Origin of the sequence: Chryseobacterium sp. 22543, from assembly GCF_052044565.1 — a bacterium.
GTDB lineage: Bacteria > Bacteroidota > Bacteroidia > Flavobacteriales > Weeksellaceae > Chryseobacterium.
On the sequence record NZ_JBQENH010000002.1, the window covers coordinates 964,043 to 1,021,713 of the forward strand.

Sequence of the window (57,671 nt, forward strand, 5' to 3'; positions counted from 1 at the left end):
TCAACGTAATGGTAGGGCCTCGTTCTTATTCACTAAAAAATATCCCGAATAATGATGCACCTGATATCTATTCAGGCTGGGCATTTAATACCGTAACAGAGAATTTTGTTACTTTCATGCAGGGAGATCCAAGACTGGATGTAACCGTTTTTAATGCAAAAAAACTGGTAGCAGATGGTAAAATTACTTACAGCCCAGCGTTTGCTGATACAGGATATTTCTTAAATAAATACTTACCTACGAATGCTTTAAAAAGTTCACTTCCTGGACCAGCAGAACTGAATTTCCGTCAGAATTATATTGCAATAAGATTAGCAGATACTTACCTGATGGAGGCAGAAGCTTTAGGAGGTGCAGGAGCAAGAGCTCAGGCTTTATTAGATGCGGTAAGATTAAGAGTTGGATTAGCATCGGTTCCGGTTTCTTTACAGGCCATAAAAGATGAGAGAAGAAGAGAGCTTGCAGGAGAAGGGCACAGATGGTTTGACCTCGTAAGATGGGGAGATGCTCCTTCTAAGCTTGCCTTCAAAGGATTTAAAGCCAATAAAAATGAAATTCTTCCAATTCCGTTCAATGAATTGCCGAATACAGTTTTAAAACAAAATCCTGGTTACTAAAATATGAAGTTTCACAACTTATATAGTTTCTTTAGAGGTGCCGCACTACTTAGTGGTGTGGCCCTTTTTTCTTTGTCGTGTACAGTTGTATCCAATAAAGGAAATGAAGTACAGTACTGGCTTACAAAAGGTGATGAAAGTGTAAAGTTACAGCAGCAGACTTCTGTTAAATTTGTAAATACTTCCAACAGTTTTCAGAATATTGAAATTGATGATTCTCAAAAGTTTCAATATGTTGATGGCTTTGGATATACATTAACAGGGGGAAGTGTTGAGGTAATCAACCGATTGTCATCTTCCAAAAGAAAAGCACTGCTTAACGAACTTTTTGGAAATGATAAAAACTCAATTTCCATCAGCTATTTAAGGTTAAGTATAGGAGCTTCCGATCTTGATGGTAAAGTATTTTCATATGATGATCTGCCGGAAGGACAGACTGATCCTTCTCTTTCAAATTTCAGTTTGGAAAAAGATAAAAATCTGATTGCTACGTTAAAAGAGATTTTAGCAATCAATCCTTCTGTTAAAATCATTGCTGCGCCATGGTCACCTCCGGTTTGGATGAAAGACAATGGCCAGTCAAAAGGAGGAAGTTTGAAACCTGAATTCTATGGAACATATGCCCAATATTTTGTAAAATACATCCAGGGCATGAAAAAAGAGGGCATTACCATCGATGCAGTAACCCCTCAGAATGAACCTTTACACCCGGGAAATAATCCGAGTTTGTATATGCCGTCTGAAAAGCAGGGAGATTTTATTAAGAACCATCTCGGACCGGTTTTTAAAGCCAATGGAATTACTACGAAAATTGTTGTCTACGATCACAATTGCAACAAACCTGAATATGCCATTGATATTTTAAAGGACGCCGAGGCGAACAAGTATATAGACGGATCCGCTTTTCATTTGTATGAAGGAGAGATTTCGGCTCTAAGTACTGTGCATAATGCTTTCCCTGATAAAAATCTATACTTTACCGAACAGTGGACCGGATCAAAAGGAACTTTTACCGAAGATCTGAACTGGCACACAAAAAATGTAATTATCGGCTCCATGAGAAACTGGAGTAAAATCGCTTTGGAATGGAATCTTGCTAACGATCCGGAATATGCTCCGCATACACCAGGCGGTTGTACAGAATGTAAAGGAGCAGTTACCGTGTCTGACAGCGAGAATTTCACAAGAAATGTTTCCTATTATATAATTGCTCACGCTTCGAAATTTGTTCCGGCAGGATCACAGCGTATCGCTTCCACACAGACAGATAAACTTTCCACTGCTGCTTTTAAGACTCAATTTGGGAAAATAGTTTTAATTGTGCAGAACGATAACCCTTCAGATGATAATTTTAATATTAAATTTGCCGGGAAAACCGCTGCTGTAACAATTTCAGGACGTTCTACAGCAACCTATATTTTTTAATTTGATACTATGAAAAGAGCTTATTTCTTACTGGCATTTTCCGCATTGGGAATGAATGCATACGGACAGAAAACAATTGATCAGAAAGTAGCAGAATTGCTGTCTAAAATGACCCTTGAGGAAAAAGTAGGGCAAATGGTACAGTACAGTGGGTTTGAATATGCTACAGGACCTCAGAAATCTAATTCGGCAGCCGTTTTGGAAGAAATTAAAAAAGGTAAAGTGGGTTCTATGCTGAATGTGGCAGGATCAGAAGAAACCAGATCATTTCAGAAACTGGCGATGCAGTCTAGGCTTAAAATTCCTTTGCTGTTTGGGCAGGACGTTATCCACGGATACCGTACCACATTTCCTGTAAATCTGGGGCAGGCGGCAAGCTGGGATATGGGAATGATAGAAAAATCGGAAAGAATTGCTGCAACAGAAGCGGCGGCATATGGGATTCACTGGACGTTTGCTCCAATGGTGGATATTGCCAGAGATCCGAGATGGGGAAGAGTAATGGAAGGTTCCGGAGAAGATACTTACCTGGGAACAAAAATAGGATTGGCAAGGATCAAAGGATTTCAGGGCAGAGGTTTGGGAAGTCTTGATGCCGTGATGGCCTGTGCAAAACATTTTGCAGCATACGGTGCAGCGGTAGGTGGAAGAGATTACAATTCTGTAGATATGAGCCTCAGACAGCTGAATGAAACGTACCTTCCTCCGTTTAAAGCTGCTGCTGAAGCAGGAGTAGCTACTTTTATGAACTCTTTCAATGACATCAACGGAATTCCGGCGACAGCCAACAAATATATTCAAAGAGACCTTTTAAAAGGAAAATGGAACTATAAAGGTTTTGTGGTTTCAGACTGGGGAAGCATCGGGGAAATGGTTCCTCACGGTTATGCCAAAGATGCTAATGAAGCGGCTGAAAAAGCAATACAAGGTGGAAGTGATATGGATATGGAAAGCCGTGTCTATATGGCAGAACTTCCAAAACTGGTGAAAGAAGGAAAAGTAGACCCCAAACTGATAGATGATGCAACAGGAAGAATTTTAACCAAAAAATTTGAAATGGGTCTTTTTGATGATCCTTACCGGTTCAGCAATGAAAAGAGACAGAAAGAACAGACCGATAATCAGGAGAACAGAAAATTCGGAAGAGAATTTGGTTCAAAAAGTATTGTTCTTCTTAAAAACCAGGGAAATATTCTTCCCCTTTCAAAAACTACGAAAACAGTTGCTCTGATTGGCCCTTTTGGTAAAGAAACAGTGGCAAATCATGGGTTCTGGTCTATTGCTTTTAAAGATGATAACCAAAGAATCGTTTCACAATTTGACGGAATTAAAAATCAACTGGATAAAAATTCCACTTTACTTTATGCAAAAGGCTGTAATGTCGATGATCAGGACAGAACCCAGTTTGCAGAAGCTGTAGAAACGGCAAAGAAAGCGGATGTAGTGATTATGACATTGGGAGAAGGACATGCGATGAGTGGAGAAGCAAAAAGCAGAAGTAATATTGGGTTTACAGGAGTTCAGGAAGATTTATTGAAAGAAATTGCCAAAACAGGCAAGCCAATCATTCTGATGATTAACGCCGGAAGGCCTTTGATTTTCAACTGGGCAGCAGATCATATTCCGACAATCGTGTACACATGGTGGCTGGGAACTGAAGCCGGAAACTCTATTGCAGACGTTTTATTCGGTACTGTGAATCCTGGTGGGAAACTTCCGATGAGCTTTCCGAGAACTGAAGGGCAGATTCCTGTGTATTACAATCATTATAATACGGGTAGGCCTGCAAAAAATAATACAGACAGAAACTATGTTTCAGCCTATATAGATCTTGATAATGATCCGAAATATCCGTTTGGATATGGCTTAAGCTATGCAGATTTTAAATATTCTGACATGGTTTTAAGTTCTGCAAGCCTTACAGGAAATCAGACTCTGAATATCAGCGTTACCGTTTCCAATACAGGGAAATATGATGGTGAAGAGGTGGTACAGCTTTATATCAGAGATCTTTTCGGTAAAGTGGTAAGACCTGTGAAGGAACTGAAAGGTTTCCAGAAAGTACTTATCAAAAAAGGAGAAAGTAAAAAGGTAGAGTTTAAGCTGACACCGCAAGACCTGAAGTTTTTTGATGACAATCTGAATTTTGACTGGGAAAGTGGAGAATTCGATATTATGATCGGAACCAATTCTCAAAATGTACAGACCAAAAGAATTAACTGGACAAAGTAAAATTCAATAGAAGCGGGCTTTAGCCCGCTTAATAAAGAAGTCAGAAAATAGCTTTAGCTAAAATCTAATAAAAATGAATTTGAAAGTTAAAAATATCATCACAATAGGTGCAGCAGGGACTTCGTTTTTCTTTGCTTTAAACTGTGCCTCGCACAAATCTGATGCTCACAGAACCCTGATCTGGAATGATGAATTCAATGGGAAAGGTCTTCCGGATTCATTAAAATGGAATTATGATGTAGGTGGAGGCGGTTTTGGAAATGAGGAAGCTCAGTTTTATACCAAAAACAGGCTTGAAAATGCCAGAATGGAAAAAGGAAACCTCATCATTGAAGCTAGAAAAGAAAATTGGGAAACCAATAAATATACTTCCGCCAGACTTTTAACCAAAGGGAAATTCGCTTTTCAATATGGAACAGTAGAAGTCCGGGCAAAACTTCCCAAAGGTCGCGGAACATGGCCGGCAATCTGGATGATGAGCGAAAATATGAAGAAGTGGCCTGATGATGGTGAACTGGATATCATGGAACATGTTGGGTATAACCAGGGATTTATACATGCATCTGTTCATACTAAAAAGTACAATCATATCATGGGAACACAGAAAACAGATACTCTGTTTGTAAAAGATGTCAGCGAAAAGTTTCATGTCTATAAAGCAGACTGGACCCCGGAAAAAATTGATGTTTACATAGATGATCAGAAATTTTTCACCTATGAGAATATGGAAAAAAATAATGAGGCATGGCCTTTTGACAGACCTTACTATATCATTTTAAACCTTGCAGTAGGGGGAATGTGGGGAGGTCAGAAGGGAATTGATGACTCTATTTTTCCACAAAAGTATTACATAGACTACGTAAGAGTCTATCAGAATAAATAATGAAAATGAGGACAAAAGGTCCAAAAACAGAAGAAAATCATGAGAAAACTAATTGTAAGTTGTTTTGTAGTAGGCGTTGTCATCAATGTCAATGCACAGAATTATTGGAAAAAGAATGCAGGAAAAACAGCTAAGGTGATCCTTACCAACTCGAAAGCGGATGAGAAGATGGTGGATAAAGGAGCCGTTAAATTTGAACAATTTGGACAACCCAAAGAAACAGAAGCCTGTATTTTTGTGGCCCCAAATTTTAAATACCAGAAACTGATAGGAATTGGTGGTGCTATTACAGATGCGTCAGCAGAAACTTTTTATAAAATGCCAAAGAATAAGCAAAAGGAAATTCTTGACGCTTATTTTGGGAAGAACGGATTGGGATATACTGTTGTTCGTACCAATATGAACTCCTGTGACTTCTCCAGTGATTCTTACACTTATGTAGAGGATAATGACACTTCCCTGAAAACGTTTAACGTTGCTCATGATGAGAAGTATAAAATTCCGATGATAAAAGAAGCTCAGAAAGCGATCGGGAATAATTTTACGTTCTATTTCTCCCCATGGAGTCCTCCAGCCTGGATGAAATCAAATAAAAGTTTGTATAAAGGCGGAAGATTAGAAAATGAATACTACCAAACGTGGGCAGATTATTATATCAAATTTATCAAAGAATACGAAAAAAGAGGAATTAATATCTGGGGACTGACGGTTCAAAACGAGCCGATGGCTACCCAAAGCTGGGAATCATGTATCTATACTGCTGAAGAAGAAGGAGAATTCCTGAAAAAGAATCTTGGGCCAACACTTTGGAAAAACGGATATAAAGATAAAAAAGTAATGATCTGGGATCACAACAGAGACCTTATTTATCAAAGAGCAACCACTACGCTAAGTGATCCGGAAACTTCAAAATATGCTCATGGTATCGGCTATCACTGGTATGAAACATGGAACAATAAAACGCAGCTCTTTGACAATTTAGCAGAAACTCACAGAGCTTTTCCTGATAAATTTCTGGCCTTCACGGAAGGATGTAAAGAACAGTTCAGTATGGATAAGATTTATGATGTAAGTCTGGGAGAATTGTACAGCAAAAATATGCTGAATGATTTCAACAAAGGGAATGCACTATGGACCGACTGGAATATTCTGTTGGATGAAACCGGAGGACCTAATCATAAAGGAAATTTCTGCTTTGCCCCGATTATTGCAGATACCAAAACAGGAGAGGTGTTCTATACCTATGAATACTATTATATAGGACATGTTTCAAAATATATCAAACCAAATGCCCAGAGAATAGGAAGTTCTTCAAACAGGGCTGCGCTGACGTCTTCTGCCTTTATGAACGAAAACGGACAGCTGGTAACTGTAATTATGAATGATTCAGACAATGATATTGAAACCAATCTATGGATTGAAGGAATGGCTGCCAAACTTAATGCTCCTGCACACTCTATACAGACCGTAATTTTATAATATCATATTAATATTATTTTTGACAGACCCGGCGGCCTCGAAGAGGCCGCCGGGTTTATTTTATATTAATTATTCATTCAATTTGATCACTGAAGTTTTCTATTTGAAAAGCCTTTTATAGTTGTTCCAAATGAATGGATGAGGTTTCAGGTAGTAAAAAAAGAAAACCCATGAAACAGATTCATGGGTTTTCTTTTATGGTAAAACGAAACGTTATCAGTTCGTTATTTTTTCGATGAATTATTATTCAGTATCATATTTACTGATTACTCTCTGAGTAACACCTGAGCTGCTGAAACCACCATCATGGAAAAGGTTCTGCATCGTTACTTTTTTCGTAAGATCAGAGAATAAAGTTACACAATAGTCTGCACATTCAAGAGCTGTAGCGTTTCCTAGTGGAGACATATCTTCTGCATATCCAAGGAATCCTCCGAAACCTTTCACACCACTACCGGCAGTAGTCATTGTAGGAGACTGAGAAACTGTATTTACACGTACTTTTCTTTCACCCCAATAGTTTCCGAAAGTTCTTGCAATGCTTTCAAGATAAGCTTTGTTATCAGACATATCATTATAATCCGGGAATGTTCTCTGAGCAGCAATGTATGTAAGCGCTAAAATACTTCCCCATTCATTCATGCAGTCTTTTTCCCAGGCTACACGCATTACCTTATGGAAAGAAACAGCGGAAATATCCCAGCCTTTTTCCAACCAGTCGTAGTTCATTTCTGTATAATGTTTTCCTTTTCTTACGTTGATAGACATTCCGATAGAGTGAAGGATAAAGTCGATTTTTCCAAATTTTGCAACAGCGGCATCAAAAAGTTTTTCAAGATCTTCTATAGAAGTAGCATCTGCTGCTATTACTTCAGAACCTGTTTTTTCTGCTAATCCATTAAGTTCCCCCATCCTCAAAGCAATAGGAGCATTGGATAAGATAAATTCAGCACCTTCCTCATGGCATCTTTCAGCAACTTTCCATGCGATAGATTGTTCATTAAGGGCTCCAAAAATAATTCCCTTTTTGCCTTTAAGTAAACCGTATGACATAATTTTTTAATGTTTATTATAATACAAATGTAGCAATAATTGTGGTTATGGCATAATAAAAAATGGAGCCTTATCAATTTAAGACTCCATTTTATTGAAAATATTTATATGACTGAAATACTAATTGGTTTTCTTATTCCATTCTGCCTTTACATCCTCTGCTGCATCTTTGGTTTTTTCCCATGCCTCATCTGCTTTATCCTTGATATCCTCCCAGGCATCAGATACATTAGCTTTTACCCTGTCAAGCCAGTCTTCCTGGCTGGCCTCCTGATCATTGTTTCTCTTCTCATTGATATAATCTTTGGCCTTGTCTGCCAATTCATTGATTTTCCATTTGGTTTTATCCGTTGCATTCTGTAAAGAGTTTTCTACATTATTTACTGCATTTTCCGCTTTGTTGTACTCTGAATTGTTCATAATATTATAAATTTGGTTAGGTATCAGTAATTAAACAATAACCATTCCTAAAACAGGACACCTCTGTTAAACTTTTCATAATCTTTTGTTATATTTTTCTAAATCAGCAGTATCTTTAGTTGATAAAATTTGATAATTATGGAAACAGTACGATGTGGATGGTGCGAAAAAGATGACCTCTACAGAAAGTATCACGATGAAGAGTGGGGAAGACCCGTGTATGATGATGAAACAATATTTGAATTCCTGATTCTTGAAAGCTTTCAGGCCGGCCTGAGCTGGTACACTATCTTATCTAAAAGAGAAAACTTCAGAAACGCTTTTGATCATTTTGATTATAAAAAAGTAGCCGCCTATTCAGAGAAGAAGATCGAAGAATTAATGAACAACTCCGGAATTATCAGAAACAGACTTAAAATTCTGGCAGCAGTTACTAATGCTCAGCGATTTATGGAAATTCAGAAAGAATTCGGGAGTTTTTCCAGCTATATCTGGAGCTTTACAGGCGGAAACCCCATAGATAACCGTCCTGAAAAATTGTCTGATGTTCCTGCTACAACGGAAATTTCCGATCTTATTTCCAAAGAACTTAAAAAAAGAGGGTTCAAATTCGTGGGTTCTACGGTAATTTATGCCCATATGCAGGCTACCGGAATGGTAAATGACCACATAAAAGACTGCTTTACGAGGAAGCAATAGTTGGGTTTTATTTGAAATTTGGTGATTTTTTATTTATCCCGGACATTTTTATGTGATGATCAACGAGTTTTTAAATAATAGATTTTAATTGACCTTTCGGGACCGAATTTCCTTTCGGACATTTTGCCAGCTATTTCTTATAATCAGGTACAAGGGAAAAAAAGCTAAAGGGAGTGGAGTTATTCCATTGAAACCTTTCTTTATGGTAACATAGATACAGGCTGCTATTAATATTCCCATAATAATACAAAAGGTAGTATGAGCCGCAGAACGTTTTTTTTCTTCTTTTGTAAGTTGCTCAATAGAAAGTTCGGAAAGCTTACTGACGTCAGACTGTTTGGTGTTTTTCATGTTCAATGGTTAGTTTTTACTTTCGCTAAAGTAATAAAATAATCATAGCCTGGAACAAAAATATATTCTGGGTTCTATTAAATGATTCTAGTTTCTCATGTCACTTACAAGAATAAATATTTTAAGCAAAAATATTGTGCACAAAATAAATAAACTATCTTTGTTTATAAAAAAACGATGATCCCTTTATCAGAACATTTATGTTTTAAAACCTATGCCGTTTCCCGGTATATTACAGGCTTATATAAGCCTTATCTGGATGAAATTTCATTAACCTATCCTCAATATCTTGTAATGATTGTTTTGTGGGAACATGGTGAAATGAATATCGGAAAGATTGGCGAACACCTTCATCTGGATAATGGAACATTGACTCCACTCCTGAAACGAATGGAAAAAAATGGACTGATCATCCGAACCCGAAGTTCAGAAGATGAAAGAGTAGTACTGATCAACCTTACAGAGAATGGAACAAAGCTCAAAGAAAAAGCAAAACATATTCCTGAAGCTGTTCAGAGCTGTATACATCTGAGTGATGAAGTGAAAACTCAGCTGATGGGTTCTTTAGATGAAATATTATCAATTCAATCTGTATCCGAAATATGAAGAAAATAGGAATTATTGGCTATGGCTGGCTGGGAGAGAGAATAGCGTCTTCCTTATCCGGAAAATATACCATATCTGCAACGACAACAACTGAAAATAAAGCAGAAGATCTGAATAACAAAGGAATGAATGCTGTCGTGGCATCTTTTCCGGACTATCAGTTGACAGAACCTGTTCCTCAATGGGAGGAAGTTAAAAATATAGATATTTTGATTATTACTATTCCGGTTTCTGAAAAAAGTTGCTGTGTAAGTTCTTTATATAATAGAATCCAAAATTTATCAGCATTTATCGGTGATTTTACAGGGCAGATGTTTCTGATGAGCTCCACAGGAGTTTACCCGGATCTTCCCAAAGAGTTTACAGAAGAGGATGTTCCTTTTGAGAATGTATCAGGAGAAAGAATGTTGAGAAACAAATATCCTCAGCTTAGTATTCTGAGATTAGGAGGTCTGATGGGAGATAACAGACTTCTGAAAAATTATAACGTGGGTAATCTTGATCATGCAGTGAATCATATTCATTATGCTGATATCAGTGCTATTATCACACAAATGATTGAAAATAAAGCAGAAGCTAAACTTTATAATGTTACGGCCCCGGTTCATCCGGCAAAAAGTCAGGTGATTAATGTACAGAAAAATATACCTGATGAGGAAGGTTTTGAAATAAAAGGTAAGAAGGTTTTATCTTCAAAACTGATTTCAGAACTGGATTATGTTTTTCAGTATCCTGATCCAAGGACTTTCCATTTGTAATCATTGTATCGATTCCTATCCGTTTTTACCTACGAAACTTCTTTTGACCTCTTTGTCATTCCGTAGGAATCTCGACTTTATTTTTAAAGCTTTGTATTTAGATTCCTGCGGAATGACAAGGTTAGTGGTGAGTTTTATTCATCATGAAAGGAACAAAAATCAACATTACAAATTCAATAGGAACGGGCTTTAGCCCGTTTTTAAAATAAACAAATACCATTGGCTTTAGCCAAAACCTATAAAAAAACTCCGTAAATAGTTTCCGGAGTTTTTTTATGTAAAATAAAAGTAATTACTTAATAATTCTTTCCAATACCCAATCAATAAGGTTTTTCTCTGAAGCATGGTGGTCTGCAGAGAACTCCCCGCGTCTTCTGTTGGCAATAACGTTATTTACGGTAATGGCTTTGTGTCCTAATAGTTTTGAAAGCGCATAGATTGCAGACGTTTCCATCTCGAAATTGGTAATTCCAAGATCGTTCAATGTTTCTAGGAATTGATCATCTACTGCTTTCAGACGAAGCTGTCTTCCCTGTGGCGCATAGAATCCTGGGAAGGTTGCCGTATTTCCGTGGTATTTGGCATCTTTGTAGTAGTCACCCATTTCTTCAGCCCAGTCTGAGAAGTAAAGCATCGGCTTAATTTTTTCGTAAGGGAATTTTTCTAAGAAGTTTTTGGAAAACTCATTTTCAAAGCTATAATCCTGATAGAAATGCATCAGTCCGTCTAATCCTACTACATTTTGGGTAACCAGCATATTGTCAACCTGTACATCAGGGTTTACACTTCCACAAGTTCCCATACGGAATAGTTCAAGAGCTTTATGCTCAGTCTTAAATTCTTTATTTTTAAGATCGATATTCACCAAAGCATCCAGTTCGTTCATTACGATATCGATGTTTTCAGTTCCGATACCGGTAGACATTACAGTAATTCTTTCTCCACGAAGCGTTCCTGTATGCGTATAGAATTCTCTTTTATTTTTTTTGATCTCTACAGTATCAAAATATTTTGAAACTTTTGCCACTCTGTCAGGGTCACCCACAAGGATGATTTTGTCAGCAATATCTTCAGGTAAAAGATTCAGGTGGTATACACTTCCGTCTTCATTCAGAACAAGTTCTGAGGCAGCAAGTTTGTTTAGCATAATATGTATAATTTTGTTTTTTTAATTAATGATAATCGCATCTTTATAAGGAGATGCCATCACTTCATAGATGTCATTATATTCTTCTACAATTCTTTTCTGGCCGTTCATCACTTCGTATACCGTAACAACAGTTTTTTCAATGTTTTTGGGATCTTTTCGCTGTGATGTGATTTCGTAGAAATGATTATCTTTTGTAAGAATGGAAATCAGTTCTTCCTTTGTAGAATTGTTGGAAGTCATCATTCCCGGGAATTCTGTTACGATATCTTTAAGATCAGAATAATTTTTATAAGGCTTGGTAACACCGTTGGAATACACATACACATTGGGAATGTTTTTATCCTTTTCAAGGCGGACCAGATAATAATCAGAACCTCTTTTCTCTGCGTAGACAGCCATTTCCTGCGGCTTTCCGGATTGTTTTTCAGGCTGCTTTTTTTTCTGTGAAAATGCAGTCAGAGAAAGGAAACTTGCTGCAACAGCAAACCATAGTTTTGTTTTCATAATACTATTTTAGTTTTTTTGATGTGTTGAATTCAATTAAAAAAATCCTCGCCCAATAATCTCCCGCCATTATTTTTACCGGTATTTCGAATAACCGTTTTCTTTAGAATAATGAATTTGATTTCGGGGTTTAAAATTAGTGAAAAATATGATATCAGAAATATAAACATTATTTAATCTGTTATTAAAACTGAGATAACATCAGAGTAATACTTTTGCCGCTAAAAATTCATGAGATCTTATCCACTGCTTGTAATCGTCCTTTTGATAGGATTTGCAGTAATGTCTTTTAATCCTGTTTATAAAGGAAAAGAAAGCGAAAATACATTTGTCAATAAAGGGTTGTCCGAGTTCAAAACCAAGCTTGAACAGCTGAAATCAGATGTTGATAAATTTTCAGAAGACCGTATTTCCCTTGAAGAACTGCAGAAATCACTGAGCAGTACCAGAAATTCATTCAAAGAAATAGAATTTTATGTGGCTTATCATTATCCTGAATTTACCAAAACCCATCTGAATGCGGCCCCTTTGTTTCATATTGAAGCTGCAGGAACATCCGCATATACACTTCCTCCGGAAGGATTACAGGTGTTGGATGAATTGATATTTTCAGAGGAAGCAGGAAATGAAAAAGAAAAGATCAAAACAATTACTACCTTTTTATACAACAGCTATTCCGGATTTTATCTAAGTGCTTTAAAAAATGGTTTAAGCAAAGGCAATAACAAGACATTGCCCTTACGAATTGAGCTGATTAGAATCTATTCTCTCGGAGTGACAGGTTTTGATACTCCGGGTTCTTTAAATATTTCCGGGGAAGCAAGCCATGCTTTTTCAGGAATGCAGAAATACATTAATGATGATCCTTATTTTAAAAATTATAATACTCAGAAAGCTAATCAGATTTTAACGGAAGCCATCAGCTACCTTTCAAAAAATACTGATTTTGAAAATTTTGACAGGATTGAATTTTATAAAAAATACATACAGCCTTTATATGAAGAGCTTGGAAAATGGGACGGAAGACCTGATGATCTTAAAGAATTTTCCGGCTGGAATGTAGGAAACAAGAACTTTTTCAGCAGTGATTTTTTAGATCCGTATTTTTATACCTTATTGAAATCCTCAGAAGATAATCCTGAACTCCGCAATCTTGGAAAATCAATTTTCTATGATCAGAATTTAAGTGGCAGCGAGAAAATGAGCTGTGCCACATGCCATCTTCAGGAAAATGCTTTTACAGACCTTAAAGCAAAATCACAAAGCAATGTGAAAGGAAAAACAGTACTGAGAAATTCCCCGTCTTTATATAATGCTGTTTTTGCCAAGAGGTTTTTCTATGACCTTCGTGCTTTTTATCTGGAACAGCAGGCGGAACACGTAATTTATAATGACCAGGAATTCAATACAAGTTATGAAAGCATTATTCAGAAATTAAAAACAAAACCTGAATATAAAAAGGCTTTCCGTGCAGCTTTCAAAGATGGAAAGATCAGTAAAGAGAACTTTTCGAAGGCATTAAGCTCTTATGTAGCTTCATTGTACTCATTTGACAGCGATTTTGATCGTTTTATGAGAAATGAAAAGAATGTTTCTGATGATGTGAAAAAAGGATTCAATCTCTTTATGGGAAAAGCCAATTGTGCAACATGCCATTTTGCCCCTCATTTTTCAGGATTGGTACCGCCGTTTTTTAATGAAAATGAATCTGAGGTTCTGGGAATTACTACGAAGCCCATTAAACAGCTTCCTGTAGAGCTTGATCAGGATTTAGGAAGAGGAAACAGCCCTGTGAAAAAGGAAAAATCATGGATTTATGATTATTCATTCAAAACAGTCACGGTCAGAAATATTGCCCTTACCAAACCTTATTTCCATAACGGAGCTTTCAATACGCTAGAAGAAGTTCTTGACTTTTATAATGAAGGAGGCGGAGAAGGATTAGGATTAAAAATGAAAAACCAAACTCTTGCACCGGATAAATTAAACCTTACTGAAACAGAAATAAAGCAGATCATAGCCTTTCTGAATGCCCTTACAGATGTGAGTAAAGCGAAATAGGTGAGGTGAGGGATTCGAGTTTGTGAGATTTCGGGATGCAGGTGCGAATACATACATCATAACTCGAATCACGTACCTCGAATCTCAAAACCCCGCATCTCGTAACCCGTACTATTTAACAAAAAATTAATCCCATTAACATTAGGTTTTTGATAAGTTAATATTTGTCGATTTATATTTAAAATCCTATTAACAGAAGGAAAGCTCTAAAAAAATAGTTTTGCAGTGTCTAATAAATCAAATAAAAAATGAAGAAAAAACTACTAACAATGGGAGCGTTGGCTATACTGGCAAGTTCAGGTATTCAGGCGCAGACTCTGATATTCAATAAGAATGCGTCTTGGAGCTACAAAGATAACAACCAGGCACAGCCTGCCGGATGGAATGCCCAGGCCTTCGATATTTCAACATGGGCGGTAGGAAACGGTCCGTTAGGATATGGAGATCCGGTAACCACAACAATCAATTCAGGGCTTACTACAGCTTATTTTGCTAAAGATTTCACAGTAGATCTTTCAACGCTTTCCGATACTATGGAGTTGGGAGTAATGAGAGATGACGGTATTATAGTATACCTTAACGGAGAGGAAGTCGTAAGAGACAATATGCCTGCAGGTGCTGTTACATTCAATACTTTTTCCAGTACAACTATTGATGGAGCGGCAGAAAGTGTTTATAATATTTTCTCTATTCCAAAATCAAAATTTGTAAACGGTGTCAACAGATTTTCTATAGAATTGCACAACAGAAGCACAACCAGTTCAGATTTAAGAATTGATGCTTACCTGAAAACAACAGCCAATACAACGATCCCTGTAACTTGCAACGGAACACACATCAGCTGCTTTACTTCAATTGTGCCTACAGCACAGACTGATAAATTAATTATCCCTGCTGAACACAAATACCAGCTTATTTTAAAAGAAGGAGACAGTTATACAGAAGGAGGAGGATTAGTTGGAGGTCAGAATGACTTTACAGCTTATGTTCCAAAAACAGGAAGCAGTACCAATGGATATCTTTCTGTAAACCATGAAACGAATCCTGGAGGAGTTACCATGGCAGAAATCAATTATAATGCGACTTCAAAGCTTTGGCAGTTAACAAAATCAAGAGCGGTAAGTTTCTCAGACCCAAGTTTGGTACAAACCATCAGAAACTGTTCAGGAGGAATTACACCTTGGGGAACAGTGGTGACCGCTGAAGAATCTGTGACTTCCAATGATGTGAACAATGATGGATATAAAGATTATGGTTGGTTGGTAGAGATTGATCCTGCAACAGCTCAGGTAATTTCTAAAAATACCGACGGATCCAAAGGGAAACTTTGGCAGATGGGAATCATGAACCACGAAAATGTAGTGGTGAATAACGCAGGAACAACTGCTTATTATGGGGAAGACGGTGGAACACACATGGTATATAAATATGTAATGGATACTCCAAACAACCTTTCTTCAGGAAACCTGTATGTTTTAAAATTAGATCAGGGATTATCAACTGCGGGAGATCCGGTAGGAACTACAGCAACATGGATTCAGGTTCCTAATAAAACCAAAGCAGACCAGAATAATACAGCAACACTTGCACAATCATTGGGCGGAACAAAGTTTAATGGAGTAGAAGATGTTGACATCAGCCCACTGGATGGAAGAATCTATTTTACAGCAAAAGGATTAGACAGAGTATACCGTTTACAGGATAACGGAACAACAGCTTCACAAGTAGAAACATTTGTAGGAGGAGGTTCTTCAGTATATTCTTTCAATACCGCTCAGGGAATGAAATCTGAAGCTTGGGGAGACGGAAATGACAACCTTACTTTTGATGAGCTTGGAAACCTTTGGGTACTTCAGGATGGAGGTAAAAACTATATCTGGGTAATTGCTCCGGATCATACACAGGCCAACCCTAAAGTAAAACTATTTGCTTCTATGCCAGCTGGGTCAGAACCTACAGGATTGACATTTACGCCTGATCATAAATTTGGTTTCTTCTCTATTCAGCACCCGGATTCAACAATCTCTACAGATGTGGATGCTACAGGGAATACAATCAATTATAAAGGAAAATCAGCTACCATCGTCATTGCACTTAAAAACAACTTGGGAACTGAAGGAACTTTAGGGACTATCGACAGCAAAACTGCAGAAAATACAGTAACAGTAGCACCAAACCCAACTTCCGGAATCGTAAAAATCAATTCAGTAAAAGGATTGAAAGATATTTCAGTGACAGCTTACAGCATGGACGGAAAAATCGTTTATACGAAGAAGTTCAACGGTACAAACAAAGTATTGGACCTGGATTTCACACAACAGTTGGAAGGATCCCGTATTTTAGTTTTAAATATTGAAGCTGAAGGAGGTTTCCAGAAAACAGTTAAACTTTTAAAGAAATAAATTATTTATAATTCTTGTCTGTCAGTGACTTCTGTTGCTGGCAGACTTTTTTATGTTTATGAAAAAGCTTTTCTTACTTATTTCCATACTATCACTTTCTCAGATCAAAGCACAGATTGATCCGGTGAAATATCCTACTTTTACCAATATTGAAGATGCTTTAAGCAGTAAAAAAGCAGTATACAGTATGAGTTTCAGAGAAAAGGGATTGTTTAATCTTCCCCCTCAGATCGTGAAACTGGATTCATTATTTTTTCTGAATATCATGGCTAATAAGCTTGAAAAAATGGATCAGGAACTCTTTGAATTGAAAGAACTGGAAATTTTAAATGTGAATGAAAACAGCATTAAATATATTCCGGATGAGGTAAGTAAGCTTAAGAAACTGACCACTTTTTCAATGAATCTGAATAGTCTGACAAGCATTAATCCCAATATTGCAAAGCTTCAGAACTTAAAAGTAGTACATTTTGATGCCAACAACCTGAATACCTTCCCCGAAGCACTTATGGAAATTGCAGCGTTGGAAGAAATTAACCTTCAGGGAAACCAGATCAGTTTTATTGCAGACAGACTGGATCAGATCAGAAACCTGAAATTTCTGAACCTTTCTGATAATCAGATCAATGACCTTGGAAATTTGTCTTTTCCTAAAAACTTAAAATATCTTGAACTGCAGCAGAATGCCATCAACAAGCTTCCGGAAAACCTTTTCAAAGCTCAGCATCTTGAATTTCTGAATGTAAGTGGAAACAATATTTCGGAAATCTCACCCAAAATAAAAGGACTGAAAAGTGTAGTCAGCATGAATCTGGCCAACAATAATCTGAAAGATATTCCTGTAGAAATCAAACAGCTGAAAAATCTGAAAACTTTGATTCTTACAGGAAATCCTATAGAAAAATCTACAATTGAAAATTTAAAAACCTTACTGCCGGATACGCAGATCTATTTCTAGATCTATCCGCCAACACGTTTGGTTTTATATCCCATTTCTTTAAGGATATTCATGATTTTATCACGGTTGTCCCCTTGAATGATAATCGTTCCATCCTTCTCAGAACCGCCTATACCTAAGGTGGTTTTTATTTTCTTTGAAATTTTTTTCAGGTCTTCCTCACTGCCTTCCCAGCCTTCAACAACGGTGACAGGCTTACCATTTCTTCCTTTTTTCTCAAATTTGCATACCAAAGGCTCTTTCTGCTTGAATTGTTCTTCAGGCATCTCAAAATCCTGCTCTTCATGCTCAGGAAAAAGATTCTTCAATTGATCTCGTAAATCCATACCGCAAAATTAAAAAGATTTACTGATTAATGAACTGAAATAATCAATGAAATTTCAATTTTTCAATCGTGTCAAGGTTTTAAACCTTGACACGGTTGAGTGTTTACAAATTATCCCGGTTTTTACCTTATAACTTTAAATGGAACTGGTTGATGATCAGTAATCAATAAAATTCAAGACCTCAAATTCTTCTATTCATAGGAAATTAGGTAAATTTGTCTAACAAAAGTTTTACAAAATGTCAAAAAAAGCAATACTGGCAATTCTTGACGGATGGGGATTGGGAACAAACCCTGACGTTTCTGCAATAGATAAAGCAAATACACCATTCATAGACAGCTGTTACCAAAGATTTCCACATACTACGCTTGAAGCGAGTGGGCTGGCTGTAGGGCTACCTGCAGGGCAGATGGGAAATTCTGAAGTTGGGCACATGAACCTTGGGGCAGGTAGAGTGGTTTACCAGAATCTGGTGAAACTGAACATGGCGGTTGAAAACGGAACATTGGGTCAGGAAAAAGTGATTCAGGATGCATTTGAATACGCAAAAAAAGAAAATAAAAAAGTACACTTTATCGGTTTGGTTTCCAATGGAGGAGTACATTCACATATCAATCACTTAAAAGGATTACTGACTGCTGCCAAAGAATTCGGTTTGAATGAAAACGTTTTTGTTCATGCATTTACCGATGGCAGAGACTGTGATCCACATTCCGGATTCGGATTTATTGATGAACTTCAGAAGCATATGGAAGCCACTACCGGAAAACTGGCAACAGTGACAGGAAGATACTATGCGATGGACAGAGATAAGAGATGGGAGCGTGTAAAATTAGCTTATGATGCCCTTGTTGAAGGAGTAGGCGAACCAGCAACTGATGCTTTGGCAGCAATTAAGACTTCCTATGATAATAATGTTACAGATGAATTTCTGAAACCAATCATTTTAATGAATACTACCGCTACAGGAAATGTGGTGCCGGTAGCAAAAATTATTGATAATGATGTTGTGATCTGCTTCAACTTCCGTACAGACAGAGGGAGAGAAATTACAGAAGTTCTTTCTCAGAAGGATTTTCCGGAATATTCTATGAAGAAACTGAACCTTTACTATATCACGTTAACAAACTATGATAAAACATTCCAGAATGTACAGGTTGTTTTTGATGAAAATGTATTAACGGAAACAATGGGGGAAGTTCTTGAAAGAAATGGAAGATCTCAGATCAGAATCGCAGAAACAGAGAAATATCCTCACGTTACTTTCTTCTTTTCAGGAGGAAGAGAAGAAGAATTTGAAGGCGAAAGAAGACTGCTTTGTCCAAGCCCGAAAGATGTTCCTACGTATGACCTGAAGCCGGAAATGTCAGCTTATGATATTACCAATGCTATTGTACCGGAACTGGAACAGGGAACTGCTGACTTTGTCTGTTTAAATTTTGCCAATACAGATATGGTAGGACATACAGGCGTTTTTGAAGCTGCTGTAAAAGCTGCTGAAGTAGTAGATCAGTGCATCGAAAAAGTAGCAACCGCTGCTTATGAAAACGGATATGCTGTTTTTATCCTTGCTGATCACGGAAACTCAGACGTAATGATGAATCCGGACGGAACTCCTAATACACAGCACTCAACCAATCTTGTACCTTTCATCGTAATGGATAAAGATCATACCTGGAATTTAAAACCAGGAAAACTGGGAGATGTAGCCCCTACAATCCTTAACGTAATGGGCGTTGAAATACCGGCTGCAATGACCGGAGATATTTTAGTTGATTAAAATTCAATAATATTGTCAAAAGAATGCCGTTATACTTTGTATGACGGCATTCTTTTATGATTTATGTCAGATAAGGTATGACTTGCATACTTTATTATGCGTTAAATAATAAATAAATCATATCTTTGTAAATTAAAACTGAATAGTAAAATGTATCAAAAGCTTGTTAGGAAAGAAGTAATGGGATTATTGGAAAAGGAAGTAGGTTCTTTTCTTGATAAATTTTTAACGCCAATTGAAAAAATATGGCAGCCTTCCGATTATTTACCAGATCCTTCAAGCGAAGAATTTAAACACGACTTAGAAGAAATTCAGACTTTTGCCCGCGAAATGCCTTATGATCTTTTCGTAACATTGATCGGGGACTGTATCACAGAAGAAGCTCTTCCTTCCTATGAGTCTTGGTTAATGGGAGTTGACGGAATCAATCAGGAAGAAAGATTAGGCTGGTCCAATTGGGTAAGAGCATGGACTGCTGAAGAAAACAGACACGGAGATTTATTAAACAAATATCTTTATCTGTGTGGAAGAGTAAACATGAGAGAGGTTGAAATTACTACTCAATACCTGATTAATGATGGTTTCGATTTGGGAACAAGTATGGACCCATACAGAAACTTCATTTATACAAGTTTCCAGGAGACAGCTACCAATATCTCTCACAGAAGAGTAGGTACATTGGCTAAACAGTCCGGAAACGGGAAATTGGCAAAAATGTGTGGTGTAATTGCTGCAGATGAAGCAAGACACGCTAAAGCATACAAACATTTCGTAGCGAAAATCCTGGAAGTAGACCCTTCAGAAATGATTCTTGCATTTGAAGATATGATGCGTAAAAAGATCGTAATGCCTGCTCACCTGATGAGACAATCCGGACAAAAAGCCGGAGAACTTTGGGGACATTTCTCGGATGCTGCACAAAGATGTATGGTATACACTGGTCAGGATTATATCAATATTATGAAAGACCTTTTAGATGAATGGAAAATTGAGCACGTAAAAGGACTTACAGAAAAAGCAGAAAAAGCTCAGGAATACCTGATGAAGCTTCCTGCAAGGCTTCAGAAGATCACAGACAGAGTTTCTACTCCGGATCTTCAGTTCCAGTTTAGCTGGGTAAAAAGCTAATAAGATTTACATTATTATTTAAAATATAAAAGTAATTGAGTGCCTTTCTTTTGGGCACTCTTTTTATTTCTTATCTTTGCAAAGCTAAAAAAAACAACGAAATGTTAAATAATAAAAAGATTGCTGTTGACTTTGACGGGACTATTGTTGATGACGCTTACCCGGCCATTGGAAAACCGAAAACTTTTGCATTCGAAACTTTAAAAAGACTTCAGGCTGAAGGATACAGACTTATACTTTGGACTTACAGACACGGAAAAACATTAGATGAAGCCGTAGAATTCTGTCAAAAAAACGGAATAGAATTTTACGCTGTGAATTCAAGTTTTGAAGGAGAAGTTTTTGATCATGAAACTCAATCCAGAAAATTAGATGCAGATTGGTTTATTGATGACAGGAACTTAGGAGGATTTCCGGGATGGGGTGAGATCTACAATATTATTCAGGAAAGAATAGAATTCCGTGTAGAAGGGAAGGAAGTTCTTGCCTATTCAAAACTTAAAAAAGAAAAGAAAAAAGGACTTTTCTGGTAGGATAGAAATGAGAAGCCAGATATTAGAAATTAGTTTTTGATGTCACATTAAAGCTTCTGTTTTTTATCAGAAAGAGTCTTAGATTGTTATAATATAGAAATACACATCATGCTGTAATCTAGCTTCTAACATCTAATATCTAACATCTATATACAATGATTCAATTAAAAACGATAGACGAATTGCGTCTGATGAAGGAGAGTGCCCGACTGGTTTCTAAAACATTGGGAATGTTGGCAAAAGAAATTAAACCAGGGATTACAACCTTATATTTAGATAAACTGGCTCATGATTTTATTAAAGATCATGGTGCTGAGCCTGCATTTTTAGGATATGGAGGATTCCCGAACTCTCTTTGTATCTCTCCGAATGATCAGGTGGTTCATGGGTTTCCAAACAATGATGTAGTAAAAGAAGGAGATGTTCTTTCCGTAGACTGTGGAGTTATTCTTAACGGTTTCGTAGGAGATCATGCCTATACTTTTGAAATCGGAGAAGTGAAGCCTGAGGTTAAAAAGTTACTGCAGGTTACCAAAGAATCTCTGTATAAAGGAATTGAGCAGGTTGTCAGAGGAAAGAGAATAGGAGATATCTCCCATGCAATCCAGGCACATTGTGAAAAAGAAGGATATGGAGTGGTAAGAGAACTTGTAGGACATGGTTTAGGAAGAAAAATGCACGAAGATCCACAGGTTCCAAACTATGGAAGACAAGGAAGCGGAAAGGTAATAAAAGACGGTTTGGCAATTGCTATTGAGCCAATGGTTAATATGGGAACTGAGAAAGTGAAGTTCCATAATGACGGCTGGACGGTGACGACTTTAGATAATATGCCATCTGCTCACTTTGAGCATGATGTGGCAGTAATCAATGGTAAACCGGTATTGCTTTCAACATTTGATTATGTGTATGAAGCTTTAGGGATTGTAAGTGATGAAGAAAAGCAGTTCCAACTGGATTTTTAATGAAAAAGGTAACAAAACTTTTACTGAATAAAATTCCACGCCCTATGCTTATTAAAATGAGTATTTGGGCCAGACCGCTTATTTATCAGTTTTTCAAAGGAGATCAGTTCTATGACCCTATTGATGGAAGATCTTACAGAAAATTCCTTCCGTATGGATATGGAAAACAAAGAGAAAATGCTCTTTCTCCCGGGACTTTAAGCCTGGAGAGACACCGTCAGATGTGGCTTTATCTTCAGAATGAGACTGATTTTTTTATTAAAAATTATAAAGTTCTGCATATTGCTCCCGAACAGGAATTTTTAAGGAAATTCAAAAGAATGAGTAACCTGAATTATATTTCAGCAGATCTTTATTCTCCGATTGTAGATGTGAAAGCAGATATTCTGGATTTACCTTTTGAAGACGAAAGTTTTGATATTATTTTCTGTAACCACGTTCTGGAACATATCGAAGACGATGCCAAAGCAATAAGTGAGCTATATAGGGTTATGAAGCCCGGCGGATGGGGAATTCTTCAGGTTCCGATGAAAAATTCATTGGAGAAAACGTATGAAGATTTTACCATTAAAGATCCGAAAGAACGACAGAAGCATTTCGGACAATATGATCACGTCCGCTGGTACGGAATGGATTATTTCGACCGCTTAAAAAAAGCAGGCTTTGAAACAGAACCGAACTTCTATTCACAGAAATTCTCAGAAGAAGAAATTAAAAAATACGGGTTAAGACACAATGAAATCTTGCCTATAGTTTATAAAAAATAAAAAAAGCCTGTCATTTTTTGACAGGCTTTTTTTGTGTAATCAGGATGAGAATTTTTTTACATAACTAAAAAACCGCCTTCAATACGAAGACGGTTGCCATTTTTAAATATAGAGAAGTTTATGCTTTTTTAATGTGATGAAGACACTGCCTTCAAGCCTACCACAGAGCCAATAAGCGTTACAATAAAGAACACTCTCCAAAAACTTACAGGATCTTTAAAGAAAACAATTCCCATTAAAGCCGTTCCTACAGCGCCTATTCCTGTCCATACCGCATAAGCTGTTCCGATAGGTAAGGTCTGAGTAGCTTTGATCAGCAGAAGCATGCTGATAGTCATTGTGATCAGGAAGCCCGTATACCATAGGTACATCTCAGTTCCTGATGTTTCTTTTGCCTTTCCCAGACATGATGCAAAGGCAACTTCAAATAATCCCGCGATAACTAATATTAACCAATTCATTTTTTTAAATTTTTCTACGGCAAAGTTCAGAATTTGAAAGGAGAAAAAATTTTACAATTGTTAAAAAATGAAAATGTAGAGAGAGTAAGAAAGGAAGATGGAGGCTGGAAGAAAGAAGTTATGATAGCCTATTAAGAAATCTTGCTCAATTTTATTAATTAATGGGAATGCTTAGTAGTTATCATATGAGAAAATAACTTCCATCCTCCAGCTTCCATTCTCAAAATCGGAATTACTTTATTTCCGCCCGTATCCTGCTCAAACTCACCTGGGTAATGCCCAGATACGAAGCAATATACCCCAATTGAACTCTTTTAAGCAAATCAGGTTGATAGGCTATAATATCCTTATAACGCTCCAAAGATGTTTTGAACTGTCTGGAAATAATCAGTTCTTCAGATTTTATCATCTCGGCTTCCGCTAGTTTTCGGCCCCAGTTGGCAATATGGATGTCTTCATTAAACAGTTTTCTGAGGCTTTCTGTTTCCATTCTGTACAGATCGCAGTCTTCCAGTAGTTCGATGCTTTCATAACCGGGTTTGTCCTCCACATAGCTTTTCATAGAAAGAATGCACTGCCCTTCACTTCCAAACCAGAAGGTAATATCATTATCAGCCGTTGAAGAATAGGCACGCGCGATCCCTTTGCGGATAAAGTAGAGATAAGGAATCACCTTATCAGCTTCCATCAGGCAAAAACCTTTAGGATGAGAAATTTCAGTGATGTGCTCTTTTAAACTGTTTTTTGATGTTTCAGGCAGGATGTAAATCTGATCGAGAATCTGGTCTATATTCATAAAGATGAATTCTAATATTCAAAAATATTAGTTTTAAGTAATGCAATACAAAATTATTTTATGGTTTTTGCAGAAAACAGAACTGGCAGGCTGGCTATAAAGTTAAAGCATTGATTGAAAAGGCCTGAGTTTGTGATTAAACCTAATATATATTCCTTAAATCCTTTTTTAAAACGAATGTAAAATCCAATAACTCTCTTTTTTCTTTTAAAAATTGAGATTAACCGTAAAGACCAATTTTGTTTTAGTAACTTTGCAGTTCGTAATATTATTTTTATGCACAAAGCTGGATTTGTAAATATAGTTGGAAAGCCCAATGCGGGAAAATCGACCTTGCTCAACCAATTAATGGGTGAGAAATTGGCGATTGTAACGCAGAAAGCTCAGACAACCCGCCACAGAATTTTTGGTATTTATAATGAAGATGACCTTCAGATCGTATTTTCTGATACTCCGGGAGTATTGGATCCAAAATACGGATTGCAGGAAAAAATGATGGATTTTGTAAAAGACTCTTTACAGGATGCCGATGTTTTCCTGTTTATTGTAGACGTTACCGACAAAGCGGAACCGTCAGAATTTTTAATTGATAAGCTGAATAAAATCCCTGTACCTGTACTTCTTTTATTAAATAAAGTAGATCAGACTGATCAGGCAGGCCTTGAAAAATTAGTAGAAGACTGGCATAACAGAATTCCGAAAGCTGAAATTCTGCCTATTTCTGCTTTGAATGCTTTCAATACAGAGGTTATTTTACCTAAAATAAAATCTTTACTTCCTGAAAATCCTCCTTACTACGATAAAGATCAGTACACGGATAAGCCTGAAAGATTCTTTGTAAACGAAGCAATACGTGAGAAAATCCTTTTGAATTATGATAAGGAAATTCCATATTCGGTAGAAGTAGTGACTGAGCAGTTCAAAGAGAAAGAAGGAATTATCTTCATAGATTCTATTATTTATGTGGAAAGAGATACTCAGAAAGGAATTATTATCGGGCACAAAGGAGAAGCAATCAAGAAAGTGGGAACTGAAGCAAGATTAGATCTGGAAAAGTTTTTCACCAAAAAAATTCATTTAAACTTATTTGTAAAAGTGAAAAAAGACTGGAGAAAGAACGACAGAGATCTTAAAAATTTCGGTTACCGATAAACTAAAACGGCTGTAACCCCGTTGTATTAAAAGATTTTTATTACCTTAGTATAAATTTTTTAGTAAATGAACTATAATAATTCAAATTGGAGCTCAATACCTAAAGATGTTATTTTATTAGCAGTGAGAGTATTTGTTGGTTTTGCAATGCTGTCTCATGGCTTTCCAAAACTTCAGATGCTGTTGGCGGGCGGTAAAATTGAATTTTTCGATTTTATGGGACTCGGGCCTCAGATATCTTTGATTCTTACGGTTTTTGCTGAATTTGTTTGTTCAATACTCCTTATATTAGGGCTTTTTACAAGAGTTGCTTTAGGTTTTCTGATTTTTACCATGATCATTGCTGCTTTTGCAGTACATGGCGCAGATCCTTTTGAGAAAAGAGAAATGGCGCTAATCTATCTTTCCGTTTATCTTTTGCTCATGGTAATAGGAGCTGGAAAAGTTTCGGTGGATCATATGATAGAAAGAAGAAAAAGAGCTTCAGACTGGTAATCTTACAATAAAAAACAATACACAATAAAAAGAAAGGCACTTCAGAAAATGAGGTGCCTTTTCTGTTCTTAATAATTGCAGTTAGGTAAGCATTCCCAGATAGGAGCACCGCTTGGAGTTTTTCCTACTCTGCAAGCCATGTATCCTGGATCACATAATGGTGCATTTCCTCCTTTAATTGTTTTCAAATTGCTCTTTGATAATTTTCTTAAATTTTTCATACTATTTTAATTTGTAAGATAAAAGTAATGAAAAAATAAATATGACACCAAAAAGAGTCTTATTTTTTAGTGTTAGAAATTTGTTAAAATTTACTACATTCGTAGAAAATGAATTTATATGAAGATAAAACTGACTATTTGCCTTTTGGCATTTCTCAATTTTTATGATGCTCAGGAAAATATTACTTACCAGAAACCTTCTGCTGAGATTTTAAAATTGGCAGATTATCAAAGACCTCCAAGTGTTCTGATGAACAGCAAAAAAGACTGGGTAGTTTTTACTTATCGTCCAACATATAAAACACTGGAAGATCTCAGCCAGAGTGAAATGAAGCTTGGTGGGCTTAGAATCAATCCGGTTACCAATATCTCAAGCAGTATGACCTACTCAAATAATCTGAAAATCAGAAAGATCAATGATAAAAATGAGATTCAGGTAAAAAACCTGCCTTCCAATCCGAAAATTGCCTATGTTTCGTTTTCGCCGGATGAAAAGAAACTGGCTTTTACCAATACAACAAATAAAGGAGTAGAGCTTTGGATGGTAGATATGGAAACAGCTTCTGCCAAAAAAATTACAGCTGATAATCTGAATGCCAACTTGGGAATGCCTTACGTATGGTATAATGACTCTCAAAGTTTCCTGATCAGAACACTTACACAAAACAGACCCGCTCTTATAGATGCAGCCAAAGACCTTCCAACAGGCCCGATTGTTTCAACGGCGGATGGTAAAGTTTCTCAGAACAGAACTTATCAGGATCTTTTGAAAAATCCTCAGGACGAAAAAAACTTTGAAACACTTACTGCTTCTGAAATTTATAATGTAGATCTTACAGGAAATCTTAAGAAATTAAAAGATCAGGATATGTATGCCGGCTTGAGTTTTTCTCCAGACGGAAATTACCTGATGGCTACAACCATTAAAAAGCCGTTTTCCTATATCGTTCCGCTCAACAGGTTTCCATCAACAACGGTTATATATGATATGAAAGGAAATGCTGTAAAAACAGTGAATGAAGTTCCTTTGAATGAAATCATGCCGAAAGGGTTCTCCTCTGTAAGAACCGGAAAAAGAGATATGGCATGGAGAAGTGATGCTCCTGCTACTCTTACCTTTGCTGAAGCTTTGGATGGAGGAGATCAGTCTAAAACAGCGGACTACAGAGACGAAATATTTACCTGGGAAGCCCCATTTGCAGCAGCTCCAAAATCTTTCTTCAAAACAAAGCAGAGATATGATGATGTAGTTTGGACTAATGATCATTATGCTATTGTTTCTGAAGGCTGGTATGACACAAGAAATACAAAATCTTACCTTATAGATACTAATAACGGGGAATCTAAAGTTTTTGATGACAGAAATTATCAGGATGTTTACAGTGATCCTGGAAATTTTAACACAACGAAAAACCAATATGGAAGATATGTAATAGATATGAAAGGAGGAAAAGCTTACCTGATCGGAGATGGATTTACTAAAGACGGACAGCATCCTTTTATTGATGAAATGGATGTGAAATCACTGAAAAAGAAAAGACTTTATACCTCTAATGTAAAAAACGGTAAAGAAGAGATTATTGATATTCTTAATGCTTCAAAGGGTGAAATTCTTACTACTCAACAGTCACCAAGTCTTTATCCTAATTATTTCAAAAAGAATATTAAATCTAATAAGGCAGAAGCTGTAACTAACTTCGCAAACCCCTTTGAAAGTATCAAAGACGTTTACAAAGAAGTGATTACTTACAAAAGAAATGATGGGGTGACTTTAACGGGAACTCTTTATCTTCCTGCCAATTACGACAGAAAAGCGAAAAAAGAGAAGCTTCCGTTGCTGATTTGGGCATATCCTACCGAATATAAAGATAAAAATACAGCAGGACAGAATACCCAAAATCCTAACGACTTTACATTCCCGTATTACGGATCTTTTGTATACTGGACCACTAAAGGATATGCTGTTCTGGATGATGCTGCTTTCCCGATTATTGGGGAAGGAAAAACAGAGCCTAATGATACTTTCATCCCTCAGTTGGTAGCAAATGCTGCTGCGGCAATTGATGCAGTGGATCATCTGGGATATATTGACAGGAAGAAAGTAGCTGTTGGAGGACATTCTTACGGTGCTTTTATGACAGCAAACCTTTTGACACATTCAAACCTTTTTGCGTGCGGAATTGCAAGAAGTGGAGCTTATAACAGAACCTTGACACCATTCGGATTCCAGAGTGAGCAGAGAAATTACTGGGATGTTCCGGAGATTTACAACACAATGTCTCCGTTTATGAATGCTGATAAAATGAAAACACCGCTTCTTCTGATTCACGGTGATGCAGATAACAACCCCGGAACTTTCACCTTACAGACTGAAAGATACTTCCAGGCATTGAAAAATCTGGGTGCTCCGGTAAAAATGGTTCTTCTTCCAAAAGAAGCCCACGGATATCAGGCTAAAGAAAATATCTTACACCTTTTATGGGAACAGGATCAGTTTCTTGAAAAGTGTTTGAAGAAATAAATTACAAAAGAGACTGTTTATCACAAACAGTCTCTTTTTTTGATTAAAAAATATAATAAGGAAGTTAAAGGTATTAATTAAAACTTTATAGAACATCGCACTAAGCTTTTACTTAAAGCGCGCTCATCTTAATAATCTTACTTTCTTAATAGACCTTAATGGTTGAAATATTAAAGATGTTTCAGGATTTCATCAACACTCTTAAGCTCCATAAAATTCGGATGCTCCAGATTGACATCATGCTGTTCATGACTCCATGTGACATGATAAGGAATATGAGCTGCTGATCCTCCGATTTCCAATACAGGCATAACGTCTGATTTTATAGAATTTCCGAGCATCAGGAAGTTTTCAGGTTTGCAGTCCAGATGTTTCAGAAGTTTTTTATAATCATTTTCTTTTTTATCACTCATGATCTCGATATGATGGAAATAGTCCTGTAATCCTGAATTTTTCAATTTACGCTCCTGATCCAGAAGATCTCCTTTTGTAGCCACAACCAGTCTGTATTTTCCCTTTAACCTTTCAAGAGTCTCTGTAACTCCATCTAATAATTCAATAGGTTTTTGAAGAAGTTTCTGCCCCAGCTGGATAGTTTTGTTTACCAGTTCCAACGAAGCAGTGTTATTGGATACCCTGCCAATGGTTTCAATCATACAAAGCATAAATCCTTTTACTCCATAACCGTACAGATGGAGATTCTGCATTTCTGTTTTAAATAATTCCTGTGATACCGAATGTTGTGGAAGATAATCCTCAAGCAGCATACAGAACTCTTTTTCTGCCTCCTGAAAATAAGGTTCATTGATCCAAAGGGTATCATCTGCATCAAAGGCAATCGTAGTAATATGATTATTCATTTTTGTTTTGTAATTTTCTGTTCGCAAAATTCAGTATAAAAATTCAATAAGCAAAGGACATTTGTCCCGGGTAAATATGTTAAGGACAAATCAGACATTTTTAAACTATCTTGACGAGCTGTATGAAAAACAGAAGGGTAGTGATGATATTACATTAAAATCTTTTTCTGCAGGGAATAAAATATTAATACAGGATCATCAGCCTTCCCATGTAATGTTGATTAAAAAAGGGATTGTCAAATGTTATTTCGTTGAAGAGAACGGGAAAGAATATATTGTAGAATTTCTCGGAAGTGGGGAAGTGATAGGAGAAGTGGAGCTTATTAAGAATATAAACTGTCTGTGTACTATTGAAACGCTCACAGAAGCTACGGTGTATGCCGTAAAGATTCCTGCTTTCAGGTCTTTGATTAAAAACGATCTTGTCCTAAACAATCTTCTTTTAAAGTCTTTCGCGGAACGGATTATCAATACTTCCAGCAGGGCTTCTTATCAGCAGTTATATACAGTAGAACATACTTTAAAACAGTTGTTGCAAATGCAGTCTAAGCAGGATATTCAGATATCAAAAGAAGATATGGCGGCCTATCTCGGAATCACAGTAAGGAGCTTGAATAGAATCTTGAAGGATTTGAAATAGTTTTGTTTGGAAAATTGCAAAGACTCAAAGTTTTTTTTAATTCCTATTTTTAATTTTAATACACAGGAAAATCAAATATTTTCAGCAAGTTGAAGAAATTGTGCCCTTCTTTTTAATTATAATCTGCTTAATTAGTAAGTGATTAAAAAATAAACACTGTTCAATTTTATCAGAGATAAAATCTTTGCGCCTTAAAAATATTAGATCTTTCAATTCCATTGCGCCTTTGCGTATTCTAATAGGATTTTTTTTTAAAGATTAATAATATTTTCAAGGGGTTGTTTGTTGTAAATATTAAAATTTGATAATTTGCGTATGATTTAAATGGGGTGTGTTTTAAAAATTTATTATTTTTGTATAAAATTAGGTTGAATATTCATCAATGGAAAAATTAAAGTTCAGAAATGCTGAGTTGGCAGATTTAAATAAAATCGTAGCCATATATAATTCAACAATTGCTTCAAGAATGGTTACTGCAGATATGGAAGAAGTCTCTGTAGAAAGCAAACTAAAGTGGTTTGAAGAACATAATCCTCAGACAAGACCACTTTGGGTGGTTGAAGATGAACAAAGTGACATTATCGGATGGGTAAGCTTCAGTTCATTCCATGAGAGAGCAGCATACAACGGAACGGTGGAAGTAAGCATTTATCTGGATGAAACCTGCAGAGGAAAAGGATATGGTAAAACAATTCTTCAGTACTGTATTGATAATGCAGGGAAATTCGGAGTGAAAAATCTTGTAGCTCTCATTTTCCTTCATAATGAGCCAAGTTTGAAACTGTTCAGGCATTTCGGATTTGAAGATTGGGGAAGCCTTCCTAATGTAGCCATTCTGGATGGCGTTGAGAGAAGTCTGAAGATTTTAGGAAAGAGAATAGATTGATGCACTTATATGGTAAAAAAATCTGCGTAATCAATAAGATCTGCGAGAGAATATAGATCAATGCTTTATTACAAATTAACGAATATAAAAAAAGCTGTTTCAAATACTGAAACAGCTTTTTTATTTTTATGAGTTCTGCTTAATTCGTTTCGCAGACATATTCAGAAATCGTTTTACCAGGAAAACGGCCGATACTGTCAGTCCTAATCCGAGTGCAATCCACATTCCGAATGCGCCCATTTCCAAAGTAACACAGAAGAAATACCCCAAAGGAATAGTAATTACCCAATAAGCGATAAAAGTATAAATAGATGGGATTTTTACATCCTGCAACCCTCTCAGCATTCCTAAAGCCGTTACCTGGATTCCGTCAGAAAGCTGGAACAGTGCGGCAATAATCATAAGTTTTGATGCCAGCATAATAACTTCCACTTCTTCTTTTTTCGTGAAGAAAGTCGGAAGTATGTTTCTTCCTAGAATAAATACCAATCCACAGATACACATGAAAATAAAGGCAATCTTCAAGTTGTTGATTCCAACCTTTCTGAGTTCCACAAAATTCTGTTCACCCACTTTTCTACCGATCATTACCGTGGAAGCAACACTAAACCCTACACATAAGTTAAAAGTGAAAGAGGCCATACTTAAAGCGATCTGGTGAGAAGCAATATCATGAGCAGAGATCAATCCGCAGATAAATGCAGCTCCGGCAAAAGCGGTTACTTCAAAGAACATCTGTAAAGCTGTAGGCAGCCCCAGTTTCACCATTTTATCAAACATTTGCTTCGAGAAATCCTTAATTTTTAAAGAGAAATCTTTGATATAACGTCTTGTTTTTTCTTCTTTTACCAAAACAAAATAAAGGAAAACAACCATGAAAATTCTGGAAATCAAGGTAGCAAGAGCAGATCCCTGTACACCCATTGCAGGTATTCCCCAAAGTCCTTTGATGAAAACATAGTTTAAAGCAATATTGATGATATTCGCAATAATGGTTGCCTTGGTAACTCCAATGGTATAAGATAAACCTTCAGAAACTTCACGAAGCGTCTGAAATGCCATAAATGGGATCATGCTGACTACCATGATACTTAAGAATCCTACCGTGTCAGGAATAATCTTGGCCGGCTGCCCCGAGTGATAGAGTAGAGGCATTCCCAAAAGTAAAATGACCATCAGAATCACCCCAACAGACATGTTGATGATAAATCCATGACTGAAAACGGAATTAATCGTTGCATGATCCTCTTTTGAATGTGCCTCCGATACCAATGGTGGAATCGCAAATGAAAAGCCCAGAGCTAATACAAATATGGAGAAAAACACAGCATTCCCCAATGAAACGGATGCCAACGCATCAGCACCCAAAAGTTTTCCGACAATAATATTATCGAATAAGTTGACCGAAACCTGCCCCACCTGAGTAAGCATCACAGGCAGAGCCAAAGTCAGGCATTCTTTCGTATAGTTTTTGTTTAAAAATTTCATAATATTTTAAGATTCATATAGTTTATAATTCAAATAAGGCAAAAAAAAATTTGCAGTGATAACACTGCAAATTTTTATAATATCGTAAATAATAGCTTTATTATTTCCTTACAAAACTTGCAACGTCACCTTCAGAAACAGTGTTTCCACCAAGAATAATCAATCTTTCCACAACATTCCTTAGCTCCCTGATATTTCCAGTCCATGAAAGAGATTTTAAAGCATCAACAGCTTTATCATCAAACTTTTTCACAGCAGTACCATGCTCATCAGCAATCATACCTGAGAAATGGTCAACCAGCAATTTAATGTCCTCTTTTCTGTCATCCAATGGTGGAACATAGATTTCAATAACAGATAGTCTGTGGTAAAGGTCTTCTCTGAATTTCCCTTCCTCAATTTCTTTCTGCATATTCTTATTGGTTGCCGCAATAACTCTTACGTCAACTTTTATTTCTTTATCGCTTCCTACAGGAGAAACTTTGCTTTCCTGAAGAGCTCTCAATACCTTAGCCTGAGCAATAAGACTCATGTCACCAATCTCATCAAGGAAGATAGTACCACCATTAGCCTGCTCAAATTTTCCCTGCTTATCCTTAATAGCTCCTGTAAAAGATCCTTTTACGTGTCCGAAAAGTTCAGATTCAATAAGTTCAGACGGAATTGCGGCACAGTTTACCTCTATCATAGGACCTCTTGCACGTTCACTTTGATTGTGGATGGCATGGGCTACCAATTCTTTTCCGGCACCGTTAGGTCCTGTAATCAGAACTCTGGCATCAGAAGCGGCTACTTTTTCGATCATATCCTGAATCTTTTGAAGAGCAGGAGAATCACCAATCATCTGGTATTTTTTATTTACTTTTCTCTTTAAGGTTTTGTTTTCAGTCTGAAGATTTTTGTTTTCTTTCTTCAGGGTTTCCTTCACCAAAGCGTTTTTTACACTCGTAATCAATCTGTTGATGTCAATTGGCTTGGAGATAAAATCGTATGCACCCTCTTTTAAACAGGAAACAGCAGAATCAATATCTGCGTGGCCTGAGATCATGATAAAAGTAGTTTCTGGTTTTAATGCGAGACTTTGCTTCAAAAGTTCAGTTCCTGAAAGTTTAGGCATTTTAATATCGGAAATCACCAATGCGAAATCTTCTTTTTCTACCTGTTTGTAACCTTCAAGGCCATCTTCAGCGATAACAAATTCATAATCGGTTAGTTCATCCGAAAGAATACTGTGAAGTACTCCCGAGATTGCTTTTTCGTCTTCTACTATAAGGATTTTTTGCATAGTTGCAAATTTAAATTTTTTGTTTCAATTATTAGCAAAAACTATACCTAAATATTCTATTTTGAATAGTCTCTTCTTCCAAAAATTGCAGATCCAACTCTCACAGAGTTAGCACCACACTCAATAGCTGTCGGGAAATCATCACTCATTCCCATTGATAATGTATTTAGCGTTTTTAATTGATCTAATTCATCAAAAAGTCTCTTCAGGATTAAAAATTCATTTCTTACCTGTTGCTCATCATCCGTGAATGTTGCCATTCCCATTAAACCGGTAATTTCAACATTGGGAAATTGATCTTCAACATACTGTTGAAACAGATCTTTCGCTTCAGAAATTTCAAGCCCGAATTTACTTTCCTCAGCCGCAATTTTTACCTGCAGGAGAACCTTAATAACCCTATTGTTTTTTCCTGACTCTTTGTTGATTTCTGCTAATAATTTTTCAGAATCCACACTTTGTATCGTGTCTATGAAAGAAGCAATGTATTTTACTTTATTGGTCTGTAAATGCCCGATAAGGTGCCATTGGATATCCTGAGGAAGGAGAGGGTATTTCTCCATCAGTTCCTGTACCTTATTTTCTCCAAAAACTCTCTGTCCCAGATCGTATACTTCCTGCACTGCGGAAGTGGGGTGTGTTTTCGAAACAGCAACCAGCTGAACATTGGATGGCAGCTGATCTTTTATGGATTTATAATTTTCTTTAATACTCATAGATGCAAATTTCCGAAAATTCCCTGACAGTTGCCAGCGATGAATACATTTTACATGGCCCTTTTTATACAAAAATTAATTCAAAACTTCATTGATCTTAGGATATTGAGAAATCTTTCTGAAAACAAATTTGTTGCTTTTCTGCAGTTTTTCAATAAAAAGATCCAGCTCATTGATAGAGTCTGTATCTCTGAGATATTGATCATGAGTAAGGAAAACAAGGTGTCTTGAAGTTTTTTCAAGATCGTTAAAGAAAATACTGTCAACTTTCTTGATCATTGCTTCATGGCTTCCTTTTAAAGTCATTTTCTGGGAAGGTCTCCATTCAAGATCCCAGCCGATTACTTTGTAACCTGCCTTTTTAAGACCATCTGCAGCTGCAGTAGAACCTTTGATATCGGTTACATTAATATTGTTAAGCCTCCAGATATTTCTTCCGGGAGTTCTTGCTATTTTATCAGAAAGCTTCAGGCTGTCTTTGGCGATATCAAAATCATGTACTACAGATTCAGCATTTTTATAAAAATCGGTGTATTTGTTATGGGCATGACTAAAGCTGTGGTTGGCCAGTTCTACGAGAGGATTTTGCTTCAGAAGCAGCAGATCGTCTTTTTGTTTTTTGCTTCCATAAGCATGTTTTCCCACCAGAAAGGCGGTTGCACAAACATTTCTTTTATCCAGGATTTTTAAAAGATTTTCGGTTCCCTGATTAGGACCGTCATCAAAAGTAAGGTAGATCACTCTTTTATCCGGGTCTACGCTTTCATCATCCATTTTGGGGACTATTTCTGCGGAAGGATGCTCCTGTGAATTGACGACGGGGTCATTATTCACTTCATTTTTAAAATTACAGCTATACAATAAAGCCGAAGTTGCACTCATCAATGCAAACATCCCGAGAAAAGTCTTATTTGTTGACTTTCCCGCAAAAATTTTTCTCATAAAGATAATGGAATTTAAATTGTTAAAAATCGTTAAAAATAACAGTTGAAAGTTAACAAATTACATGCCATGCTGTACATGTTTTTTCTTTTTAAGTTTATTTTAAGAACTTTATTTTAAAGGGTATTTCCATTACCTGAGGAATTGTAGAGTTATGATTTGGTTTTCTTTAGATTTTAACATTTATAAATATGAAACTAATAGTTTTTCTCTATATTTATTGGTGTTTCAATATTCTTCATATAGTGGGGAATTATTTTGGGTGTAGAATCAGATTGTTACAATAAAAGGTAATTATTTTTTTAAAATGCTTTTTAAGTACAGTGAATTTTTAATGGCCGCAGTTCCCCAGGTATTATTAAAGAATATAAAAGCGGTTTGCTGGGAGTTTTTAATTTTTCCGGCAAGTTCATCCAAAAAGGTTTCACTGTATTCAGATTTGTAAAGGACAGGCTTACCGTGAAGTCTGTAGTAGAGTATGGCTGGATGGTTGACAATCATATCTTCAGGGAGCTCAGCCGGAAAACTTACACCGGAAAAAACAATACCAAGATCTTCCAGCAGATCAAAGATTTCTTTTTGCCACCATGAGTTGTGCCGGAATTCAATGACGTTCAGAAACGTATGATCAATAGAACTGATGATATGTTCTATATTTTCCGGAGTGTTTTTAAAAGAAGGAGGAAGCTGGTATAGAAATCCGGAGAGTTTGTCCTTCAGATGGCTTTGAATATGACTGCAGAACGCTCCAATCTCTTCTTTTGAATTTTCAAGACGGTTTAGATGGGTGATAGATTTTGGAATTTTAATGAAAAACCTAAAAGAATGGGGAGTTTCATCATACCATTTCAAAAGTGTTTTTGAGGTGGGTTTTCTATAAAAGGTAGAATTGATTTCTACGGTGTTGAATGTTTTTGAATATAAAGAAAGAAAATCTTTACTCGGGGCATTTTCAGGATATAAAGACCCTTTCCAGTCGTTGTTATAAAATCCTGAACACCCTATGTAAAGATTTTCTTTTGTCATGATGCTATTTTTTATCCAGATCCACGGAGTTTAATCTCAATGAATTCAGAATCACAGAGAGGGAACTGATGCTCATTGCAGCAGCTGCAATCATAGGTGATAACAGAATTCCAAAGAATGGATACAATAATCCTGCCGCTACCGGAACTCCCAATACATTATAGATAAATGCAAAGAATAAGTTTTCTTTAATGTTTTTGAGAAGCTTTTCACTTAATAATTTCGCTTTTGCAACACCCAGAATATCTCCTTTTAACAAAGTAATTTCAGCGCTTTCAATGGCTACATCAGTTCCTGTTCCCATGGCGATTCCTACATTAGATTGGGCAAGGGCAGGAGAGTCATTGATTCCGTCTCCGGTCATAGCAACGATCTTACCTTGTTGCTGCAGTCTTTTTACCTCATTCAGCTTATCTTCCGGAAGACAGTTGGCTTTGAAATGTTTGATTCCTAATTCATCGGCAACGGCTTTGGCGGTGTGCTCATTATCTCCGGTCATCATAATTACATCAATTCCTTCGCTCATCAGCTGTTTAACTGCTTTTTTGGAGCTTTCTTTAATTTTATCCGTAAAACTTATGAAGCCAAGTACCTGCTGATCCTGTGCGATATAAGAGATTGTATGTGCCTTTGACTGTACTTGCACGGCTTTTTGTTTTAAACTTTCCGGAATGGCAATATGATGTGAGGTCAACAGATTTTCATTTCCTAAATAGGCTGTTTTACCATTAATATTTCCTTTTACTCCTTTTCCTGAAATGTTTTCAAACTGATCTACTTTTTCAGAAGTTATACTTTCTTCTTTTGCTCTTTTTATGACCGCATTGGAAAGTGGATGTTCTGAGTTTTGATTCAGAGAAAAGGCAAGTTTTAAAATCTGATGCTGATCTCCGGTTACTGTTTCAATATATTCTACAGATGGTTTTCCTTCCGTTAAAGTACCTGTTTTATCGGTGATCAGAACATTTACTTTATTCATTTGTTCAAGAGCTTCAGCATTTTTGATCAGGATTCCGTTTTTGGCACCTTTCCCGATTCCTACCATTAAGGACATAGGAGTTGCCAGTCCCAGGGCACACGGACATGCTACAATTAAAACAGCAACAGCGTTCACAAATGCAAATAAGATTCTTTTTCCTTCCGGGCCAAAAAACTGCCACAGGATAAAGGTAAGTACCGCGATAAGAATGACCACGGGAACAAACACCTTCGAAACTTTATCAGTAAGTTTCTGGATTGGAGCTTTGCTTCTGCTGGCTTCATTGACCATTTTAATGATCTGTGAAAGCAGTGTTTCATCACCTACTTTCTCAGCCTTCATTATGAATACCTGATTACCATTTATCGTTCCCGAAGACACCTTATCATCTATATTTTTTTCAACAGGAACAGGTTCACCCGTGATCATACTTTCGTCTACGATAGAATTTCCCTCGGTGATTTTTCCGTCCACAGGAATTTTTTCACCTGGTTTTACTTTTAATAAATCTCCGATTTTCACCTGAGAAAGTAGTACTTTCTTTTCTTCACCATTTACAATAAGGTTGGCTTCATCTGGTGAAAGATTCATCAGCTCCTTGATGGCATTACCTGTTTTCTTATGAGCGGCAGCTTCCATTAACTGGCCTAAAATAACAAGGGTTAAAATCACACAGACTGCTTCAAAATATAATGGGATTTCATGATTGTGGCCACGAATTTCATGCGGAATAATATCCGGAAATACTAAAGCAACAATACTGAAAATAAATGCGGCAGCTACACCCAGCGCAATAAGGCTGAACATATTGAGATTCCATGTTTTAAAAGAAACCCAGCCTCTTTTCAGAAGAAACCATCCGGAATAAAACATCACCGGAAGAGTTAAAGCAAGTTCAATAAATCCCTGAATCTGATGAGAAAAAGGAAAATTGATAAACATTCCACCCATTGATAGAATGAAAACAGGAATGGTAAATGCCAATGAAGTAATAAACTTTCTCTTTAATATATTATAGGTTTCATCCTCTTCATCATCGCCGCTGTCCGGCATTCTTACGAGATCCATTCCACAGATCGGACAGTCTCCCGGTTCGTCACGAACGATTTCCGGGTGCATAGGGCATGTGTATTTTGCGGTTTTCTTTTCCGGATACTTTACCAGATCCATACCGCAAACGGGACATCCTACGTTGGAATCATAGGTTTTATCACCTTCACAATACATAGGACAGTAATATCTGCCAGCCATTTCATCAGTTACTTTGGGAGCATCATGGTTATGACTGTGGTGATCATGATGATGAGCGTGGGAGTGAGAATGATGCTGGTATGAACCTCCTTTTTGAATAAGCTCTTCTGTGATCGGTTCTAAATGCATATGGCAGACAGGACAGTCTCCTTTTTCATCGTACACTTTATCACCTTCACAAAACATAGGGCAATAGTATTTTCCGATACTGTCTTTAAAGTTTCCGGGAAGGTTGGTTGCGGAAAAAGTTGGCTTATGATTGGGATCTTTGGCCAGTTTTTCTTCAATAGGTACCAGGTACATTTTGCAGACAGGGCATCTTTCGCCTTGTTTGAAATATACTTTATCTCCTTCGCACTCCATTGGACAATAGTATACAGAAGACGGTGATACCCGGTCCTGAGGTTTTATAAAGGCTTTCTCTGGATTATTCGGATCTTCAAGTCTGTATTTTCCTATTTCTGCCAAAGCATCGTTTAAAACTGAAAGTTTTATTTCATGATCAGAGATAATTGTTGCGGTATTGTTTTCCAGATTGACATCGGCTTGAACACCTTCAACACTGTTCAGTTGATTTGAAATCTTTTTCTGGCAGCCGGAACAGGTCATTCCGAGTATTTTATACTGTTGTTCCATGATTCTTAAATTTATACTACAAATTTCCAAAATGGAATGCTAAGGTTGTTATAAATTTAAGGATAATAGTTATAAAATTAGGTTGGAGGAATAGGAGTGTTGCAAGGGGAGAGCATTTGTAAATGAAATAGAAATATATAACTCCTTCACCCAAATACTCTCGAATGTTCTTACTTATAGATTATCAAGTGCTTTGCGGTTGTGCTCTTTAAGCTTTTTGAATTCAGTGGGGGTGAATCCGGTTATATTCCGGAATTGGGATGAAAGGTGCTGAACGCTTTTATAGCCAAGCTTTCCGGCAATTTCAGTAAGGTTGAATTCATTATAGAGAAGAAGCTCTTTTACCTTTTCAATTTTCTGAAGAATAAAGAATTGTTCTAAGGTGATATTTTCGTTTTGTGAAAATGTTTTTGAAAGTGCACTGTAGTCCTTATGAAGTTTTGAACTTAAAAATTCTGAAAGCAGAAAGTCTTCAGCAATATCAAGGTCGCTGATCTTTATAATGATCAGGTTTTTGATTTTTTCAATAATCTGATGTGAAGAATCCATAATTCTTTCAAAACCAGTATTAAGCAGTTCTTTTTCTATGGCCTGCATTTTTTCAGGAGAAACTTCAGTTTCTGTTTCTGCTTCACCTAATAAGACGACGCTTGTTTTTACATCTGCATTACGGAAGATGGTTTCTACTGCCGCAATGCACCTGTTGCAGACCATATTTTTTATGAAAATTTTCATAGACTGCTGTTTAACCTGTCTTTTACGAATTCAATCTGGGTTTTGCCATGAGCAGAAGGATTGCCTTCCGCATCCAGGTTTACCATTACGATTTTTTCTACAGTAATAATGGTTTGGTGAGTCATCTTATTTCGTACATCACATCTTAAAGTAACAGAGGAGGAACCGAAATGAGTTGCCTCAATTCCTATTTCTATAATGTCACCCTGCTTAGCAGAACTTACGAAATTAATTTCTGAGATAAATTTGGTTACCACTTTTGTGTTTTCCAACTGGATAATGGCATATAATGCTGCCTCTTCATCGATCCATTGAAGGAGTCTTCCTCCGAAAAGAGAGTGATTAGGATTTAAGTCTTCAGGTTTTACCCATTTTCTGGTATGGTAGTTCATATCTTTTAATAATTTGTAGCACAAATTTAGTGTTAAAAGCTGATGTTTTCAAAAGAATAGCATTTATTGATCTGAAAATAATGATTCATTTTCTCAATCATTTTCTTTTGGAGCGCATGGCTTTTGTTTTTGTGGCAGAAGTGTCATTCAGGAAATCCTGATATTCTTTACTTTCTATAGGGAACAGGGCAACTTTCTTATCTTTATTATGATGGATTCCGAATCCATATCTTTTAACTAAAGGAGAAGATCAAAGGCAGGCCTGGCCTGGGAAACAGGGCAGGCTTCGGCTGTTTCAATAAAGGTGTTCATATAATTAGTAGTGTATTGTTTCATTTTCTGACATTTAATTGATGTTTTTATTGAATCCAGCTAGTAAGAGATCTTATGAATATAATTCTATCTTGTGGATTATCAAAGTTATAGATGTCTAATATTTTTTTATTTAAAAAAAATTAACTAATTTTATAATAATGAATTTACAAATATAATCACTTGTAAATCAACATGTTTTATTATTGTTTGGTTGTTTTTAACTTTTGAGATTCAACATAATGTGAGAAATATGTAAAAAAAGCTTTGATTTGAAATTTTTAATTGTATCTTGCATACGTTTATATTTGGAATCAATATTTGTTCATTAATTTATGTTGTTTTTCTTTTATATACCAAATTTTTATTAATTTTTTAATTTATTTAAAATGAACATTTTTGTTTCAAACATCAATTACGCAACTAAAGAGTATGAGTTGCACGATCTATTCGCAGAATTTGGTGATGTATCATCAGCTAAAATCGTTACAGACAGAGAAACTGGTCGTTCTAGAGGTTTCGGTTTCGTAGAGATGGGTGATGAAGAAGGACAGCAGGCTATTGAAGCTCTTAATCAAAAAGAATTCAACGGAAAAGCTCTAAACGTATCTGAGGCTAAGCCTAGAGAAGAAAAACCAAGAAGAAGCTTCGACAACAACCGTGGCGGAGGTTATGGTGGTGGTAACAACAACCGTGGCGGAGGCTATGGTGGTGGTAACAACAACCGTGGCGGAGGCGGCGGAAATCGTTGGTAAAAAATATGAAGCGGCTTAAAGCCGCTTTTTTTATGTAATTTAATTTCCAGTAAATCATTTGATTAGAGTTTGTATTGAAATATTGAGGTGTTTTGGCATAATTTTAGAAAATTATCAATCAATCAAAAAGTAATTATAATGAAAAAACATTTATTAGCATTAATGATGGTGTTTGGTGGATTATTAATCAATGCACAAAACATTTATACGGGTCAGAGCCTAGAGCAAAACAGAAAGTATTGGGCAAGTAACAACCGATATTATCTGATTTTTCAGAATGATGGCAACCTTGTTTTATACAATAGAGCTGGTGCCTCAATGTGGGATGCCAAAACAAATAATAAGGGAGTAAGAGCAGTTTTTCAGGAGGATGGAAACTTAGTAGTTTATACTCCGGGAAACGGAGTGGCTTTCAGTTCTAATACCAATGGCAGAAGAGCAGAAAGGTTAACTGTTCAGGATGACGGTAATCTTGTGATTTATAATGGTTCAAATCCTTTATGGGCGTCAAAAAGCGATTTAAAAAATGGCGGAAGAAATAATGGCTTCGGTCGCGGAAATGGTAATGTAAATACAGGACACAGATTCCGCAAAGGTGAAAAAGTATTTTCTCCTAATGGCAACTATTATTTAGGTTTCCAAAATGATGGAAATCTGGTTTTATCCTATGATAGCGGTGATGTAATCTGGGCAGCCGGAACAGATAACAAAGGGAGCAGAGCTGAATTTCAAACTGATGGAAACCTTGTTGTATATGATTCTTATAATAAACCTGTCTGGAGTTCAAATACTTCCCGCAGAGGAGCGAATAAGCTTTCCGTACAAAATGACGGAAATCTGGTAATCTACGGAGATTATACTCCACTATGGAGTTCCGGAACCAATAGATAAAACATTTTCTATATACAATAAAAAAGACTGTCCCTGTGGCAGTCTTTTTTATGATTTATTATTTTAATCTTATCAGAATATAAACATTCTCATAATAAATGCTGGCCAGCTCATTATCGGAATATTTTTCTTTTGTAATTTCACTGAAAATAAGCTTGACATGGTACTTGCCCAAATCAGATTCCATTGCTATATCAGGAACTTTTACGGTGCCGTTTTTGTTTTTGTTTTCTTCAAATAAATGAATGATTTTCGGCCCAAAATCTACCTCTTCTTTAGAATTTAATCTCAGTCTCAATGAGGATTTATCAGTCAGCTGATCTATAAGTTCAAACTGGTCTTCATTCAGTTTCTGCGGGTCGCTGCTGTAACGATGGAAAGAAAGTAAATACTGATAGTTTTCGATTCCTATAATTTGTTTTTCAGGAACAAGAACGATTCTGTTCAGTTCGTAAGGTCTATTTTTAACGGTGATATTTACATCCGAAAATTTATTTTGAATAGTATAATTGATGCTGTAAAATGTACCCTTTTCAATATTATCAGATAACTCATTCTGATCTTTTTTATTCAGGAGACTTGATAAAAATTCACCTTGTTTTCTCTCTGCCAGAAATTCAAATTTATCAGCAATTTCATTACGGATTGTATCTGTAACTTTTTTATTAAAATTAATTTTACCGGCACTGATTAACTGATTTTGATTTAAAATATTCATCAGTTCTGTCTTCTGACTTCTCTTGGCAACACTGAAAGCATTAAAGTAAGGGAAGATTAAAGCAAAAGCTCCAAATAAAAATAAGCTGACTGGAATAAACTTTATTGTTGCCTTTCTATTGAAAATAAAGTAAATAACAATGCTGAGCAGCCAAAGTGCAAGAAGGAAAACAAAGTATCTCGGTTCTGTATAGCCATACTCCAGAATTCTTGTGAAAATAGCCGTGAAAAGCAAGATGATCAAAGGAACAATAGTATAGTAAAATGCCTTTGAAAATATCTTAACCCATGATTTTGCATTTTCCTCTTTTAATGGATGTACCAGAAGCAATGCCAGAGTTCCAACAATGCTGTAGGCTAAAACAAGATAAGAAACCCAGCCTCTTGGAAGCTGCCAGTTGATAAGGATTTTAAAAGAATAAAAATAAAGAATTGCTACATAAATAAGCAGCAGCGGGATTAAGATAAACTGAGTGAAAAACTTTAAAACAACAGGATATGTTCCGTCTTTTTCAAGATTATTTAGCCCTTTATCACTGAATAAAAGAAAAATGAAACAGCTCCCGAAAATAGCCAGAACAAAAAATGTATCTGTATAAATTCTGTGATGAAAATGAAAATCAAAAAGTTTATCAACAGCTAAAATGGCCAATTCAACTCCGCCGGTCAAAACGCCTGTGAATACAACAGTAAGGAAGAAATTGACAAAAAGATTTTTGTTATACTGCCAGAATCTGAGCTCTCTGTCTTTTTGAAGAAACGGAATAAAAGAAACTAATAAGTGGGAGAGAAGAGCCGTAATTGCAATGATATAAGCATAAACTTCGGTGAAATTATTCTTTTTATCAGGCAGGATACAGTAGAACCCAATAAGAAAAGCAACGCCACATAAGTGTAATAGTAACTCTTTCCCGATTCTCTGTGATACCATTTTCAGGGCAAACATGAGCGAAATACCGAGACAGGCACAAATAGTGAACTTTATATATGTTGTAACTTGTTCAAGCTCTGTTTCAACAATGCAGATGGCACCAACTGCAGCTAATAAAGCCACTGCCAAAACCATTGGATAACGGAAAATGACCTCATTAGCCCGGCTTAATGTTTCTTGGAATTTTGTTTTCATAATTTGGTGTTTTTGAGAGTAAGATTAATCTTTTTTCTTCTTTTTCTTTTTGTCCTTGTCCTTGTCCTTGTCTTTCTCTTTTCCTTTGGTTCTCTTTTCTTTTTTATGACTTAAGATTTCTTCAGCAATTTCAAACTTCGGTTCTTCAACCTTTGCTGGTTTTATTTCGATTTTTAGATCAAAATATCCTTTCATATCTTCCTGGGAGATTAATTTTTGGCTTAATAAAAGCTCCAGGATTTCCTTCCCTGAATTATTAAAGAAGGTATGTGAAAGTTCTTTCAATAGAAATTTTTTATATCCTTCCAAAGGAACAAGCACTGTATATTTGAAAATTCTTCCTTCTTTTACGGTGGATAGATAGCCTTTCTCAACCAATATTTTCAAATAAGTTGAAACCGTATTCTGGTGTGGTTTAGGTTCCGGATGCTGTTCCATAACTTCCTTCAGATAGAAAGATTCCATTTTCCAAAACAGCTTCATAAAGTTTTCTTCTGCGGCAGTAAGATGATTTATTTTCATAGAGAATTCTAATGTTGAAATTGAATATTGCAATAAAGATAGATAAAAGATACCATAAAAGCTATTCCAGCTCCCATAAATACTTCTTTTACGGTATGTCTTTTTAAAATAACGCGGGTAATCCCGACCAAAGCGGCAATTCCCAGCCATAACAGACCCATTTTCCAGTTGAGGCTAAAAAATAATGCTGCTACAAATATATTGAATGCGGTATGCATCGAGCTTTTGATGAAAAGATTGCTGATCTGTAACGCAAAAAGAAGAATTAAAATAAACAGCATGACAAGATCAACAGATCCGTTTCTGATGTAATGGAAAAGAAGATAAGCAACCACACAGACTACTATAAATATATACAGTGTTTTTCTTTGAACCCGGTTGGATACATCCATATTGGTATATCTTCCTGTTTTCACATTCCATACCAGCCAAATGACAACCGGAATAATAATCATTGCTAATATGGGAATGAAGTACATCATAGAATCTTTAAGAGTGTATTCCCTGATACTCATATATATGAAAAAAATGATCAGAGAGACCAGAGGATTGAAAAAATCGGAGATGACTTTTGAAATTTTGTGTAATAATGAAGACTGCTTTTCTTCCATAATCAAATTTAAAAACCAAATATACCAATATAACCTCAAAAACCAAACGAAAAAGCAGAGGGGTGAAAGGTGCTGGATTATCTGAAAACGACTCAATGTCAGTTGCTTTTGATAAATAAGTTTTTTTTCAGCTTTTTTAAATTAATATTAAATTTTGCCGAAAATGTATACCTTTAGCTAACCAGTTTTAATCTTATATCATGAAACATTTATTCACATTCTTCCTGATAATTGCAGGTTGTTTTACTTTTGGACAAAAGCTTTCTCAGGAAAATACTTCTGCACTGCCAGCTCCTGTGCATCAGTTAAGAATTTATGAAGTTCCCAAAGAGAATAAGCAGGTTTTTCTGGACCGCTTCAGGGATCATGCACTCAGGATAATGAAGAAATATGGTTTTACTATTGTATCGATCTGGGAATCGGAATTCAGGGAAAAAACAGAATTTGTTTACCTGCTTGAGTGGAAAGATGAATATACAATGAAAACAGCGTGGGAAGGATTTATGGCAGATAAAGAATGGAAGGAGATTAAAGCGAGAACAGCAAAACAATATGGTAATTTCGTTAATGAAATTGAAGACAGAACCCTGAAACTTACAGATTTTTCCCCGGAAAAGAAGCTCTTGAAATAACCAAAAGATATATTAACAATAATTAAAGAGGAAAGAAACAGGGGCGCAAAAAGTAACAAATCCTGATATCTCCGAATTATGTATTGTTTCAGAAAAACCATATGGATAGGCTGATTCCTTATATATCATGGTAAGAATGTAATGGATAAAGCGCCACCTCATCAGTCTTTCAAGGGGTCGAAAATTAAGAATAATCCATTCGGCCTGCAAATAGATTTTACAGAAAAAACGAAAAGTTATCTATGTATAGAATAAAAACAAAGTTTTTTTCATAATTTTGCTCAACTATTTCATCATAAAAAAGCAAGAGCTAACACATGAAAGAATTTTCTAAAGAGGTATACCTGAAGTGGTATGAAGATATGACAATGTGGAGAAGGTTTGAAGACAAATGCCGTTCTCTTTACCTAAAACAAAAGATCAGAGGATTTTTACATTTGTATAACGGTCAGGAGGCTATTCCTGCAGGATTCACGCATGCCATGGATCTGACAAAGGATAGTATGATTACTGCTTACAGATGTCACATCCATCCAATGGCGATGGGAGTAGATCCCAAAAGAATCATGGCTGAACTTTGCGGTAAAGCTACAGGTACATCCGGAGGTATGGGTGGATCTATGCACATTTTCAGTAAAGAACACCGTTTTTACGGAGGACACGGTATCGTTGGAGGACAAATTCCTTTGGGGGCAGGGATTGCTTTTGCAGATAAATATTTCGACAGAAAAGCAGTGAATATCTGTTTCTTCGGAGATGGAGCTGCAAGACAAGGTTCTTTACATGAGACATTCAATATGGCGATGAATTGGAAACTTCCTGTAGTATTTGTGGTAGAAAACAACCAATATGCAATGGGAACTTCTGTAAAAAGAACAGCCAACCACGAAGATATCTATAAACTAGGATTAGGATACGAAATGCCTTGTCTTGCTGTAGATGCAATGGATCCTGAAAAAGTAGCTGAAGCTGCTTATGAGGCTATTGAAAGAGCAAGAAGAGGAGATGGACCTACATTCATTGAAGCAAGAACATACCGTTACAGAGGACACTCTATGTCTGATGCTGAGCCATACAGATCTAAAGAAGAAGTGGCTATTCATAAAAACGATGACCCAATTGAGCTTGTAAAACATAGAATTTTAGAAAACGGATGGGCTACGGAAGCAGACTTGGAAGCGATGGATAATAAATCAAGAGACTTCGTTGAGGAGTGTATTGAATTTATGGAAAATTCTCCATATCCAGAGGCAGAAAAGATCTATGAGTATGTATATGCTCAGGAAAACTATCCATTCCTAGACAAATTAGAAAATTAATAATTAGATAATTTGAGAATTTGAAAATGAATTAGATTTTTTAATTCTCTCATCATCACATTAACAAATTATCATATTAGAAAATTATGGCAGAAGTAATTACGATGCCCCGCCTATCCGACACTATGACGGAAGGTAAAGTGGCAAAATGGCATAAAAAAGTAGGAGATAAAGTAAAAGAAGGAGATATTTTAGCGGAAATTGAAACCGATAAAGCTGTTCAGGATTTTGAATCTGAAATAGAAGGTACCCTTTTATACGTAGGCGTAGAAGAAGGAGGCGCTGCTGCTGTAGACTCTGTTTTGGCTATTATCGGGAATGAAGGAGAAGATATTTCAGGATTGACAGGTGGAGCTGCTGCTCCTGCTGCAGGAACTGAAGAAAAAAAATCAGAAGAACAGCCTAAAGCAGAAACTGCTGCCCCTGTTGCTGCGGAAGTTCCGGCTGGAGTAGAAGTTATTACAATGCCAAGACTTTCTGATACAATGACAGAAGGTAAAGTAGCTAAATGGCACAAAAATGTAGGAGATACAGTAAAAGAAGGTGATCTTCTTGCTGAGATCGAAACAGATAAAGCAGTACAGGATTTCGAATCTGAATTCAATGGCGTATTATTGAAGCAGGGTGTAGAAGAAGGAGGTGCTGCTCCGGTTGATTCTGTATTAGCAATCATTGGTCCTGCAGGAACAGATGTTTCTGCTGTAGGAGCTCCAAAAGCTGAAGCTGCATCAACTGAAAAACCGGCTGAACAGAAAGCAGAAGTTAAAACAGAAGAAAAAGCGGCTCCTGCTGCAGACTCTTCATCTTCTGACAGAGTAGCAATCTCTCCACTGGCTAAGAAAATGGCTCAGGATAAAGGGGTTGATATCCACAGTGTTCAGGGATCTGGTGAAAACGGAAGAATCGTTAAAAAAGATATCGAAAACTATCAGCCAGCTGCAAAACCAGCTGCTTTAGCTCCAACAGCAAGTGCTGCTCCGGTTGCAGTAAGCTTTGTACAGGGTGAAGATACAGAGACTCCAAACTCTCAGGTAAGAAATATTATTGCAAAACGTCTTTCTGAAAGTAAATTCTCTGCTCCTCATTACTATCTGATGGTTGAGATCAACATGGATAAAGCTATTGAAGCAAGAAAAGAAATCAATTCTTTACCTGATACTAAAATCTCTTTCAATGATATGATCATTAAAGCAACTGCAATTGCTTTAAGAAAACACCCTCAGGTAAATTCAAGCTGGGCAGGTGATAAGATCATCCATAGAGGAAATATCAATATTGGTGTAGCAGTAGCTATTCCTGACGGATTGGTAGTGCCTGTATTGAAAAATACAGATCAGATGACATATACACAGATTTCTGCATCCGTAAAAGATATGGCTTCAAGAGCTAAGAGCAAAGGTCTTAAGGCTAACGAAATGGAAGGATCTACATTCTCTATTTCCAACTTAGGAATGTTCGGAATCGAAACCTTTACAAGTATCATCAATCAGCCAAACTCTGCCATCCTTTCAGTAGGAGCAATTATAGAGAAACCAATCGTAAAAGATGGTCAGATCGTAGTTGGAAACACAATGAAACTTTCATTGGCATGTGACCACAGAGTTGTAGATGGTGCTACAGGTGCTCAATTCTTACAGACATTAAGAACATATTTAGAAAGTCCATTAACATTGTTACTGTAATTTTCTGAAATGAAAATATTGAAACCTCCCAGCTTGGGAGGTTTTTTGTTTTGGCTACATTAAAATGCAGATTCTTAATAAACTTATAGGAGGGAAATAAACTCTGAAAAAGAGAAAATACTTTTTTACATACGTTTTATAGCCAAAACATGAAGAAAATAATTAAAAAAATTAATAGAAAAGACCTATATAAATGGATGAAGAAAATCTAATCGTAATAAAAGTAAAATAAAATACAAACCGCTTCAAAAAGCGGTTTTTTATTTGAAGGCAATTCACTATTTTTGAATCATGATTAAAGCAAGAAATATCCATAAATCTTATGGGAATTTAGAAGTACTGAAAGGAGTTGATATCCATATCAAAATGGGTGAGGTAGTTTCTATTGTTGGAGAATCAGGAGCAGGTAAATCTACGTTACTGCAGATTTTAGGAACGCTGGATCATCCGAGTCAATCCAACAAATATGATACTGAAATTGAAATAGCAGGAGAATCATTTATTAATATGAATGATAAACAGCTTTCAAAGTTCAGAAACCAGAATATCGGTTTTGTATTTCAGTTTCATCAGCTTCTTCCTGAGTTTACAGCGCTGGAAAATGTATTGCTTCCGACAAAAATTGCCGGAGCCAATGAAAAAGAAGCACTTGAAAAAGCTTATGCTTTATTTGAAGATTTAAAAATAGAACAGAGACTACAGCATAAACCCAATCAGCTTTCAGGTGGAGAGGCGCAAAGGGTAGCTGTAGCAAGAGCTTTAATCAACTCACCGAAAATCATTTTTGCAGATGAACCTACAGGTAACCTGGATTCTAAAAATGCGGATGATCTTCACAGATTGTTTTTTGATCTTAGAGACAAATACAACCAAACTTTTGTAATTGTAACCCATAACCCGAATCTTGCAGAAATTACAGACCGCAAGCTCGTTATGAAAGACGGAATGATCATAGAATAGAAGTATACAATAGCAGATGATGAAACACCTTATTTTTCTTTTTATAATTTTAATTTCCTGTTCAAAAGCTGAATCCCAGCAGTTGAATTCACTGCATGTGCCTCAGGCAAGGATTTCGGAAATTAAAAACTATATTAAAGGGAAAGAGTATAATCAGGAATTGGCTGTTTTTATCAACTTTAAGATACCTTCCGGGAAATACCGTTATTTCATTTATAATCTGAAAAATAATACAATTGTACAACAAGCCGTTGTATCCCATGGTTCAGGTTCAGTCATTCCACGGTCTGATGCTTTAAAATTCAGTAATATTGAAGGTTCCTATCAGTCGTCTTTGGGAAAATATGTCATTGGAGAAAGCTATGTAGGAAAGTTTGGTAAAGCTTACCGGTTAAAAGGGCTTGATTCTACGAACAGCAATGCAATGCAGAGGGCAATTGTCCTTCATTCCTACGGATGCATTCCGGATGTGGAATCTCAGACTCCGGCATGTTTAAGCTTAGGATGTCCGATGCTTTCGGTGAATGCTCTGAAAGAAACAGCAATATATGTTGATCAGTCGACTAAACCGATGATCCTGTATGCATTTTATTAATTCATAATCTTTTTTTTCATGGCTATAAAATTTCTTGCAGAAGATGACAGACCCAGAGAAAAGTTTTTGCAGAAAGGCAAAAGCTCACTTTCTGATTCTGAGCTGCTGGCTATTATTATGGGAAGTGGAAATAGAGAAGAAGATGCTCTGGAACTATCACGGAAAATTTTAGCCTCTGTTAATAACAGCTGGCATCAGTTGAGCTTACTTTCTGCTAAAGATCTGATGAAATTCAAAGGGATTGGAGTCACAAAAGCGATTTCAATTATTTCAGCTTTAGAAATCGGAAAAAGAAGAACGGTACAGGAAATTCCTGAAAAAGCAGTAATTGGTAACAGTAATGATGCTTATCTTATTCTTCAAAACCAGCTTTCTGATTTAAGAACAGAAGAGTTCTGGGCTATTTTCCTTAACAACAGCAACAAAGTGATTCATGTTTCCCAACTGACTCAGGGAGGAATAAGCCAATCTATTGTAGATGTAAGAATTCTGTACAAAACAGCACTGGATCATTTTTCAACGGGTATTATCATTGCCCACAACCATCCTTCCGGAAGTTTAAAACCAAGCCGGGAAGATATCAGTATTACACAAAAAATAAAAGAAGCAGGAAATACTTTAAGTATCCAGCTTTTAGACCATATTATTGTCACGCAGGATTCCTATTTTAGTTTCTCGGACTCAGGATTATTATGATTAGAAGATTGAAATACCATGAAATTAATTTTGTAAAATATGCTCAATGTTTAGAAAATTCCGAACAAAGAAAATATTCTGCTACAAAAGATTTTTTAGATATAACTTCTACAATGCCATGGGAAATTCTCGTTTATAAGGATTATGAGGCTGTGATGCCTGTCCCTTTTGTAAGAAAATATGGGATGAAAATTGTTCATAATCCGAAACTTTGCCAGCAGCTTGGTGTTTTTTCTGTTAAAGATAATCTTGAACTTAATGAGGCTTTTTTAGAATATCTGGAAAAAAATTACATGATCAGGGCCTATCCGTTCAATGATGTAAACCAGCTTCGAACGAAGATCAGAATCAAGAAGAACTTTTTATTATATCCCAATGCTTATGAGAAAGTACGTGCCAATTATTCTCCCAAAAGAAAAAGAAAACTTCGTTTAGATGAAGAAGTTTTAAAAGAATCAGAAGTTAAAACCATTTCTTTTAACAAAGCAAAGACTTTTATAGAAGCCCACACGATAGGGTTGAGTAAAGACGGTGATTTGTGTGAATTCATGAGGATTTTTGAGAGTTTTCATAAGTTGGATTACCTGAAGTTCACAGCTTTTTATTATCAAAACAAGATTATCAACGTAATAGCTACTTACAGAGACTGTAACATGGTGGCACTTTTGGGTAATTTTAATGATAAAGATTACGTCAAATTATCTGGAGCTTCAGTATTGATTGATACTCTTATTAAAGATAATATCGAAACTCATATTTTTGACTTTGAAGGGGGAGAGCTACCCAATATTGAAGAATTTTTCAGAGGTTTTCGCCCGGAATTAAGACCTTACGGAATTATCGAAAATTCAAAAAAGAACCTCTTTAAAAAATTAGGGTATCTTATCATGAGAGGGAAGTCATTTTTATGATGAAAAGCATTGTTTAGATTGGTTCTAATTAAGTAATATTCCGTAACTTTATAAAATCCTTAGTAAAACACTTATGTTACAACAGATTCGTCAGTACAAATTATCATATATGCTTTATAACTTGTTTAAAAAGAATAAATTAAAGCATAATATTCCATTGTATAAGAAATACGGAATCAATAAGAATTATTTTTCAAGTATTTCGAGTAAAGATTTTGCTCATCTTCCTGCAAGCGATAGAAAGGTAAATTATGCAAAACTTACAGAAACTCCCTTTTTTAAGAAGTTATCGGAAGAAAATAAAGAAAGTGTTCTTCAGTATGATGATAATGGCTACCTGATTTTGAGAAATTTCCTGACTCCGGAAACGGCTGATCAAATCAATACTGAAATTGATAAGCTGATGGAAGATGGTACACTGAAGTTTATTTACGGGGGAAAACTGATGTTTGCCATTCATCATTCAGAAATTATTAAAAACATTGGAAGTGATAAGGAATTATTAGACTTTTTATCTGTTTTACTGGACGGAAAATCTAAACTTTTCCAAAGTATCAATTTCATCAACGGAAGCCAGCAAAAAACACATTCAGATAGTATTCACATGACGACTTACCCTTTGGGAGGATTACTTGGAGTCTGGATTGCATTGGAAGATGTGGATGAAACGAATGGTGCTCTTCATTACATTCCTAAGAGCCATAAATTACCTTATTTCCTGAATTCTGATTATGATAATGAGGGTACAGCCCTGAAAATCGGTAAGAAAAGTTACAGAGCTTATGAAACATTTCTTGAAGATAAAGTAAAAGAGCTGGGATTGAAAAAAGAAGTCTTTAAAGCAAAAAAAGGGGATCTATTGATCTGGCATGCCAATATTCTCCATGGCGGTGAGCCTCATACGGATAAAAACAGAACTAGAAAAAGCCTTGTATATCACTTCTTTGATGAAAATAGCGTTTGTTATCATGAAGTGACTCAAAGGCCGGCATTGTTTGAATTGTAATCCTTTATTATAAAAGCTTTTTATAAGAATAGAAGTTGATAGTTTTTTTACATTTGTATACTTATAATATCAACGTATGAAAAAAAGGGAGAATATTCTTGTTTTTATATTTTCAATCTATGTATGCATCATGTCATACTACCTATATGCCAACCATTATTACAATACTGATATGGAAGCTTATATGGGATTGATTTATAAAACGGAATATCCCGAAATGAAAATTGAAGAGATTCATCAGAAAGTATATGATGAATTGCAGGAAAAGAATCCTGATTTTGCGGGATTAGGACCTGTAGATCCAATGGTGAAAGAAGTAGCGAAAGGTGAAAGTAGCTATTACAAAATATTGTCACAAAATCCTAAAGCCTATGAAGAAGAATTGCAGCTTTTTGTAGTGAAACCTTTTTATAATTTCATCAATTGGGCATTCTTTAAATTAGGTTTTAGTGCATCTGCTTCCAATTCTTTAATTTCAGCTATTTCTTACGCCCTGATTCTTATTTTGATTTTCGGTTTTTTGATAAAAATTCTGAAAAATTATAGTCTTGCTTTTATCATCACGATTTTAATTTCCCTGTTCAAACCTCTTCAGGAATCAGGCAGGCATGTCTCTGCAGATTCTTTATCATGTCTGTTGCTTCTCTTGAGCTTCTATGTATTTTTAGTAAGAAAAAATTTTTTTCTTGCGGGAATCTTTGCTATGCTGTGTATTCTTACAAGACCGGAATATTTTATTTTTTATTCTTTTCTGTATGGCATTATTTATCTTTATAGAAACAGGCTGCAGGTGAAAACAGGTCCATTATTGATATCATATGGATATCTGTTTCTTTCCTTCTTTTTAATACAGGCTTTTAATCAGGTTTCATGGTCTACACTCTTTATGAATCAGTTTACTAAAGTTCAGATTTACCCTGTTTCACAACCCGATCCGTTTTCTTTTTCAGATTATATTCATTTTATTAAAAGTAAAATAATGCTGGAGTTCAACGCTTCGTATTTTCCGGTTCTTTTGATTTTTATAATCATTATTCTGGCTAATAATTTTTCACTTTATAATAAAAAAAGACAGGCTCAGGTCTTATTTTTTGTAATTATTTATGGAACTGTCATCATGAGATTCCTGGTTTTTCCGTCCTTGGTAAACAGGATGATGTCGGGCTTTTACCTTATAATTATATTAGCATTAGTTTATATACAAAATTCTAAAGTGGATATCTTTAAAAACTCTTTAGAAGACGGAAAATAATTAGTAATTTTGCAGTCTAAAATTATGACGAGTCTTTCAGGATATCTACCGTATGCATTTGCATTGATTATTGCAATTCCTTTTTTGGTTTTGCTTAGACAATTTGTACATTCGTACATTACTCTTAAAAACCAGGAAATCAAACTACTCACCGTGAAATCTAATTCAGAGAACAAAGCACATTCTTACGAAAGAATGACCTTGTTTCTGGACAGAATGAAGCCGTCAAACCTTATCCATAGATTTGATAGAGAATTAGCGGTTCATGAATTTATTTTCCTTACCGAAAAAACAATCAATGAAGAATTTGAATATAACTCCTCACAGCAGTTATACATCACAAAAAATTCATGGAAGAATATTGTAGACTCTAAAAATGCGATCATAGAATTGCTTCACAAAACCTATGACGGATTGAAAGGGGAGGTTCAACTGGATGAATTCAAAACGATTTTCATCATGAACTACATGGAAGGCAACGATTATATTGTGGAAACAATAGAAGACTTAAGAAAAGAAATCTTAATAATAACTTAAAAAATAACAGATAAATAATGATTCCAAATTTTAAAGCACATCCATGGCACGGAATTTCTGCGGGAGAAGATGCGCCAAATGTTGTAAACGTATTTGTGGAAATTGTTCCTTCAGATACTATTAAATATGAAGTAGATAAAGAAACAGGATACTTAAAAGTAGACAGACCACAGAAATTTTCTAACATCATTCCTGCTTTATATGGTTTTGTTCCAAGAACATACTGTGATAAGGAAGTAATGAGACTTGCTGTAGAAGCAGGAGCTACGGATGTTACAATGGGAGATCATGACCCTCTTGATATTTGTGTTTTAAGTTCTCACAACATCCATGCTGGAGGTTTATTGATGGAAGCTATTCCAATCGGAGGTTTTAAAATGATCGACGGAGGTGAAGCTGATGATAAAATCGTTGCAGTAATGATCAATGACCATGCTTTCGGACACTTCAGAGATATTTCTGAATTACCAGAAGCAGAGGTAAAAAGATTAATGCACTACTTCCTAACGTATAAAAACCTGCCGGATGAGCCTGCTAAATGTAGAATTCAGGAGGTTTATGGAGCTGAGCATGCTAGAAAAGTGATTAAAGCTTCTCAAACAGACTATGCAGATAAATTCGGAGGATAAGATTCTCTTTATTCATAAAATAAAAAAGGGTAGACAGGTTTCTGTTTACTCTTTTTTATTGAGTAAAAGTCATTGCGAACAGACTGTGAAGCAATCTCAAACTCTGAAAAACCTTTGAATAATTTAAAGGTTTTTTTATGCATAAAATGTGTCTGAAAGCCTTATTCAGTACTGTTTCTTCATCAATTTCTACCACGATAAGTTCGGTGTCATATTTTTATCCTTTTTGATGGTAAGCATCATACTGTTAAAGTTTTTAGTGCTTTGATGGTAATTATTTATTATATTTAATTTTCTATTACCAAAAAATATTAAACTATGGATCTATTTGTGTTAGTGCCAATTTTTGGTGTCGTCGCTTTGCTTTATACATTTCTTCAGAGCAACTGGGTAAATAAACAGAATGCAGGAAATGAAAAAATGAAAATAATCAGCGGCCATATTGCAGACGGTGCAATGGCTTTTCTAAAGGCTGAATATAAAATCTTAATGTACTTCGTGGTGGTAGTCGCCATTTTACTTGCCGTAATGGGATCAAGTAATGCCAACTCGCATTGGAGTATCGGTATTGCCTTTGCAGTAGGAGCTGTATTTTCCGCATTAGCAGGTTTTATCGGGATGAAAATTGCTACCAAAGCCAATGTCAGGACAGCAGAAGCGGCAAGAACTTCACTGTCGAAAGCGCTTAAAGTATCTTTTACAGGAGGTTCTGTTATGGGAATGGGAGTTGCCGGACTTGCTGTTTTGGGCTTAGGAGGATTATTCCTGATCATCAAACAGATTTTTGCACCCGATGCCACAGTAGATTCTCATGAAATGGAAAAGACCATTGAAATTCTCACAGGGTTTTCTCTAGGTGCAGAATCCATAGCACTTTTTGCAAGAGTAGGAGGCGGTATTTATACAAAAGCGGCAGACGTAGGTGCTGACCTTGTAGGGAAAGTAGAAGCCGGAATCCCTGAAGATGATCCCCGAAACCCTGCAACGATTGCAGATAACGTAGGAGATAACGTAGGTGATGTAGCAGGAATGGGAGCCGACCTTTTCGGGTCTTATGTTGCAACAGTTCTGGCAACCATGGTGTTAGGTAGAGAAACTATTTCCGATGATGCCTTCGGTGGTTTTGCTCCAATCCTTTTACCGATGCTGATTGCAGGAACCGGAATTATATTTTCTATGATCGGAACTTTATTTGTGAAAATTAATGATAATGAAGGCTCATCCACTTCCAGTGTACAGAATGCTTTAAACCTTGGAAACTGGGGAAGTATTGTTATTACAGCTATATCATCTTACTTTCTGGTAACTTATATCCTACCTGAAAAAATGGTTCTAAGAGGCCATGAGTTTACTAAAATGGGGGTATTTGGTGCCATCATGGTAGGATTGGTTGTAGGAACTTTAATGAGCATCATAACAGAATACTATACCGCAATGGGTAAAAGACCGGTTTCCAGTATTGTGAGACAGTCTTCTACAGGACACGCAACTAACATTATCGGAGGTTTATCCGTGGGTATGGAATCTACTTTACTTCCGATTATCGTGTTGGCAGGCGGAATCTATGGATCTTATCTGTGTGCCGGGCTTTATGGTGTTGCCATTGCAGCAGCAGGAATGATGGCTACTACAGCTATGCAGCTGGCAATTGATGCCTTTGGACCTATTGCTGATAATGCCGGTGGTATTGCCGAAATGAGTGAACTTCCCAAAGAGGTGCGTGAAAAAACAGATATCCTGGATGCGGTAGGAAATACAACTGCAGCTACCGGAAAAGGATTTGCTATTGCTTCAGCAGCTTTGACAGCATTAGCATTATTTGCAGCTTTTGTTGGAATTGCAGGAATTGACGGAATTGATATTTACAGAGCAGATGTTTTGGCTGGTTTATTTATTGGTGGAATGATTCCGTTTATCTTTTCATCATTGGCAATCACTG

The 57,671-nt window shown here is 36.2% G+C and carries 57 protein-coding genes (2 of these 57 running past the window's edge); 35 read left to right on the top strand and 22 right to left on the bottom strand.

Going from position 1 to position 57,671, the window contains the following annotated elements; all coding sequences use genetic code 11:
- The 5 genes from ACTJIP_RS10145 to ACTJIP_RS10165 form a co-directional block, all read left to right on the top strand.
- Positions 1-617: the end of a RagB/SusD family nutrient uptake outer membrane protein gene (locus ACTJIP_RS10145; protein ID WP_219072569.1), read on the top strand. 934 nt of this gene lie to the left of the window's left edge; only the last 617 of its 1,551 coding nucleotides appear in the window; the start codon falls outside the window, past its left edge; it ends in the stop codon at positions 615-617.
- Positions 618-620: 3 nt separating this feature from the next.
- Positions 621-2,042 (top strand): glycoside hydrolase family 30 protein, encoded by a 1,422-nt coding sequence (locus ACTJIP_RS10150; protein ID WP_440704517.1) that lies wholly within the window; start codon positions 621-623, stop codon positions 2,040-2,042.
- 9 nt (positions 2,043-2,051) lie between these two features.
- Complete coding sequence (locus ACTJIP_RS10155; RefSeq protein ID WP_440704518.1) at positions 2,052-4,274, top strand: glycoside hydrolase family 3 N-terminal domain-containing protein; 2,223 nt, start codon at positions 2,052-2,054, stop codon at positions 4,272-4,274.
- Between the two features lie 73 nt (positions 4,275-4,347).
- A complete protein-coding gene (locus ACTJIP_RS10160; RefSeq protein ID WP_440704519.1) occupies positions 4,348-5,157 on the top strand; it encodes a glycoside hydrolase family 16 protein in 810 nt (269 codons plus the stop codon).
- Positions 5,158-5,196: 39 nt separating this feature from the next.
- On the top strand, positions 5,197-6,636 hold the full coding sequence (locus ACTJIP_RS10165; protein ID WP_077414450.1) for a glycoside hydrolase family 30 protein: 1,440 nt from the start codon (positions 5,197-5,199) through the stop codon (positions 6,634-6,636).
- 243 nt (positions 6,637-6,879) lie between these two features.
- Here ACTJIP_RS10165 and ACTJIP_RS10170 read toward each other — a convergent pair whose 3' ends face one another.
- Both ACTJIP_RS10170 and ACTJIP_RS10175 read right to left on the bottom strand, forming a co-directional pair.
- Complete coding sequence (locus ACTJIP_RS10170; protein ID WP_077414448.1) at positions 6,880-7,689, bottom strand: enoyl-ACP reductase FabI; 810 nt, start codon at positions 7,687-7,689, stop codon at positions 6,880-6,882.
- 120 nt (positions 7,690-7,809) lie between these two features.
- Positions 7,810-8,109, bottom strand: coding sequence for a hypothetical protein (locus ACTJIP_RS10175; protein WP_077414446.1), 300 nt, complete (start codon positions 8,107-8,109; stop codon positions 7,810-7,812).
- A 138-nt stretch (positions 8,110-8,247) separates the two neighbouring features.
- Here ACTJIP_RS10175 and ACTJIP_RS10180 point away from each other — a divergent pair, with 138 nt between their 5' ends.
- Positions 8,248-8,808, top strand: coding sequence for a DNA-3-methyladenine glycosylase I (locus tag ACTJIP_RS10180; RefSeq protein WP_077414444.1), 561 nt, complete (start codon positions 8,248-8,250; stop codon positions 8,806-8,808).
- A gap of 84 nt (positions 8,809-8,892) precedes the next feature.
- Here ACTJIP_RS10180 and ACTJIP_RS10185 read toward each other — a convergent pair whose 3' ends face one another.
- A complete protein-coding gene (locus ACTJIP_RS10185) occupies positions 8,893-9,159 on the bottom strand; it encodes a hypothetical protein (protein WP_077414442.1) in 267 nt (88 codons plus the stop codon).
- A 177-nt stretch (positions 9,160-9,336) separates the two neighbouring features.
- Here ACTJIP_RS10185 and ACTJIP_RS10190 point away from each other — a divergent pair, with 177 nt between their 5' ends.
- Both ACTJIP_RS10190 and ACTJIP_RS10195 read left to right on the top strand, forming a co-directional pair.
- Complete coding sequence (locus tag ACTJIP_RS10190) at positions 9,337-9,765, top strand: MarR family winged helix-turn-helix transcriptional regulator (RefSeq protein WP_077414440.1); 429 nt, start codon at positions 9,337-9,339, stop codon at positions 9,763-9,765.
- Positions 9,762-10,523, top strand: coding sequence for an NAD-binding protein (locus tag ACTJIP_RS10195; protein ID WP_077414438.1), 762 nt, complete (start codon positions 9,762-9,764; stop codon positions 10,521-10,523). The genes ACTJIP_RS10190 and ACTJIP_RS10195 overlap by 4 nt, the downstream gene beginning before the upstream one ends.
- A 292-nt stretch (positions 10,524-10,815) precedes the next feature.
- Here ACTJIP_RS10195 and ACTJIP_RS10200 read toward each other — a convergent pair whose 3' ends face one another.
- Both ACTJIP_RS10200 and ACTJIP_RS10205 read right to left on the bottom strand, forming a co-directional pair.
- Positions 10,816-11,670 carry a nucleoside phosphorylase gene (locus tag ACTJIP_RS10200; RefSeq protein WP_077414436.1) on the bottom strand — a complete coding sequence of 285 codons (855 nt, stop codon included), beginning with the start codon at positions 11,668-11,670 and terminating at the stop codon, positions 10,816-10,818.
- A 21-nt stretch (positions 11,671-11,691) separates the two neighbouring features.
- Complete coding sequence (locus tag ACTJIP_RS10205; RefSeq protein ID WP_077414434.1) at positions 11,692-12,177, bottom strand: hypothetical protein; 486 nt, start codon at positions 12,175-12,177, stop codon at positions 11,692-11,694.
- A gap of 231 nt (positions 12,178-12,408) precedes the next feature.
- On the opposite strand from ACTJIP_RS10205, the gene ACTJIP_RS10210 reads away from it, so the two are divergent.
- The 3 genes from ACTJIP_RS10210 to ACTJIP_RS10220 all read left to right on the top strand — a co-directional run bounded on the left by ACTJIP_RS10210 (position 12,409) and on the right by ACTJIP_RS10220 (position 17,598).
- On the top strand, positions 12,409-14,238 hold the full coding sequence (locus ACTJIP_RS10210; protein WP_440704520.1) for a cytochrome-c peroxidase: 1,830 nt from the start codon (positions 12,409-12,411) through the stop codon (positions 14,236-14,238).
- A 248-nt stretch (positions 14,239-14,486) separates the two neighbouring features.
- Positions 14,487-16,640 (top strand): alkaline phosphatase PhoX, encoded by a 2,154-nt coding sequence (locus ACTJIP_RS10215; RefSeq protein ID WP_077414430.1) that lies wholly within the window; start codon positions 14,487-14,489, stop codon positions 16,638-16,640.
- 58 nt (positions 16,641-16,698) lie between these two features.
- Positions 16,699-17,598 carry a leucine-rich repeat domain-containing protein gene (locus ACTJIP_RS10220; protein WP_440704521.1) on the top strand — a complete coding sequence of 300 codons (900 nt, stop codon included), beginning with the start codon at positions 16,699-16,701 and terminating at the stop codon, positions 17,596-17,598.
- Between the two features lie 2 nt (positions 17,599-17,600).
- Here the strand turns inward: ACTJIP_RS10220 and ACTJIP_RS10225 are convergent, their stop codons facing one another.
- Positions 17,601-17,924, bottom strand: coding sequence for a translation initiation factor (locus ACTJIP_RS10225; RefSeq protein WP_047384528.1), 324 nt, complete (start codon positions 17,922-17,924; stop codon positions 17,601-17,603).
- A 238-nt stretch (positions 17,925-18,162) separates the two neighbouring features.
- Here ACTJIP_RS10225 and gpmI point away from each other — a divergent pair, with 238 nt between their 5' ends.
- The 5 genes from gpmI to ACTJIP_RS10250 all read left to right on the top strand — a co-directional run bounded on the left by gpmI (position 18,163) and on the right by ACTJIP_RS10250 (position 23,097).
- Positions 18,163-19,704, top strand: a complete 1,542-nt coding sequence (gene gpmI, locus ACTJIP_RS10230) for a 2,3-bisphosphoglycerate-independent phosphoglycerate mutase (RefSeq protein WP_440704522.1) — start codon at positions 18,163-18,165, stop codon at positions 19,702-19,704.
- Positions 19,705-19,854: 150 nt separating this feature from the next.
- Complete coding sequence (locus tag ACTJIP_RS10235; RefSeq protein WP_047384532.1) at positions 19,855-20,832, top strand: acyl-ACP desaturase; 978 nt, start codon at positions 19,855-19,857, stop codon at positions 20,830-20,832.
- 101 nt (positions 20,833-20,933) lie between these two features.
- Positions 20,934-21,365: a BT0820 family HAD-type phosphatase gene (locus ACTJIP_RS10240; RefSeq protein WP_047384534.1), complete on the top strand. Its 432-nt coding sequence runs from the start codon at positions 20,934-20,936 to the stop codon at positions 21,363-21,365.
- Positions 21,366-21,520: 155 nt separating this feature from the next.
- Complete coding sequence (gene map / locus ACTJIP_RS10245) at positions 21,521-22,330, top strand: type I methionyl aminopeptidase (RefSeq protein ID WP_077414424.1); 810 nt, start codon at positions 21,521-21,523, stop codon at positions 22,328-22,330.
- Positions 22,330-23,097: a class I SAM-dependent methyltransferase gene (locus tag ACTJIP_RS10250; protein ID WP_077414422.1), complete on the top strand. Its 768-nt coding sequence runs from the start codon at positions 22,330-22,332 to the stop codon at positions 23,095-23,097. The genes map and ACTJIP_RS10250 overlap by 1 nt, the downstream gene beginning before the upstream one ends.
- A 128-nt stretch (positions 23,098-23,225) precedes the next feature.
- Here ACTJIP_RS10250 and ACTJIP_RS10255 read toward each other — a convergent pair whose 3' ends face one another.
- Positions 23,226-23,558: a DMT family transporter gene (locus ACTJIP_RS10255; protein WP_428168179.1), complete on the bottom strand. Its 333-nt coding sequence runs from the start codon at positions 23,556-23,558 to the stop codon at positions 23,226-23,228.
- Positions 23,559-23,790: 232 nt separating this feature from the next.
- Positions 23,791-24,354, bottom strand: coding sequence for a Crp/Fnr family transcriptional regulator (locus ACTJIP_RS10260; protein ID WP_077414418.1), 564 nt, complete (start codon positions 24,352-24,354; stop codon positions 23,791-23,793).
- 276 nt (positions 24,355-24,630) lie between these two features.
- Here ACTJIP_RS10260 and era point away from each other — a divergent pair, with 276 nt between their 5' ends.
- Positions 24,631-25,506: a GTPase Era gene (era, locus tag ACTJIP_RS10265; protein WP_047384549.1), complete on the top strand. Its 876-nt coding sequence runs from the start codon at positions 24,631-24,633 to the stop codon at positions 25,504-25,506.
- A 66-nt stretch (positions 25,507-25,572) separates the two neighbouring features.
- On the top strand, positions 25,573-26,001 hold the full coding sequence (locus ACTJIP_RS10270; protein WP_077414416.1) for a DoxX family protein: 429 nt from the start codon (positions 25,573-25,575) through the stop codon (positions 25,999-26,001).
- Positions 26,002-26,069: 68 nt separating this feature from the next.
- Here ACTJIP_RS10270 and ACTJIP_RS10275 read toward each other — a convergent pair whose 3' ends face one another.
- Positions 26,070-26,222 (bottom strand): bacteriocin-like protein, encoded by a 153-nt coding sequence (locus tag ACTJIP_RS10275; RefSeq protein ID WP_410493582.1) that lies wholly within the window; start codon positions 26,220-26,222, stop codon positions 26,070-26,072.
- A 118-nt stretch (positions 26,223-26,340) separates the two neighbouring features.
- On the opposite strand from ACTJIP_RS10275, the gene ACTJIP_RS10280 reads away from it, so the two are divergent.
- Positions 26,341-28,743 carry a prolyl oligopeptidase family serine peptidase gene (locus ACTJIP_RS10280; RefSeq protein WP_440704523.1) on the top strand — a complete coding sequence of 801 codons (2,403 nt, stop codon included), beginning with the start codon at positions 26,341-26,343 and terminating at the stop codon, positions 28,741-28,743.
- Positions 28,744-28,913: 170 nt separating this feature from the next.
- Here the strand turns inward: ACTJIP_RS10280 and ACTJIP_RS10285 are convergent, their stop codons facing one another.
- The gene (locus ACTJIP_RS10285) at positions 28,914-29,603 is read right to left on the bottom strand and encodes an HAD family hydrolase (RefSeq protein WP_077414412.1); all 690 of its coding nucleotides are present in this window, start codon (positions 29,601-29,603) and stop codon (positions 28,914-28,916) included.
- 76 nt (positions 29,604-29,679) lie between these two features.
- Here ACTJIP_RS10285 and ACTJIP_RS10290 point away from each other — a divergent pair, with 76 nt between their 5' ends.
- The gene (locus tag ACTJIP_RS10290; RefSeq protein ID WP_440704524.1) at positions 29,680-30,243 is read left to right on the top strand and encodes a Crp/Fnr family transcriptional regulator; all 564 of its coding nucleotides are present in this window, start codon (positions 29,680-29,682) and stop codon (positions 30,241-30,243) included.
- 382 nt (positions 30,244-30,625) lie between these two features.
- The gene (locus ACTJIP_RS10295; protein WP_180563509.1) at positions 30,626-31,129 is read left to right on the top strand and encodes a GNAT family N-acetyltransferase; all 504 of its coding nucleotides are present in this window, start codon (positions 30,626-30,628) and stop codon (positions 31,127-31,129) included.
- A 126-nt stretch (positions 31,130-31,255) separates the two neighbouring features.
- Here ACTJIP_RS10295 and ACTJIP_RS10300 read toward each other — a convergent pair whose 3' ends face one another.
- The 9 genes from ACTJIP_RS10300 to ACTJIP_RS10340 form a co-directional block, all read right to left on the bottom strand.
- Positions 31,256-32,617 (bottom strand): MATE family efflux transporter, encoded by a 1,362-nt coding sequence (locus ACTJIP_RS10300; RefSeq protein ID WP_077414408.1) that lies wholly within the window; start codon positions 32,615-32,617, stop codon positions 31,256-31,258.
- A gap of 100 nt (positions 32,618-32,717) precedes the next feature.
- Positions 32,718-33,902 carry a sigma-54-dependent transcriptional regulator gene (locus ACTJIP_RS10305; protein ID WP_047384561.1) on the bottom strand — a complete coding sequence of 395 codons (1,185 nt, stop codon included), beginning with the start codon at positions 33,900-33,902 and terminating at the stop codon, positions 32,718-32,720.
- Positions 33,903-33,958: 56 nt separating this feature from the next.
- Positions 33,959-34,618 carry a YggS family pyridoxal phosphate-dependent enzyme gene (locus ACTJIP_RS10310; RefSeq protein WP_077414406.1) on the bottom strand — a complete coding sequence of 220 codons (660 nt, stop codon included), beginning with the start codon at positions 34,616-34,618 and terminating at the stop codon, positions 33,959-33,961.
- Positions 34,619-34,693: 75 nt separating this feature from the next.
- A complete protein-coding gene (locus ACTJIP_RS10315; protein WP_077414404.1) occupies positions 34,694-35,560 on the bottom strand; it encodes a polysaccharide deacetylase family protein in 867 nt (288 codons plus the stop codon).
- A 294-nt stretch (positions 35,561-35,854) separates the two neighbouring features.
- Positions 35,855-36,586 carry a DUF72 domain-containing protein gene (locus ACTJIP_RS10320; RefSeq protein WP_440704525.1) on the bottom strand — a complete coding sequence of 244 codons (732 nt, stop codon included), beginning with the start codon at positions 36,584-36,586 and terminating at the stop codon, positions 35,855-35,857.
- A 4-nt stretch (positions 36,587-36,590) separates the two neighbouring features.
- Positions 36,591-39,452 (bottom strand): heavy metal translocating P-type ATPase, encoded by a 2,862-nt coding sequence (locus tag ACTJIP_RS10325; RefSeq protein ID WP_440704526.1) that lies wholly within the window; start codon positions 39,450-39,452, stop codon positions 36,591-36,593.
- A 174-nt stretch (positions 39,453-39,626) separates the two neighbouring features.
- On the bottom strand, positions 39,627-40,187 hold the full coding sequence (locus ACTJIP_RS10330; protein WP_180563513.1) for a helix-turn-helix domain-containing protein: 561 nt from the start codon (positions 40,185-40,187) through the stop codon (positions 39,627-39,629).
- Complete coding sequence (locus ACTJIP_RS10335; protein WP_077414396.1) at positions 40,184-40,579, bottom strand: acyl-CoA thioesterase; 396 nt, start codon at positions 40,577-40,579, stop codon at positions 40,184-40,186. The genes ACTJIP_RS10330 and ACTJIP_RS10335 overlap by 4 nt, the downstream gene beginning before the upstream one ends.
- 97 nt (positions 40,580-40,676) lie before the next feature.
- Positions 40,677-40,796, bottom strand: coding sequence for a DUF6157 family protein (locus ACTJIP_RS10340; RefSeq protein ID WP_317169713.1), 120 nt, complete (start codon positions 40,794-40,796; stop codon positions 40,677-40,679).
- 484 nt (positions 40,797-41,280) lie between these two features.
- Here ACTJIP_RS10340 and ACTJIP_RS10345 point away from each other — a divergent pair, with 484 nt between their 5' ends.
- Complete coding sequence (locus tag ACTJIP_RS10345) at positions 41,281-41,646, top strand: RNA recognition motif domain-containing protein (RefSeq protein ID WP_047384580.1); 366 nt, start codon at positions 41,281-41,283, stop codon at positions 41,644-41,646.
- A gap of 138 nt (positions 41,647-41,784) precedes the next feature.
- On the top strand, positions 41,785-42,537 hold the full coding sequence (locus ACTJIP_RS10350) for a hypothetical protein (RefSeq protein WP_219072580.1): 753 nt from the start codon (positions 41,785-41,787) through the stop codon (positions 42,535-42,537).
- A gap of 58 nt (positions 42,538-42,595) precedes the next feature.
- Here the strand turns inward: ACTJIP_RS10350 and ACTJIP_RS10355 are convergent, their stop codons facing one another.
- Genes ACTJIP_RS10355 through ACTJIP_RS10365 form a run of 3 tightly spaced genes read right to left on the bottom strand, consistent with a single transcriptional unit; the run spans position 42,596 to position 45,513 of the window.
- A complete protein-coding gene (locus ACTJIP_RS10355) occupies positions 42,596-44,380 on the bottom strand; it encodes a DUF4153 domain-containing protein (protein WP_440704527.1) in 1,785 nt (594 codons plus the stop codon).
- 24 nt (positions 44,381-44,404) lie between these two features.
- Positions 44,405-44,902: a BlaI/MecI/CopY family transcriptional regulator gene (locus ACTJIP_RS10360; RefSeq protein WP_440704528.1), complete on the bottom strand. Its 498-nt coding sequence runs from the start codon at positions 44,900-44,902 to the stop codon at positions 44,405-44,407.
- Between the two features lie 8 nt (positions 44,903-44,910).
- Positions 44,911-45,513 (bottom strand): phosphatase PAP2 family protein, encoded by a 603-nt coding sequence (locus tag ACTJIP_RS10365; protein WP_440704529.1) that lies wholly within the window; start codon positions 45,511-45,513, stop codon positions 44,911-44,913.
- A gap of 200 nt (positions 45,514-45,713) precedes the next feature.
- Between ACTJIP_RS10365 and ACTJIP_RS10370 the strand changes: the two genes are divergently transcribed.
- The 12 genes from ACTJIP_RS10370 to ACTJIP_RS10425 all read left to right on the top strand — a co-directional run.
- Entirely contained in the window at positions 45,714-46,145 is a 432-nt protein-coding gene (locus ACTJIP_RS10370; RefSeq protein ID WP_077414387.1) for an NIPSNAP family protein, read from the top strand.
- Positions 46,146-46,462: 317 nt separating this feature from the next.
- A complete protein-coding gene (gene pdhA / locus ACTJIP_RS10375) occupies positions 46,463-47,464 on the top strand; it encodes a pyruvate dehydrogenase (acetyl-transferring) E1 component subunit alpha (protein ID WP_047384590.1) in 1,002 nt (333 codons plus the stop codon).
- An 86-nt stretch (positions 47,465-47,550) separates the two neighbouring features.
- The gene (locus ACTJIP_RS10380; RefSeq protein ID WP_077414385.1) at positions 47,551-49,146 is read left to right on the top strand and encodes a 2-oxo acid dehydrogenase subunit E2; all 1,596 of its coding nucleotides are present in this window, start codon (positions 47,551-47,553) and stop codon (positions 49,144-49,146) included.
- Between the two features lie 291 nt (positions 49,147-49,437).
- Entirely contained in the window at positions 49,438-50,106 is a 669-nt protein-coding gene (locus ACTJIP_RS10385) for an ABC transporter ATP-binding protein (protein ID WP_047384594.1), read from the top strand.
- Positions 50,107-50,122: 16 nt separating this feature from the next.
- A complete protein-coding gene (locus ACTJIP_RS10390; RefSeq protein WP_219072583.1) occupies positions 50,123-50,701 on the top strand; it encodes a murein L,D-transpeptidase catalytic domain-containing protein in 579 nt (192 codons plus the stop codon).
- Positions 50,702-50,719: 18 nt separating this feature from the next.
- The gene (gene radC, locus ACTJIP_RS10395) at positions 50,720-51,397 is read left to right on the top strand and encodes a RadC family protein (protein ID WP_077414381.1); all 678 of its coding nucleotides are present in this window, start codon (positions 50,720-50,722) and stop codon (positions 51,395-51,397) included.
- Positions 51,394-52,308, top strand: coding sequence for a hypothetical protein (locus ACTJIP_RS10400; RefSeq protein ID WP_077414379.1), 915 nt, complete (start codon positions 51,394-51,396; stop codon positions 52,306-52,308). Before radC ends, ACTJIP_RS10400 begins: the two co-directional genes overlap by 4 nt.
- A gap of 73 nt (positions 52,309-52,381) precedes the next feature.
- On the top strand, positions 52,382-53,314 hold the full coding sequence (locus tag ACTJIP_RS10405; RefSeq protein WP_077414377.1) for a phytanoyl-CoA dioxygenase family protein: 933 nt from the start codon (positions 52,382-52,384) through the stop codon (positions 53,312-53,314).
- A gap of 76 nt (positions 53,315-53,390) precedes the next feature.
- Positions 53,391-54,566: a hypothetical protein gene (locus tag ACTJIP_RS10410; RefSeq protein WP_077414375.1), complete on the top strand. Its 1,176-nt coding sequence runs from the start codon at positions 53,391-53,393 to the stop codon at positions 54,564-54,566.
- A gap of 24 nt (positions 54,567-54,590) precedes the next feature.
- A complete protein-coding gene (locus ACTJIP_RS10415) occupies positions 54,591-55,103 on the top strand; it encodes a hypothetical protein (protein WP_077414373.1) in 513 nt (170 codons plus the stop codon).
- A 17-nt stretch (positions 55,104-55,120) separates the two neighbouring features.
- Positions 55,121-55,732 (top strand): inorganic pyrophosphatase, encoded by a 612-nt coding sequence (locus tag ACTJIP_RS10420; RefSeq protein ID WP_077414371.1) that lies wholly within the window; start codon positions 55,121-55,123, stop codon positions 55,730-55,732.
- Between the two features lie 318 nt (positions 55,733-56,050).
- Positions 56,051-57,671, top strand: partial view of a sodium-translocating pyrophosphatase gene (locus tag ACTJIP_RS10425; RefSeq protein WP_440704530.1) — the 5' portion only. Its footprint extends 1,112 nt past the window's final position; the window shows 1,621 of its 2,733 coding nt (coding positions 1-1,621); it begins with the start codon at positions 56,051-56,053; its stop codon lies off the right edge, out of view.

Excerpts from the sequence above, each read along its gene's own strand:
- ACTJIP_RS10235 (WP_047384532.1), top strand. The coding sequence starts at position 19,855 with ATGTATCAAAAGCTTGTTAGGAAAGAAGTAATGGGATTATTGGAAAAG.
- ACTJIP_RS10345 (WP_047384580.1), top strand. The coding sequence starts at position 41,281 with ATGAACATTTTTGTTTCAAACATCAATTACGCAACTAAAGAGTATGAG.
- ACTJIP_RS10355 (WP_440704527.1), bottom strand. The coding sequence starts at position 44,380 with ATGAAAACAAAATTCCAAGAAACATTAAGCCGGGCTAATGAGGTCATT.
- ACTJIP_RS10160 (WP_440704519.1), top strand. The coding sequence starts at position 4,348 with ATGAATTTGAAAGTTAAAAATATCATCACAATAGGTGCAGCAGGGACT.
- ACTJIP_RS10180 (WP_077414444.1), top strand. The coding sequence starts at position 8,248 with ATGGAAACAGTACGATGTGGATGGTGCGAAAAAGATGACCTCTACAGA.
- ACTJIP_RS10190 (WP_077414440.1), top strand. The coding sequence starts at position 9,337 with ATGATCCCTTTATCAGAACATTTATGTTTTAAAACCTATGCCGTTTCC.
- gpmI (WP_440704522.1), top strand. The coding sequence starts at position 18,163 with ATGTCAAAAAAAGCAATACTGGCAATTCTTGACGGATGGGGATTGGGA.
- ACTJIP_RS10300 (WP_077414408.1), bottom strand. The coding sequence starts at position 32,617 with ATGAAATTTTTAAACAAAAACTATACGAAAGAATGCCTGACTTTGGCT.
- ACTJIP_RS10360 (WP_440704528.1), bottom strand. The coding sequence starts at position 44,902 with ATGAAAATAAATCATCTTACTGCCGCAGAAGAAAACTTTATGAAGCTG.
- ACTJIP_RS10170 (WP_077414448.1), bottom strand. The coding sequence starts at position 7,689 with ATGTCATACGGTTTACTTAAAGGCAAAAAGGGAATTATTTTTGGAGCC.
- ACTJIP_RS10310 (WP_077414406.1), bottom strand. The coding sequence starts at position 34,618 with ATGAGTATTAAAGAAAATTATAAATCCATAAAAGATCAGCTGCCATCC.
- ACTJIP_RS10200 (WP_077414436.1), bottom strand. The coding sequence starts at position 11,670 with ATGCTAAACAAACTTGCTGCCTCAGAACTTGTTCTGAATGAAGACGGA.
- ACTJIP_RS10220 (WP_440704521.1), top strand. The coding sequence starts at position 16,699 with ATGAAAAAGCTTTTCTTACTTATTTCCATACTATCACTTTCTCAGATC.
- ACTJIP_RS10295 (WP_180563509.1), top strand. The coding sequence starts at position 30,626 with ATGGAAAAATTAAAGTTCAGAAATGCTGAGTTGGCAGATTTAAATAAA.
- ACTJIP_RS10315 (WP_077414404.1), bottom strand. The coding sequence starts at position 35,560 with ATGAGAAAAATTTTTGCGGGAAAGTCAACAAATAAGACTTTTCTCGGG.
- ACTJIP_RS10415 (WP_077414373.1), top strand. The coding sequence starts at position 54,591 with ATGACGAGTCTTTCAGGATATCTACCGTATGCATTTGCATTGATTATT.
- ACTJIP_RS10325 (WP_440704526.1), bottom strand. The coding sequence starts at position 39,452 with ATGGAACAACAGTATAAAATACTCGGAATGACCTGTTCCGGCTGCCAG.
- ACTJIP_RS10150 (WP_440704517.1), top strand. The coding sequence starts at position 621 with ATGAAGTTTCACAACTTATATAGTTTCTTTAGAGGTGCCGCACTACTT.
- ACTJIP_RS10420 (WP_077414371.1), top strand. The coding sequence starts at position 55,121 with ATGATTCCAAATTTTAAAGCACATCCATGGCACGGAATTTCTGCGGGA.
- ACTJIP_RS10290 (WP_440704524.1), top strand. The coding sequence starts at position 29,680 with ATGTTAAGGACAAATCAGACATTTTTAAACTATCTTGACGAGCTGTAT.
- ACTJIP_RS10250 (WP_077414422.1), top strand. The coding sequence starts at position 22,330 with ATGAAAAAGGTAACAAAACTTTTACTGAATAAAATTCCACGCCCTATG.
- ACTJIP_RS10410 (WP_077414375.1), top strand. The coding sequence starts at position 53,391 with ATGAAAAAAAGGGAGAATATTCTTGTTTTTATATTTTCAATCTATGTA.
- ACTJIP_RS10285 (WP_077414412.1), bottom strand. The coding sequence starts at position 29,603 with ATGAATAATCATATTACTACGATTGCCTTTGATGCAGATGATACCCTT.
- map (WP_077414424.1), top strand. The coding sequence starts at position 21,521 with ATGATTCAATTAAAAACGATAGACGAATTGCGTCTGATGAAGGAGAGT.
- ACTJIP_RS10365 (WP_440704529.1), bottom strand. The coding sequence starts at position 45,513 with ATGGAAGAAAAGCAGTCTTCATTATTACACAAAATTTCAAAAGTCATC.
- radC (WP_077414381.1), top strand. The coding sequence starts at position 50,720 with ATGGCTATAAAATTTCTTGCAGAAGATGACAGACCCAGAGAAAAGTTT.
- ACTJIP_RS10195 (WP_077414438.1), top strand. The coding sequence starts at position 9,762 with ATGAAGAAAATAGGAATTATTGGCTATGGCTGGCTGGGAGAGAGAATA.
- ACTJIP_RS10390 (WP_219072583.1), top strand. The coding sequence starts at position 50,123 with ATGATGAAACACCTTATTTTTCTTTTTATAATTTTAATTTCCTGTTCA.
- ACTJIP_RS10270 (WP_077414416.1), top strand. The coding sequence starts at position 25,573 with ATGAACTATAATAATTCAAATTGGAGCTCAATACCTAAAGATGTTATT.
- ACTJIP_RS10405 (WP_077414377.1), top strand. The coding sequence starts at position 52,382 with ATGTTACAACAGATTCGTCAGTACAAATTATCATATATGCTTTATAAC.
- ACTJIP_RS10240 (WP_047384534.1), top strand. The coding sequence starts at position 20,934 with ATGTTAAATAATAAAAAGATTGCTGTTGACTTTGACGGGACTATTGTT.
- ACTJIP_RS10255 (WP_428168179.1), bottom strand. The coding sequence starts at position 23,558 with ATGAATTGGTTAATATTAGTTATCGCGGGATTATTTGAAGTTGCCTTT.
- ACTJIP_RS10165 (WP_077414450.1), top strand. The coding sequence starts at position 5,197 with ATGAGAAAACTAATTGTAAGTTGTTTTGTAGTAGGCGTTGTCATCAAT.
- ACTJIP_RS10320 (WP_440704525.1), bottom strand. The coding sequence starts at position 36,586 with ATGACAAAAGAAAATCTTTACATAGGGTGTTCAGGATTTTATAACAAC.
- ACTJIP_RS10210 (WP_440704520.1), top strand. The coding sequence starts at position 12,409 with ATGAGATCTTATCCACTGCTTGTAATCGTCCTTTTGATAGGATTTGCA.
- ACTJIP_RS10225 (WP_047384528.1), bottom strand. The coding sequence starts at position 17,924 with ATGGATTTACGAGATCAATTGAAGAATCTTTTTCCTGAGCATGAAGAG.
- ACTJIP_RS10280 (WP_440704523.1), top strand. The coding sequence starts at position 26,341 with ATGAAGATAAAACTGACTATTTGCCTTTTGGCATTTCTCAATTTTTAT.
- ACTJIP_RS10185 (WP_077414442.1), bottom strand. The coding sequence starts at position 9,159 with ATGAAAAACACCAAACAGTCTGACGTCAGTAAGCTTTCCGAACTTTCT.
- ACTJIP_RS10400 (WP_077414379.1), top strand. The coding sequence starts at position 51,394 with ATGATTAGAAGATTGAAATACCATGAAATTAATTTTGTAAAATATGCT.
- era (WP_047384549.1), top strand. The coding sequence starts at position 24,631 with ATGCACAAAGCTGGATTTGTAAATATAGTTGGAAAGCCCAATGCGGGA.
- ACTJIP_RS10330 (WP_180563513.1), bottom strand. The coding sequence starts at position 40,187 with ATGAAAATTTTCATAAAAAATATGGTCTGCAACAGGTGCATTGCGGCA.
- ACTJIP_RS10155 (WP_440704518.1), top strand. The coding sequence starts at position 2,052 with ATGAAAAGAGCTTATTTCTTACTGGCATTTTCCGCATTGGGAATGAAT.
- ACTJIP_RS10380 (WP_077414385.1), top strand. The coding sequence starts at position 47,551 with ATGGCAGAAGTAATTACGATGCCCCGCCTATCCGACACTATGACGGAA.
- ACTJIP_RS10275 (WP_410493582.1), bottom strand. The coding sequence starts at position 26,222 with ATGAAAAATTTAAGAAAATTATCAAAGAGCAATTTGAAAACAATTAAA.
- ACTJIP_RS10205 (WP_077414434.1), bottom strand. The coding sequence starts at position 12,177 with ATGAAAACAAAACTATGGTTTGCTGTTGCAGCAAGTTTCCTTTCTCTG.
- ACTJIP_RS10335 (WP_077414396.1), bottom strand. The coding sequence starts at position 40,579 with ATGAACTACCATACCAGAAAATGGGTAAAACCTGAAGACTTAAATCCT.
- ACTJIP_RS10260 (WP_077414418.1), bottom strand. The coding sequence starts at position 24,354 with ATGAATATAGACCAGATTCTCGATCAGATTTACATCCTGCCTGAAACA.
- ACTJIP_RS10350 (WP_219072580.1), top strand. The coding sequence starts at position 41,785 with ATGAAAAAACATTTATTAGCATTAATGATGGTGTTTGGTGGATTATTA.
- ACTJIP_RS10175 (WP_077414446.1), bottom strand. The coding sequence starts at position 8,109 with ATGAACAATTCAGAGTACAACAAAGCGGAAAATGCAGTAAATAATGTA.
- ACTJIP_RS10385 (WP_047384594.1), top strand. The coding sequence starts at position 49,438 with ATGATTAAAGCAAGAAATATCCATAAATCTTATGGGAATTTAGAAGTA.
- ACTJIP_RS10370 (WP_077414387.1), top strand. The coding sequence starts at position 45,714 with ATGAAACATTTATTCACATTCTTCCTGATAATTGCAGGTTGTTTTACT.
- pdhA (WP_047384590.1), top strand. The coding sequence starts at position 46,463 with ATGAAAGAATTTTCTAAAGAGGTATACCTGAAGTGGTATGAAGATATG.
- ACTJIP_RS10305 (WP_047384561.1), bottom strand. The coding sequence starts at position 33,902 with ATGCAAAAAATCCTTATAGTAGAAGACGAAAAAGCAATCTCGGGAGTA.
- ACTJIP_RS10215 (WP_077414430.1), top strand. The coding sequence starts at position 14,487 with ATGAAGAAAAAACTACTAACAATGGGAGCGTTGGCTATACTGGCAAGT.